The sequence below is a fragment of the Paraeggerthella sp. Marseille-Q4926 genome (genome assembly GCF_916618935.1).
Lineage (GTDB): Bacteria > Actinomycetota > Coriobacteriia > Coriobacteriales > Eggerthellaceae > Paraeggerthella > Paraeggerthella hominis.
This window is the reverse complement of record NZ_CAKAKF010000003.1, coordinates 1-57671: the sequence shown is the minus strand read 5'-3', so window position 1 is coordinate 57671 and position 57671 is coordinate 1. Positions and strand designations below refer to the sequence as shown.

Sequence of the window (57671 nt, the reverse complement as noted above, 5' to 3'; positions counted from 1 at the left end):
GCGGAGGCTTTTTTCATGCCCTCGCGCAGACGCCGCCAACTCGGGGGCGACGCGGGTCGGCGCGAGCCGAAAAAGCGAAACCCGGCGGTGACCTGGTCCGTCTGTACGCACTCGACGAAAGAAAGGGTGTGTATGAACGACGTAAGCACGGTCAAGACCGTCTGCATGGATGCAGACGAAATCGAGCGGTCGCTGACGCGCATCGCGCATCAGATCCTCGAGACCAACAAGGGCGCGGACAACATCGCGCTCGTCGGCATCGTGACGCGGGGCGATCTGCTCGCGAAGCGCCTGGCCGAGAAGATCGAGCAGATCGAGGGTGCCAAGGTGCCGCTCGGAAAGCTCGACATCAGCTTCTATCGCGACGACTTCGCGACGCATCTCTCTCCCGAGGTGCATTCCACCGACATCTTCTTCGACCTCGACGGCAAGACCGTCGTGCTGGTGGACGACGTCCTGTACACGGGCCGCACCATCCGCGCCGCGCTCGACGCGCTCATGGACATCGGCCGCCCGGCTGCCGTGCAGCTGGCGGTGCTGGTCGATCGCGGGCACCGCGAGCTTCCCATCCGCGCTGACTTCGTGGGCAAGAACGTGCCTTCTTCCTCCGAGGAGAACGTGCGCTTGTTTCTGGAAGAGGCCGACGGCAAGTCCGAAGTAGAGATTCTTGAAATGGCTCCGGGCTCCCGCGCGGGTTCGGCACCGCTGGGGGGTGAATAGAGATGGGCTTCAACCACAAGCACCTGATCGACATCACGGAGTATTCCGCTGACGATATCATGACCGTCCTGGAGACGGCTGTCCGCTTCAAAGAGGTCAACGAGCGCCGTATCAAGCAGGTGCCCACGCTCAAGGGCGTGACCGTGGTCAACATGTTCAACGAACCGTCCACGCGCACGCGCTCCTCGTTCGAGATCGCCGAGAAGCGCCTTTCCGCCAACAGCTTAAACTTTGGCGGCAGCTCGACCTCGCTCGTGAAGGGCGAGAGCCTGGTGGACACGGTGGAAACGCTGTGCGCCTACAAGATCGACATGATCATCGTGCGCGACAAGCACGCCGGCGTGCCCCGCAAGATCGCCGACGTGTCCGGCGCCCACGTCATCGACGCCGGCGACGGCAAGCACCAGCATCCTACCCAGGCGCTTTTGGACCTGTACTCCATCTGGGAGAAGAAGGGCGACCTGAACGGCCTCAAGGTGGGCATCGTGGGCGACATCGGCCACTCCCGCGTGTGCGGCAGCCTGATCCCCGCGCTCAAGATCATGGGCTGCGAAGTGACCGTGGTGGCGCCGCGCACGCTCATGCCTGCCCGCCCCGACGTTCTGGGTGCCGACCATGTGACCACGAACCTCGACGAGGCGCTGCCCACCCTGGACGTGGTGTACATGCTGCGCATCCAGCGCGAACGCCTGGAGGGCGCGCCGTATCCCAGCCTGCGCGAGTACAACCAGCTGTTCGGCCTGACCCGCGAGCGCGAGCATCTGATGAGGCCCGATGCGCTCATCTGCCACCCCGGCCCCATCAACCGCGGCGTCGAGCTTGACAGCTACATGGCCGACCATCCGAACCGCTCGGTCATCCTCGACCAGGTCTACGCCGGAATACTCACCCGTATGGCTGAAATGTATCTTCTTCTCGGAGGGAGCGAAGATGGCTTTGCTGCTTAAGAACGCCCGTGTGATCGACCCGCAGGTGGGTCTGGACGAAACGGCCGACATCCTGGTCCGCGACGGCAAGATCGTCGAGGTGGGCCAAGGCCTGACCATGGAGAAGGGCGTCGAGCGCGACCTTTCCGGCAAGATCGTGGTTCCGGGCCTGGTGGACATGCACGTGCATCTGCGCGAGCCCGGCTTCGAGCAGAAGGAAGACATCGCTTCCGGAACGCGCGCGGCGGCTCACGGCGGCTTCACGGCGGTGTGCTGCATGCCCAACACCAAGCCCATCATCGACAACGCGCTGGGCGTGGAGTACGTCAAGTCGCGCGCAGCCGCAGTAGGCAAGTGCCGCGTGCACGTGTCGGGCTCTTGCAGCCAGGGGCTCAAGGGCGAGACGCTCTCCGAAATGGGCGACATGGTGGCTCATGGCGCGGTGGCCTTCACCGACGACGGCCGCGGCGTGCAGGATGCGGGCATGATGCGCCGCGTCATGGATTACGGCGCGATGTTCGACAAGGTCATCATGAGCCATTGCCAGGACGAAGACCTGGTGGGCGACGGTCAGGTGAACGAGGGCGTTGCCTCTACGCGCTTGGGCATGCTGGGTTGGCCGGCGGAAGGCGAGGAGCTGCAGATCTCCCGCGACATCGCGCTGTGCCGCCTGACGGGATGCCCGCTGCACATCCAGCACATCACCACGGCTCGCGGTCTTGACATGGTGCGCGCGGCGAAGGCCGAAGGCCTGCCCGTCACCTGCGAGGTCACGCCTCATCACCTGTTCTTGACCGAGGACGCCATCGGCGACGACTACAACACCTTCCTTAAGGTGAACCCGCCGCTGCGCACGGCCGATGACGCGGCCGCGCTCATCGAAGGCGTGAAGGACGGCTCCATCGACGCCATCGTAACCGACCATGCGCCGCATGCCGCATGGGAGAAGGACTGCGAGTTCGAGATTGCCATGTTCGGCATGACCGGCCTGGAAACCTCGCTTTCGCTGATGATCACGAACCTGGTGGCAACCGGCGCGATCGACTACGCGAAGCTCGTCGAAGTGATGGCCGTTAACCCGCGCGCCATCCTGCGCGTGGAGCCGGTCAAGATCGAGGCGGGCAGCACGGCCGACCTCACGGTGATCGATCCCGAGGCCGCCTGGACGGTCGAGGTCGACGGCTTCGTCTCGAAGGCGAAGAACTCCGGCTTCATCGGCGCCGAGCTGAAGGGTCGCGCCACCGATGTCTACGTGGGCGGCTACGCAACGCTCGAGGACGGCGCGATCGTCGAATAGGACGCTTCAGAATCGAACCGGGGCCATACCCTGATGACGCGGGCTCGCATCGAACGGTGCGAGCCCGCGGTACGTTGCGGCCTGGATGCGAGCCTTGTTCGCGAGTGCGCCCGACGCTGTCCGGCTGCCGTTGATGCATGCCCCGTTCGCCCGGCAGTGCTTTCGATTGCCGCCAATGCGCGCCCGGCTGCCGTCCAGTCGCGCCCGACGCCTCTTCCCGACCGTTTTCTTATCCGCACTCGAAGCTGCGCGCGAAAAACCGCCTTCGCTGGCAGGTTTTGACGGTTAGGGGTCGTCGAGTTGGCCTCCGCGTTCGCCGTCGCTTGGCTTGCTTTTCGTTTGACCTGATCACAGCATCGCCCTACGACGCATCGCAGGCGCGTGCGTTCGTGTTGCCGAATCAAACGACCCCTAAACGCAAAAACCTGTCAGCGAAGGCGGTTTCTCGTGCGCAAGTCAGCGGAGCGCTCGCGGCTTCGCGCGCAAACCTTTGGATTCCCGCAGCTTCGCATCGTCGTCTCGTTGCATTCCAAGCAAAATTAAATTGAATAAAATCGTTACAAAATGCAAAAATACTGCATTTATAATTAACAAAATTCAGTAAAAGAGTATACTGACCCTCAACCTTTAAGGCGGTACGGAGAGACCGACAAGGTGCGCAGCATAACTTTCCCAGAACCACCTGCGCCTTCGTTTACGACGGAGGCGTTTTCTGTATATGCTGCCCGAGCGGAAGGAAGATTTTGAGCGAGATTGCGAACAAGCTGCTAGAGGGTACGTCGAAGCCCGTGTCGCGTCCGGCGGCGTTGGTGCTGGAGGACGGCGCGGTGTTCCGCGGCACGGCGTGCGCCGCCGAAGGCGAGGTGTTCGGCGAGATCTGCTTCAACACGTCGCTCGAGGGCTACCTCGAGGTGATAACCGACCCGTCCTACGCAGGCCAGATAATCACCATGACGTATCCGCAGATCGGAAACTACGGGGTGAATCCCGATGACGCCCAGGCGGGCAGGCCTGCGTTGCGCGGCCTTGTCGTGCGCGATATATGCGCGACGCCGTCGAACTGGCGCAGTACGGTCACGCTCGCAGACTACCTGCGCGAACACGGGGTGGTGGCCGTGGAAGGAGTGGACACGCGCGCGCTCGTGCGTCACGTGCGCGATTGCGGCGCGCAGCGCGCGGTGCTCTCGACCGTCGACGCCGACGAGGCGAGCCTTCTGCGCAAGGTACGTGCGAGCGCGTCGCTCGTGGGGCAGAACCTGGCGGCTACCGTGTCGTGCGGGAAGCCGTACGCCATGGACGCGGACGACCTTCCCGCGAGCCACGCGTTCGCCGTCGCTCCGGCTGCGTCCGCGCGACATCGCGTGGTCGCCTACGACTGCGGCGTTAAGAGCTCGATCCTTCAGAATCTCGTACGCTCGGGCTGTGAGCTTACGGTTGTACCGTGGGATATGCCGGCGGAAAAGGTGCTGGCCATGGAGCCTGACGGCGTGTTCCTGTCGAACGGTCCCGGCGATCCCGAGGCTGTGGAGGGCACTTACTCGCAGGTGGGGAAGCTGCTGGGCAAGGTGCCGGTATTCGGCATCTGCCTGGGGCACCAAATGATCTGCAAAGCTGCGGGCGCGCAGATCGAGAAGCTCAAGTTCGGCCACCGCGGCGGCAATCATCCGGTGATGAACCTGCTCACGGGCCGCGTAGAGATCACGGCGCAGAACCACGGGTTCGGCCTGGTGTTTTCCAGCTTGGGGCCGCTTGTTCCCGCGCTGTCGGGCGGCTGCGCGAACCATTGCGACGACCTGCGCTTCTGGGCGCGCGATAAGGTTGCCCCTGTTGTGATGAACGATCGCTTCGGCCGCATTCGCCTCACGCACGTGAACCTCAACGACGGCACGGCGGAGGGCGTCGCGTTTCTGGATTTGCCTGCGTTCAGCGTGCAGTACCATCCCGAGGCGTCGCCCGGGCCGACCGACGCGCACTACCTGTTCACCGCGTTTTCGCGCTTGATGGATTCCGCAGTGACGAGCGAGGGCGGTGCGCTCGACTCCCGTGAACGTGCGAGCTACCTCGACATCGACATCGCCGCCGACCGCCTTGTCGGCTGGTCGTTCGCTGAGATGGAAGGAGACCGTCATGCCTAAGCGCACGGACATCAAGACCATCCTGGTCATCGGGTCCGGCCCGATCGTCATCGGCCAGGCGTGCGAGTTCGACTATTCGGGCGCGCAGGCGTGCAAGGTGCTCAAGGCGGACGGCTACCACGTGGTTCTGGTGAACAGCAATCCGGCCACCATCATGACCGATCCGGGCTTGGCCGACCGCACCTACGTCGAGCCCATCACTGCCGAGTTCGTCCAGAAGATCATAGAGAAGGAGCGCCCCGATGCCCTGCTGCCCACCTTGGGCGGCCAAACCGGCTTGAACACGGCCGTCGAGCTGGCGAAGTCGGGCGTGCTGGATGCCTACGGGGTTGAGATGATCGGCTGCGACCTGGCGGCCATCGAGCGCGGCGAGGATAGAAAGCTCTTCAACGAGTGCATGGCCGAGCTGGGAATCGAGACCGCTCGGTCGGGATACGCGTACTCGCTGGACGATGCGTTCGGCATCGTGGCCGATCTGGGTTATCCGGTGGTGCTGCGCCCGTCGTTTACCATGGGCGGCGCTGGCGGCGGCATAGCCCATGATGCGGTCGAGCTGGAATCCATCGTCAGTCAAGGGCTGGAGCTATCCCCGGCGGGCGAAGTGCTCGTGGAGGAGAGCATCGAGGGCTGGAAAGAGTTCGAGATGGAGGTCATGCGCGATCGCGTTGGCAACGGCATCATCGTGTGCTCCATCGAGAACTTCGACCCGATGGGCGTGCATACGGGCGATTCCATTACGGTGGCTCCTGCCCAGACGCTTTCCGACGTGGAATACCAGCGTATGCGTGCCGCGTCGCTTGCCATCCTCGAAAAGATCGGCGTGGAGACGGGCGGCTCTAACGTGCAGTTCGCCGTGAACCCCGACAACGGCCGCATGATCGTCATCGAGATGAATCCGCGCGTTTCGCGCTCGTCGGCGCTTGCGTCGAAGGCCACCGGATTTCCCATCGCGAAGGCGGCGGCGAAGCTGGCCGTGGGCTACACGCTCGATGAGATCGTCAACGACGTGACGCTTGCCACGCCTGCGTGCTTCGAGCCTTCCGTCGACTACTGCGTGGTGAAGGCGCCGCGCTTCGCGTTCGAGAAGTTCAAGGGGGCCGACGACACGCTGTCCACCCGCATGAAGGCTGTCGGCGAGATCATGGCCATCGGCCGCACGTTCGAGGAGGCGCTCGGCAAGGCCCTGCGCTCGCTCGAGAACGGGCGCGCAGGCCTCGGCGGCGACGGCGAGGGTGACGAGGCCGTCGTGTCCGACGCAGCGCTCGAAGACCTCGTGGCGCGCCCCACGGCCGAGCGCGTCTTCTACCTTGCCGAGGCACTGCGCCGCGGCTGGACGGTGGCGCGTGCGAGCGCGGTGAGCCGCGTGGACCCCTTCTTCGTCGCGCGCATGGCCGACATCGTGCGCGTGCAGGAGAACCTGCGCGGCATGGCTTTGGACGAGCTGGACGCCGACGCGTTCTGCCTGCTCAAGCGCATGGGGCTGTCGGATGCCCAGATCGCGCACCTTACGGGATCCGACGAGCTCACCGTGCGCACGTGCCGCAAGCTTCTGGGTGTGAGACCCGCGTTCAAGACCGTCGACACCTGCGCGGCCGAGTTTCCCAGCTCCACGGCCTACCACTACAAAACCTACGATGCGGACGAGACCGAGGTCGCGCCCAAGACGCGCAAGCGCGCGATGATCCTGGGTGCGGGCCCGAACCGCATCGGCCAGGGCATCGAGTTCGACTACTGCTGCGTGCATGCGAGCTACGCGCTCGCCGAGGCCGGCTTCGAAACCATCATGGTGAACTGCAACCCCGAGACCGTGTCCACCGACTACGACACGTCCGACAAGCTGTACTTCGAACCGCTCACGTTCGAGGACGTCATGGACATCGTGGACGTCGAGCGCCCGGACGGCGTGGTGGTGACGCTGGGCGGCCAGACGCCGCTCAAGCTGGCGAACGCGCTGGCCGCGGCGGGCGTGCCCATCATGGGAACGCCGCCGGAGGCGATCGACCTGGCCGAAGACCGCGATCGCTTCAGCGCAATCCTCGACGAGATGGCCATCGCCTATCCGGCGGCCGGCATGGCCTCGACCTACCGGGAGGCATGCGTCGTGGCTGACCGGATAGGGTTCCCCTTGCTCGTGCGCCCCAGCTACGTGCTGGGCGGGCGCGGCATGGGCATCGTATACGACGGCGCCCAGCTGGAGAAGTACATGGCCGAGGCCGCGAAGATCTCGCCCGACCACCCGGTGTACCTTGACCGCTTCCTCGAGGGCGCGGTGGAGGTGGACCTCGACGCGCTGTGCGACGGCGAGCAGGTGTACGTGGGCGGCGTGCTCGAGCACATCGAGATGGCCGGCATCCACTCCGGCGACTCGGCCTGCTGCACCCCGCCGTTCGCGCTGTCCGAGGCGCTGGTGTCGCAGCTGCGCTCTATCGCGCGCGACCTGGCGCTGCGGTTGGGCGTAGTGGGCCTCATCAATATCCAGTTCGCCATCAAGGACCAGGTCATCTACGTCATCGAGGCCAACCCGCGCGCCAGCCGCACCGTGCCGTTCGCGTCCAAGGCCACGGGCGTGCCGCTTGCGAAGATGGCCGCGCGCATCATGGCGGGGGAGAGGATCGCCGACCTGGGCCTGCCGCCCGACAACCGCCGTCTCGAGCATTACAGCGTGAAGGAGGCCGTCATGCCCTTCGGCCGCTTCCCCGGTGCGGACACGGTGCTCGGCCCCGAGATGAAGTCCACCGGCGAGGTCATGGGCATCGCCGGCAACTTCCCGGCCGCGTTCGCCAAGACGCAGCTGGCTATCAGCTACGCGCTGCCCGAGGGCGGCACGGTGTTCGTCAGCGTGTGCGACCGCGACAAGCGCGCCATCGTGTCCATTGCGCGCGACATCGTGCGCCTGGGCTTCAAGGTGGTGGCCACGGGCGGCACGGCCCGCGCCCTGCGCGCGGCGGGCGTGGACTGCGAGGAGGTGAAGAAGGTGCACGAGGGCACCCCCAACGTGCTCGACCGCATCGCTGCCGGCGAGATAGCGCTCATGATCAACACGCCGTTCGGCCATGCCACGCGCGCCGACGGCTACGAGCTGCGCTTGGAGGCCGTGAAGCACGGCGTGACCCACGTCACGAACCTGGCCGGCGCCCAGGCCATGGTGGCCGGCATGGAGATGGCGCGCGCAAACGGCCTGTCCGTCGTAGCCTTGCAGGATCTTCCCCAATGGGAGCAGCCAGTGAGCGCGTAAAGCTGCGAGCCGAGCTGCCGCCGCGCCTGTTCGTCGTGCGCGGCGGTTCGGCTTTTCGGCGGGAAGGGCGCGCCGTGCTCGGATGGGGTTGGGAAGGTTGCTCGATTTCCGCCGAAGGCCGCCGATGCTGCCGATGGGCCGCGTTCGCCAGGGGCAATGGGGGCGTTGCGCGCGAAAAACCCTCTTCGCTGGCAGGTTCTGACGGTTTGAGGTCGTCGAACGGCCCCCTTGCTTGGCCGTCGTTCGGCTTGCTTTTCGTTTTGCCTGGTCACAGCGTCGGTTGGTCGCCACCCGCTTTTGCGGGCGCTTGGCCCGTCGGATCAAACGACCTCAAACCGTCAGAACCTGCCAGCGAGCGCCGTTTTTCGCGCGCAAGCCCGTGGCGCGCGGTAGCGGCGGGGCGCTTTGCGGGGCATGGACGGCCGGGAGACGGACCGCCCACCATAAACAACCTAACGCGGCGACGGGCCGGGCCGATACGCGGGGCATGGGCGGCCGGGGCTCGCGAATCGACGTTCGAGAGGCGAACGGAAGGGCGGCGGCTTTGCGGTGCGAGCGCGCGTCGCCGCGTGCGGTGCGGACGATCGGCGCGAAGCCGCCGCAACACTCTATATAATGGTAGGCGGCGGCCTTGCCCACGAGAGGGACAATCCCGCAGCTTCCATGCGCTTCCCGTGCATTTCGGCACTTCAACGGCTCGGCGGGCACGTCAATGGTACAATCATCGGCCAGAAGATGAGACGTGGGGCCGCGCGCGCGGCCCGGGGGCATGAAAGGACCAACGTGGCGCTTGTCAACGAGCGGGCGCGCATTCTGGGGAACGAATGCGTCGGCCCGAACCTCTATCTTATGCAGCTTTCGTCGCCTGCAATCGCAGCGGCCATCGAGCCGGGGCAGTTCGTTCACATGAAGGTTCCGGGCATGGAGGCGCACATCCTGCGCCGACCGTTCTCGGTGTACGCGCGCGACGCAGCCGAAGGCACGCTCGACGTGCTGTACCAGGTGGTCGGCTTCGGCAGCGACCACATGACGCGCCTCGTGCCGGGCGAATGCGCGGACGCCGAGCTCATCGGGCCCGTCGGCCGCTCCTGGCAGCCGGCCGCCGGCGCGAAGCGCGCGCTTTTGGTGGGCGGCGGCGTGGGCGCGGCGCCTTTGTTCATGCTGTGCGAGAGCCTGGTCGAGGCCGGCGTGCGCACGGACGTGGTGCTGGGTGCGCAGACCGAGGCGGCGCTCACGTGCCGCGGGCGCTACGAGGCGCTGCTGGCCGAGCCGCCGCGCTGCGCGACCGACGACGGCAGCTTCGGTCGCGAGGGTTTCTGCACCTCGCTCGTGTCCGAAGCGCTGGCCGAGGCTTCGGCTTCGGGTGAGCCGTACGACTACCTGGCCGTATGCGGCCCCGAGCCCCTGATGAAGATCGTGGCCGGCATGGCCGCCGACGCGGGCGTGCCCTGCGAGCTCTCGATGGAGAAGCGCATGGCCTGCGGCGTGGGCGCCTGCCTGTCGTGCGTGGTGGACACGGTGGACGGCAAGCTGCGCGCCTGCGTGGACGGTCCCGTATTCGACGCTGCGAAGGTGGTGTGGTAATGGCTATCGAGAACGCGCTGCCCCTCGTGCCCGCTCCTACGAACGTGAGCATGGCCGTGAACCTGGGCGGCCTGGACATGAAGAACCCCGTGACGGTGGCGTCGGGCACGTTCGCCGCAGGGATGGAGTACAACGACTTCGTGGACGTGGCAAGCTTGGGCGCGGTCACCACGAAGGGCGTGTCGCTGCATGGCTGGGAAGGAAACGCCAGCCCGCGTATCGCGGAAACTCCTTCCGGCATGCTCAACTCCATCGGTTTACAGAATCCCGGCGTGGCGCACCTCAAGGCCGAGGAGCTGCCGTGGCTGCACGAGCGCGGCGCCACGACCATCGTGAACGTGTCGGGCCATAGCTTCGACGAGTACGTGCAGGTGATCGAGGCGCTCGAGGACGCGCCCGTGGACGCTTACGAAGTGAACATCTCGTGCCCGAACGTGGATGCCGGCGGCATGACCATCGGCACGTGCGCTGCGAGCGTCGAGGACGTGGTCGGTCGCTGCCGCGCCGCCACGAAGCGCCCGCTCATCGTGAAGCTGACCCCGAACGTCACCGACGTCACGGAGATCGCGCGCGCAGCCGAGGCTGCGGGAGCCGATGCCATCTCGCTCATCAATACGCTTCTGGGCATGGCCATCGACGTCGAGCGCCGACGTCCCGTGCTCGCGCGCGGCGTGGGCGGGTTCTCCGGCCCCGCCGTGAAGCCCGTGGCGCTGCGCATGGTGTGGGAGTGCTCGAAAGCCGTGAAGGTTCCGCTTCTCGGCATGGGCGGCATCTCGAACGCCACCGACGCGGTGGAGTTCATGCTGGCGGGAGCCACCTCCGTAGCCGTGGGCACCGCTAACTTCGTGAATCCTTTCGCGACGGTTGAAATCATCGATGGAATAGCGCAGTATTGCGAGCAGCACGGCGTGGACGACGTGCAGGATTTGATAGGAGCGTTGGAATGGTAAATACGTTCGAGAGCGTGCCGGCGCGCGATCGCGTGATCGTGGCCCTCGACTGCGGCATCGACGAGGCGTTCGACCTTGCCGATCAGCTGCAAGGCAAAGCGACATGGGTGAAGGTAGGCATGACGCTGTTCTACGCGAACGGCCCCGCCATCGTTTACGCGCTGAAAGAGCGCGGCTTCAAGGTGTTTCTCGACCTCAAGTTCCACGACATTCCCCATCAGGTTGAAGGCGCGGCGTACGCGGCTGCTGGCAGCGGCGCGGACATGCTGACCATGCACACCGTCGGCGGCGTGGACATGATGGCCGCCGCCCAGCGCGGCGCCGAGCGCGCGGCAGCGGAGTACGGCCACGAGGTTCCCGCGACCTTGGGCATCACGGTGCTTACCAGCATGAACGACGCTGCTCTTGCGGAAACCGGCGTTTCGCGCGCCATGTCCGACCAGGTGGTGGTGCTGGCCGAGCAAGCCAAGCGCTCCGGCATCTCCGGCGTGGTCGCCTCCCCGCAGGAAGCTGCGCGCCTGCGCGACATCTTGGGACCCGACGCCTACATCGTCACGCCGGGCGTGCGTCCGGCGGGCGCCGACAAAGGCGATCAGAGCCGCGTGGCAACGCCTGCACAGGCCTTCGAGAACGGCGCTTCCCATATCGTCGTCGGCAGGCCCATCACGCAGGCGGCGGACCCTGCTGCCGCGTTCGACGCCATCGTGGCGGAGCTGTAAAAGCCGAAACGGATGCTGTTCCAACGTTTTCCCAGATGGTCAGCGAAAGTGACGATTGAGCGACGAAAGAACTACGGTTGCGCGATTTGAGTCTAGAATGTGTGACTGCGACCTGAAATTTTTTGAATTTATAGCAATCTACAAGGTCAAACGAGCGATTGCATGCTAGTATCACGGCATCGCTTTTGGAACAGAAGGAGAGAAACTGATGGCTATTCCTCAACTCAGCCCTGAAGAGCGCCAGGCGGCTTTGGAGAAGGCGAAGGCGGCCCGCATCAAGCGCGCCGAGGTTCGCGATGATCTGAAGTCCGGCAAACTCAGCCTTAAGCAGGTTATCGAGATGAAGGATGATCCCATCGTGGGTCGTATGAAGGTCTCCACGCTCATCGAGACGCTTCCCGGCTACGGCAAGGCCAAGGCCGAGAAGATCATGAAGGAGCTGCAGATCGCCGAGAGCCGCCGTCTGCGCGGTTTGGGCGAGCGTCAGCAGACCGCCTTGCTGGAGCGCTTGGGCTAAATTCGCATGCGCGCTGGCAATCTGTTCGTTATATCGGGGCCATCGGGTGCTGGAAAAGGCACGCTGGTGGCCCGTCTGTTGCATGAGGTTCCGGATGCTTGGGTGTCCGTCTCGGTCACGACGCGCTTGCCGCGCGAGGGCGAGGTGGACGGCGTTCATTACCAGTTCGCATCCGGTGAGGAATTCCAACGGCTCGTGAACGAAGACGGCCTGCTGGAATGGGCTACGTACGGGGGGAACCGCTACGGCACCCCGCGTGCGAGCGTTGAGGAGCATATCGCTCGAGGAGACCAGGTTATCCTGGAAATCGACGTGCAAGGCGGTTTCCAGGTGCGCGAGAAGTTCCCTGCGGCGCATCTGGTGTTCATCGAGCCGCCTTCGCTCGAAGAGCTTGAGAAGCGCCTTCGAGGGCGCGGTACAGAGACCGAAGAGGCCGTTGCTGCCCGTATGGAAACCGCACGGGTGGAGCTTTCTCGTAAAATGGAGTATGATATACGGCTTGTGAACGATGATTTGGACGTAGCCACCGCCGCCTTGGTTGGCTACGTGAACGAACAAGCCGAGAAAACACGAGGTTAAATACGATATGAGCATTATCGAACCGAAGATCGACGTTCTGTTGGACGAAACCGACAACGACCGCTTCCTGCTGTGCGCCCTTGCCTCCAAGCGCGCGCACGACATCAACGACATGATGCGCGGCCAGCGCGATCGCGCTATTCAGCTGCAGACCGCCGTGGAAATCGCGCGCGCTGCCGACAAGAAGCCGCTGTCTCTTGCCTTCAACGAGATTGCGCGCGGCGAAGTTTCGTACGATCCTTCGTCCATCGACATCAAGAACCACTAGTACGAAACACGTACTGGTTGACCGAATAGGCGGGCATGGGCCCGCCTATTCGTGCGTTACGACCATTCGCCCTTGGCACGACGGAGCATTCCATGATTGATTACCAGCGCATTTGCCTTGCCCACTACCATGAGATCGGCCTGAAGGGCCATAATCGCTCGACGTTCGAAATGCGGTTGCTCAAGAACCTCGAAGCCCTGCTGAGCGATTTTCCCGTGGTGACCGTCCATCGCATAGCGGGACGCCTGTGCGTGTTCTTGCGCGAAGGCACGGATTGGGAAACGGCGAAGGCCGTTGCGGACGTCATGGGCAAGGTGCCGGGCGTGGCGCGCGTCTCCTGCGGATTCAAGTGCCCGCGCGATTTGGACGTCATGGCCGAGGTCGCGCGTGCGGCTATGCTCGAAGCCGGCGACTTCGAGTCGTTCAAGGTGGCCGCTCGACGCAACCACACCGACTTTCCGACCAACTCGATGGAGATGAACCAGATCGTGGGCGCGGCGTTGTGCCAGGCGTTTCCCGAGAAGAGCGTTCGTATGAAGAACCCCGATCTCACGGTAGGCGTCGAGGTCGTGCAGAACGCCGCGTACGTGTACGCGCGCTCGCTTCCGGGCATCGGCGGGCTGCCGGTGGGAAGCTCGGGCGTCGTGGCGTGCCTGCTGTCGTCGGGCATCGACTCGCCGGTGGCTACGTGGAAGCTCGCGCGACGGGGCGCGGTGTGCATCGGCGTCCACTTCTCCGGTCGTCCGCAGACCTCGGATGCGAGCGAGTACCTGGTGGACGACATCGCGCGCGTGCTCGAGCGCACGGGCTGCATCGCGCGCGTGTACACGGTGCCGTTCGGCGACTACCAGCGCGAGATCGCGCTCACCGTCCCGCCCGAGCTGCGCGTCATCATGTACCGACGGCTCATGTTCAAGGTGGCCGAGGAGCTGGCGCATCGCGAAGGGGCGGGCGCGCTCGTCACGGGCGAGAGCCTGGGTCAGGTTGCTTCGCAGACCCTCGACAACATCCGCTGCACCGACGCTGCCGTGAGCCTTCCGGTGTTCCGCCCCTTGATCGGCACCGACAAACTCGAGATCATCGCCGAGGCCGAGCGCCTGGGCACGTTCGAGATCTCGGCGCAGGACGCGCCCGATTGCTGCACGCTGTTCATGCCGCGCAGTCCCGAGACGCATGCGAAGCTTGCGGTGGTGGAAGAGGCGGAAAGCGCGCTTCCCGTGGACGAATGGGTGGCCGAGATCGCCGACGCCGCCGAAGTGCGCGACTACGCCTGCCCGGCGTTCAAGCGCAAGAAGAAGCGCCCTCAGAAGTAACCGCACGCTTTTGACCAGCGCGTTTAGATGCGCGCTGGAAAGCTGCTAGATTGTGGCTGGATGCATGCTGAACCTGCGTCGCATCCGGTGGGGATCCGCATTGGATCGAAGCGGAAAAGCCGCTGGAACCGTTTGGTTTTCAGCGGCTTTTCTGCTGGATTCCTCTCATGTTTTCGCTAGGTTGCGTTGCTATGCTTGGTCTTCGAGAGGATCGGAGGTCGGGATGTCGTTTACCGAACAGGCGGAGTCGTTGCGGGCCAAGGCGCACCTGAGCGGCGTGCGTCTTCCCGTGCTCGTCGGCGTAACTGCTTTAGCGGTGGTTGTGCTCGTGGCGGCCGGGGCAAGCTTCCTGTCCGTTTTTTCTTCGGACTCCCTTGTAGTCGAGAAGGCGGGGGAGGCTGACGTCGAGGGGGCTTCGCCTGACCGGCCTCAGGAGCAAGCGCGGACCATCGTGGTCCATGTAGGCGGTTCGGTCCTTGCGCCCGGCGTGTACGAGCTTGCGGAATCCGCTCGCGTGCAGGATGCGATAGAGGCTGCGGGAGGGTTCGGGGAGCAGGCCGCGACGGATGCGTTGAACCTGGCGCGCGTTCTGACGGACGGCGAGCACGTGGTGGTTCCGACGTTGTCCGAGGTGGAGGAGGCTGCCGCTGCCGCCCCGCCCGGCGGGGCGGCAGCGCCCGGCGGGGGAAAGGTGAACATCAACGCGGCATCCGCTGCGGAACTGGATGCTCTCCCCGGCATAGGAATGTCGACTGCCGAGAAGATCGTTGCGGACAGGCAGGCTAACGGGCCGTTCGCCGCGATAGAGGATTTGAAGCGCGTATCGGGCATCGGCGACAAGAAGTACGCCGCCCTCGCCGATTCGATATGCGTGGGCTAGGCGCGTTCGCGCGCGCAATGCGCAGGGCTGCGACCAGGGCTTCCGTGCAGCTTGTGCCGAAACCGCCCAGGCGGGCGCGGGCGGCTTTCGTGCCCGAAGCCGAATACGCCGACGGGTTGCGCGCGGATGCCGGCCGCATTCCCGTTCGCCCCTCGCTGCCGCCCGTGTTCGGGTGCGCGTTGGGGCTTTGGGCGACGTGCGCGGCCGTGGTCGAAGCCGCTCGCCTCTTGTCGGCTTCGGCGTGCGCGGCTATCGGAGCCGTCGGGCTGGTCGTCTCGCTTGCGTGCTTGGCGCTCGTGTGGCGGCGTCGAGGCGCGCTGGCGGGGGTCGTCGTCTTAGGGTGCGCCCTGGGGGTGTGCTGCGGCGGTTGGCACGCTGCGGTGCAGCACGGCTTCGAAGAGCGCGTCCAGGGCCTTTCGACCCGCGCGTCTTTTCAAGCCGTGGCTGACGGGTCCGCGGGCATGTTCGGTTCGACGTGCCTTGCGCGTGCGACCGTTGAAGGCGGCGAGTCGTTTCTCGTGCGCGTGCAGCTTCCCCAAGGCGAAGGGGTTCTGCAGTACGGCCAGGCGTTCGAGGCGCAGGCTTCGTTCTCAGCTCCTTCCGATTCTTCGGCGGCGTACTGCTGGCGCAACGGCGCGGTGGCGTCGGCGCGCGTCTTCTGCTTGGAGCGGGTGGATCGCGGCGGGCCGATGGGGGTGTTGGTCGATCTGCGGTCGCGCGCTATCGGGCTTCTGGCTGACCGCGGCGGCAGCGAGAGCGGGGTTCTTGCCGCGCTTGTCTGCGGATGGAGGGGGCACCTGCCCGAATCGACGTACCAGGCGTTCAAGGTTGCGGGCTTGGCCCACGTGGTGGCGGTGTCGGGTGCGCATCTTTCCATCGTTTCCGCGTTCTGCTGCGCGACGCTGCGCGCGCTGAGGGTTCCCCGCGCGGTGACGGGAGTCGTCCAGGCGGCGCTCCTCTTGAGTTACCTCGTTTTGACGGCCGCGCCGTCATCGGCCGTTCGAGCCGCTGTCATGGCGTTCGCGGGCATGGCTTCGTTCGCGGTCGGGCGCCGTCCTGCGGCGCTGAGCGCTCTGGCGGTCTGCATCGTGGGATTCGCGAGCCTTGATCCGCGTGTCGCCCTGTCCGTCTCGTTCGCGCTCTCGGCGCTCTCGACGTTGGGCATCGTGCTGTTCGCCAGCCTGTTCTCGGCTTGGATCGCCCATGCGGCGCCCCGGGTCCCCCGTTTTGCCTGCGAAGCGCTCTCGCTCACCTTCGCGTCCGCTGTGCTGGCAACGCCGCTTTCGACCGCGCTGTTCTCGCAGTTCTCGCTGGTGGCTCCTTTGGCCAACGTGGTCACCGCTCCTTTGTTCGCGCCCGCGTGCGCGCTCGGGCTGCTGTGCGTGGGAACTGCGACGATGGCTCCCGGGGTTGCCTCCGCTCTGCTCGACGTCGCCTGCGCCGGGTCGTACGTCCTCACCGCGGCCGTCGAAGCGCTGGCGCGCATTCCGTACGCAAGCGTTCCCGCCTCCGTTTCGGTTCTTGCCGCGCTGGCGGTATCGATCGCGCTGGCGGCGGCGCTTTGGATCGCGTGGCCGCGGCCGACTCGGCGCATCGTGCTGGGCGGTGCGGCGTGCGTCGCGTTCGCGGCGGCGTGCTTTCTGGTTGCGCCGCCCGCAGGCGGCGATAGCATCGTCATGCTCGACGTCGGGCAGGGCGATGCGATCGTCGTGCGGAGCCGCGGATCCGCCGTGCTCGTCGATACCGGCAATCAGGATGCAAGGCTGTTCGAGGCGCTTGCGCGGCAGGGGCTCTCGCGCCTCGACGCCGTCGTGGTGACCCATGGGGACGACGATCACAAGGGGTCGCTTTCCTCCCTGGCGGGCATGATCCGTACGGAACGCGTCTTCGTTGCGCAAGACGCGCTCGCCTGCCCGTGCGATGCGTGTCGAAGCCTGCGGGAAGACGCCGTCGCCGTGGCGGGGGAGGACGGCGTCTGCGGCCTCGCGCTGGGCGATAGCGTTCGCGTAGGGTCGATCGATTTGCAGGTCGTCTGGCCGCGGCGCTTCGAGGACGAAGGCGGGAACGCGGACAGCCTGTGCCTCAAAGCGCTTGCGGACGTGGACGGCGACGGTTCGACGGACTGGACCGCCTTGCTGGTAGGCGATGCCGAGCGCGATCAGGTGAAAGAGCTGCTGGACACAGGAGCGGCGGAGGGGGTCGACATCTACAAAGTGGGCCACCACGGATCGAAGAACGCTTTGGACGAGCAGGTTGCCTTTGCGTTGTCCCCGAAGATATCCCTGGTGAGCGTAGGGGCGGGAAATCGGTATGGGCATCCGGCCGCCAAGACCCTCGAGATCTTGGAAAGCGCGGGGTCGCGCGTACTGCGAACCGATGAGTCGGGGGATGTTTCATGCAAATTGGAACCCGATAGAATCGTCGTGGAGACGCTGCGGTAGAATGAAGCCATGACTGCTCAGAAGAAACAAAACGCACCCTTGCTCCCTGTCTACCTGATATGCGGCGAGGACGCCCTGAAGCGAGACACGGTGATGAAGCGCCTTCGCGCTCGCCTTTCCGCTTTGGGGGACCTGTCGTTCAATTCCGACGAATTCAGCGGCGAAACGGCAACCGGCGCCGACATCGTCTCGGCATGCAACACCGTGCCGTTCGCAAGCCCCGTGCGCCTTGTCGAGGTGCGCGCCGCCGACAAGCTGAAGAAAGCCGATTCCGAGGGGCTGGTAGCCTACCTCGATTCACCGGCGGAAACCACCGTGCTCGCCCTGATCGCCGAAAAGCTGGCGAAGAACACGCGTCTGTACAAGGCCGTCGCCAAACACGGAAAGACGGCCGTGATCGACTGCGCTCCGCTCAAGCGCTTCGAGCTTCCCAAGGCCGTTCGCGCCATGGCGGTGGGCCACGGCGTCACGCTTACCGAAGGCGCCGCTGTGAAGCTGGTGGATCTGGTGGGCGAGGACACGGTGCGCCTCGACAGCGAGCTCAAGAAGATCGCGCTTGCGCATCGCGGAACCGATGCCGTGAACGAGCATGAGATCGTCGCCATGGTCAGTCGCACCGCCGAGGTCAAGCCGTGGGAATTCGTCGACGCCTTCGCGGCGCGCGATGCGCGCAAATGCCTGCTGTACCTGGGGCGCATGGACTCGGTGTCTCCGCATGCGCTGCTGGCCATGTGCACGACGCGCCTGCGCGAGCTCGTCTGCGCTCGCGCGCTGGCCGATCGCGGCAATCCGCGTGGTGTGGCTGCGGCGCTCAAGATGCCCGATTGGCGCGTGAAGAACCATGCGACCTGGGCGCGCGGGTTCACCTCCGCGCAGCTGCGCGCGGCCCTCGTCGCCGCGCGCGACGCCGAGCGCGCCATGAAAAGCGGCGCCGATCCGGATGTCGCCTTCCTCGAATGGGTGCTCGGCGTGGTTGCGCGCTAGCGCAGCGAACATCCCTGCACCGCGTTTCTCGCGCGCGTCAAGCGCCGCCGCAGCTCATGTCTCTGCACGGAGGCGCGAGTTGCGGCGGCGCTTTCGCATGCAGGGGCAGCGGGAGCTTCGAGCCGTGGTCGAAAACCGGCGCGAGAATGCGAACAGGCCCCGAAACCGGGGCCTGTTCTCTCTTGATATGCGGAAGGATCGCGGGGCGATCTCCGATAGGGTGGTCGCTATTCAGCGGCTTCCTCGGCGCTCTCGGCCTCAGCCTCGGCCTTGGCGGCTTCGGCAGCTTCCTTCGCCTTGCGCTCTTCGGCCTTCTTCACTTCAGCCATGTGCTTCTCGCGGCGCTTCGCCTTTTCCTCGGACGCGGCCTTCATCTCTGCGAGACGGGCAGCCTTGCGCTCGGCCTTCTTGGAGCCGGTCTTCTGCGCCTTCTTGGCGGGCTTCACGTACGCGGCGCGATCGGCGTCGGTCACGAGGTCCTTGATGAGCAGCATGACGCCGCTCTTGCGGTTGGCAGCCTGGTTCTTGTGGATAACGCCCTTCGAGGCAGCCTTGTCGAGCAGACGGCAGGCGGCCATAGCGGCGGCGAAAGCCTCGGCGCCGTTCTCGGCGGCAACGGCTTCCTTGACGCGACGGATAGCGGTCTTCAGCTCGCTTTTGACGGCGCGATTGCGCATGCGGGCCTTCTCGTTGGTGATGATGCGCTTCTTCTGGCTCTTGATGTTCGCCATGTGTGTGTTTCCTCCAATGGATCACGAACGTAAACTTCTGCGAAGCCTTCGGGCTTCCCGTGCTTCCGGCGTCACGCGCTCGTTGCCCAGGCGTCCGATAGCCACGCATGCGATCCATGAGGACCCAGCTTTCAAAGAAAGCGCTCGATGCATGGGGAACAGGCGGGATTTCTCTGCTCCATCGACCTATCGGTCACCCAGCATCTACGAATCGTAAAGCGCAGCCACGTCTGCTGATTCGGCGATGGAAACGCCCATCGCGCGTACGTATCGCTGGATACACAATTCGATAGAATAGCAAAGGTTGGCCGAGATTGCACGAGAATTTGTCGAAACCGCACACGAAACCATCCATTCGCCGAGAAAGAGTGAAAGAGCCGAGGGGAGGCCCGCCCGTATCCTTCGCGAAATCCCGCTTCGACGCGCTCGCGGTTGCCGTCTTTGCGGCAACGCTTGCGGGCTGCGCGCCCGGGCGCATCGGGCGATCGACGCGAACGAGGCGGCTCCGTTCGCGCGCAGCTGGCGCACGTCGGCTCGTCGAGCCCGCACGCCGCTGTCGTGGAACTGTAGTGGGCGCGCCCTTTCCACCCGGGGCGAATAAGGTAGAATAGGCTTTCGTTTCTCAAGCGCCCGCGCGCGGGCTTTACGTTTTGAAAGACAGGACATGACCACCGACCCTCACTTCATACGAAACTTCTCCATCATCGCGCACATCGACCACGGCAAATCGACGCTGTCCGATCGCGTGCTGGAACTGACCGGCACCGTGTCGAAGCGCGATATGCAAGAGCAGCTGCTCGACAGCATGGACATCGAGCGCGAGCGCGGCATCACCATCAAAAGCCAGGCTGTGCGCGTGGACTACACGGCCGACGACGGCCAGACCTACCAGTTCAACCTGATCGACACGCCGGGCCATGTCGACTTCACCTACGAGGTGAGCCGTTCTCTGGCTGCGTGCGAAGGAGCCGTCCTGGTGGTCGACGCCACGCAGGGCGTCGAGGCGCAGACGGTGGCCAACGCGATGATGGCCATGAACGCCGACCTGGAGATCATCCCGCTGATCAACAAGATCGACCTTCCGGCTGCCGAGCCGGATCGCGTGCGCGAGGAGATCGAGGACGGCCTGGCCATCCCCGCCGACGACGCGGTGCTGGCCTCGGGCAAGACCGGCGTGGGCGTGCACGATCTTCTGGAGGCCGTGGTGTACAACGTGCCTGCGCCCGTCGGCGTGGCCGACGCGCCGCTGCGCGCGCTCATCTTCGACTCGTACTTCGATGCGTATCGCGGCGTGGTGGCGCTCGTGCGCGTGGTGGACGGGCAGATGAAGAAGGGCGACCGCATTCGCATGCTGGCCACCGGCGCCGAAGCGCTGGTGGAAGAGGTCGGCGCGCGCCGACCCGCCGAGACGGCGCTTCCGGCGCTCGGCGTGGGCGAGGTCGGGTACCTGGTGACGGGGCTCAAGGACGTCTCGCAGGTGAAGGTGGGCGATACCATCACGCAGGCCCATGGCGGCGTGAGCGACCCGCTTCCCGGATACCGTGAGGTCAAGCCCATGGTGTTCACCGGCCTGTACCCCATCGACGGCGATCAGTACGAACCGCTCAAAGAGGCGCTCGAAAAGCTCTCGCTCAACGATCCGGCCCTTATCTGGGAGCCCGAGAAGTCGCATGCGCTGGGCTTCGGCTTCCGCGTGGGCTTTTTGGGCCTGCTGCACATGGAGGTCATCAAGGAGCGCCTCGAGCGCGAGTTCGGGCTGGACCTGCTGGCCACGGCGCCTTCCGTGGAATACCACGTGTACAAGCAAGGCGGCGAGATGGTAAGCCTGCATTCGCCGCAGGAGATGCCCGACGCCGGCGAGATCGAGCGCGTGGAGGAGCCCTACCTCAAGGCGAAGATCCTCATCCCGCCCGATTACGTGGGCGCGGTCATGGACTTGACCGTGGCGCGGCGCGGCACCTTCATCACGATGAACTATTTGTCCACCACCACGGTGGAGATGCTGTGGGAGATCCCGCTGTCCGAGCTCATCATGGACTACTTCGACAAGCTCAAGTCCAACACGAAGGGCTACGCGTCGCTCGATTACGAGATGGACGGATACAAGCCCTCCAAGCTGGTGAAGCTCGACATCCTGCTGTCGGGCAAGCCCGTGGACGCGCTGTCGTTCATCGTGCACAAGGACAAGGCGTACGATCGCGGGCGCATCCTGACCGAAAAGCTCAAGAGCATCATTCCTCGCCAGATGTTCGAGGTGCCCATCCAAGCCGCTATCGGCGGGCGGGTTCTGGCGCGCGAGACCGTAAAGGCGAAGCGCAAGGACGTGCTGGCGAAGTGCTACGGCGGCGACATCAGCCGCAAGCGCAAGCTGCTCGAGAAGCAGAAAGCCGGCAAGAAGCGCATGAAGAACATCGGAAACGTGGAGGTGCCGCAAGAAGCGTTCATGGCGATCCTCAAAGTGGACGAGTGATCGAAAGCCCGAGGAGGTTGCATGACACGTAAGGATACAGAAGAGTTCGACTGGCTGGACGATCCCTTCAACGACAAGAAGGCCGCGCAGCAGCCGGCCGGCATGGGCAGCGGCGCGAAGGCTGCAGTCGGCTGCGGGTGCCTGTTCGCGGTGGTGGCTCTGGTCGTCCTGTTCATATTCGCGGGCATAAGCGCGCTCGACATTCTGTCCAGCATGTAGCGCGCGGCCGTCTCCAACGAGCGAAAAGGCATCATGCACGATTTTTTCCAAAAGCACCGCCTGCTGCTCGCGCCCATGGCGGGCGTGAGCGACGAGGCGTTCAGGACGCTCTGCCGCGAGCAGGGCGCCGATCTCACGTACACTGAAATGGTGTCGGCAAAAGGACTCTCGTACGCGAACGAGAAGACGCGCCACCTGCTTCACCTGGCCGCGGGCGAGGACCAGGTGGCCGTCCAGCTGTTCGGGCACGAACCCGATACGATGGCGGCACAGGCCGGGTGGATCGAGCAGGAAATGGGGGAGAGCCTTGCCTACCTCGACATCAACATGGGCTGTCCGGCGCGCAAGATCGTCACGAAGGGCGACGGCTCGGCCCTCATGAAGGACCCTGCGCTGGCGGCGCGCATCGTGCGGTCCGTGGCGGATGCCGTGGAGCACCCGGTGACGGTGAAGTTCCGCCGCGGTTGGGCGATGGGCGATGAAAGCGCCCCCGAGTTCGCGCGTCGCATGGAAGACGCGGGCGCGGCGGCCGTGGCCGTGCACGGGCGGTTCGCCGAGCAGCTGTACCACGGCAGCGCCGATTGGGGCGTGATCTCCCGCGTGAAGGAGGCCGTAAGCGTTGCGGTGATCGGCAACGGCGACGTGAAGCGCGGCTGCGACGCGGCGGCCATGGTCGAGCGCACGGGCTGCGATGCCGTGATGATCGCCCGCGCGGCAGAGGGGAACCCCTGGTTGTTCGCGCAGGCGAAGGCGGCGCTTGCCGGGCGCGCCGAGCCTGCGATGCCGAACGTAGGCGAGCGCATAGCCATGGCGCGACGTCATGCGCGGCTGCTTTCCGAGCGCGAGGGCAAGAACATCGTGCGCATGCGCAAGCACGCCATGTGGTATCTGGCCGGCTTGCCGGGCGCGGCGTCGGCGCGCGGGAAGATTAACGCCTGCGTGACCGTGGAGGACTTCGACCGGGTGTTCGACGAGTTGCTGGAAAGGGCCCATCATGCCTCATGATCCGTATCGCGCGCTGTACCTGCACCTGCCGTTCTGCGTGAAGCGGTGCGGATACTGCGACTTCGCCACGGCGGCGGTGCCGACGGATGCGCCGGAGATCGACGCGTACGTGGACGACTTGGTGCTTCAAGTTCGTCGCAAGGCGAAAGAAGGCGAGCTGGGCTCCGTCGAAACGGTGTACCTCGGCGGAGGGACCCCGAGCCATCTGGGCCTTTCGCGCTTGTCGATGCTGCTGTACACGCTGTCCTTGTCCATGCGGCTCGAGCCCGACGTGGAATGCACCATGGAAGCGAACCCCGAAAGCCTGACCGAGCGCATGGTGCGCGACATCTGGGCGCTGGGCGTGAACCGGCTGTCCATCGGCGTGCAGAGCTTCGACGACGAGGTGCTGCGCACGCTCGGTCGCGCGCATTCTGCCGACGATGCGCGCCGGGCCATCGAAGCGGCGCTGACCCGGTTCGAAAACGTCAGCGTGGACTTGATGTGCGGCATTCCGGGCCAGAGCGACGTTAGCTTCGAGGTGAGCGTGCGCGAGGCCGTTGCGCTCGGGGCGACCCATGTGAGCGTGTACCCCCTCATCGTCGAGCCGCACACGCCGTTCGACGCGGCTGTTCTGGCGGGCGAGTTGGACGAGGTCGACGACGACGTGGGGGCCTCGCACATGGAGATCGCCGCGCGGGTTCTGACCGAAGCCGGCTTCGAGCGGTACGAGGTGGCCAGCTACGCGCGGCCGGGCTTCGCGTGCCGCCACAACATCGCGTACTGGACGGGCGTGCCCTACCTGGGCCTGGGCCGCAGCGCCGCCACCATGACGCAGAACGCCGAGCGGCGCATGCGGGTGAAGGACGGCGCGGTCACCGACGATCTGGACGCGCGCCAGATGGCGGCGGAAGACCTCATGCTGGGCATGCGCATGACGCGCGGCGTGTCCGACGAGCGGGTCGAGCGCGCGGCGGAGCTGCTGCCGCAAGTAGACGAAGCGCTTGCCAGCCTGAAAGACCGGGGGCTGGTCGTTCACGAGGGCGGTCGCTGGCGACCCACGGAACGCGGGTGGCTTTGCGGCAACGAGCTGTACGGGGATCTGTTCGATCTGGCTCCGTAAGCGCCTCGAGGGGAGCGATCCGCACTTCGGCGTCTTCGTGCTCGACGGTGTCGCAGGTCCCGATTCGCGCCTACGTTCGCGGTCGTCTGCCTTCCGGCGGCTCCGATTTGGCGGCGAGCCGCCGCGTTCTGTGACGCTTCCGTTGAGATTCTCCATAATTGTCACCTTTTTTAGCACTCTCTTGCATCGGCTGCTAAAATGACACGTTGGTATTGCATCGCCTGGTGCCGATGAAGCGGCGGCTTGAGCGGTGGAAGAGAGAGGAAAGGTGGAGAAGCGTGCTTTCGGATCGAAGGCAAAGGGTGCTTGCAGCCCTCATCGAAGAATACGTCGCGCGCGCTCTGCCGGTGGGCTCGCGCACGTTGACGGAGCGCTACCAGCTGGGCGTGAGCCCCGCGACGGTGCGCAACGAGCTGTCGGTTCTCGAGGACGGCGGCTACATCGCGCAGCCGCACACGTCGGCGGGGCGCATCCCGACCGATCACGGGTACCGCGCGTTCGTCGACAACCTGCTGCAGACCGACCTTGCGGGCGACGATGATCGTTACAGCCCCGTGGTGGACCAGCTGCGCCGCAGCGCGAGCGAGCTGGACGCCCTGCTCGAGCAGACGTCGTCGGCTCTGACGCGCTTGACCGACTGCCTTTCCATCGTGATCGCCCCCTCGGTCCTCAACCTGCATATCAAGCAGCTTTCCCTGATATCGCTGTCGTCCATGAGGGCGCTCGTGGTGCTGGTGACCGAAGACGGCCAGGTGTTCAATCGCCAGATGGAGTTCGCCGAAGAGGTTTCGGGCGACGATCTGGCGCACGTGCAGCATTTCCTGAGCGACGTCTTCACGGGCAAGTCGCTCCAGGAAATCGAAGACGGGCTGGGGCAGGGCATGGTCGAGGCGTTTCGCGACCCGCTCGTGCGCATGGCGCTCGACGAGGTGCTGTCGTGTTTGCAGGAAAGCGAGCAGTCGCGCGCGCATCGCCTAGGCGTAAGCTCGCTGCTCAGCCAGCCTGAATTCAGCCAGTCGCAGGCGTTGCTGCCCGTCATGCAAGTGCTCGAGGACGACACGGTGCTCCTGCAGATCATGGACGAGGCGTCCCGTCAGGCTGCCGGCGTTCCAAGCGTGCGCATCGGCAGCGAAAACGATGCCGCGGCGCTTTCGGGCGTGTCGGTGGTGGCAAGCCGGTACGGACGGGGCGAGTCTGCCGGCGTGGTGGCCGTGGTAGGCCCTACGCGCATGGACTACTCGAAGGTTATCCGCGCGGTGCGCATAGCAAGCTCCGCGCTCGAAGACGTATAGCAGTTAGGTAGAAGCAAAAACGAGTGCAGCGGAAGGGGCGGTCCTTCCGCTGGTGAAGAAAGGTTTCAACGACAGATGGCCAAGGATCTGTACGAAGTTCTGGGAGTGTCGCGGGACGCGAACGAAGACGAGATCAAGAAGGCGTTTCGCCGCCGCGCGCGCGAGCTGCACCCCGATGTAAACAAAGCCCCCGATGCCGAGGACCAGTTCAAAGAGCTCAACGAAGCGTACGACGTGCTGTCCGATCCGGCGAAGCGCGCGCAGTACGACCGGTTCGGGACCATGCCGGGCGCGGCGGGCGGCGGCAACCCCTACGGCGGCGGTTACGTGGACTTCGAGGATTTGTTCGGCGGCGGCTTCGGCATGGGCGACATCTTCAGTTCGTTCTTCGGCGGGCAGGCCGCTGGCCATGCGCCCCAGCGCCGCGAAGGCCGCGACATGGGCGTCGGCTTGCGCCTGACGCTTGAGGAAGTGGCCGCTGGAGCCAAGAAGGAGATCGTGTACGATCGCCTGGCTCCGTGCCCCGACTGCGACGGCTCGGGCTTGGGCCCCGACGGTCGCGAGGTCGTGTGCCCCGATTGCAACGGGCAAGGCCGCGTGGTCACCGTGCAGCGTACGTTCTTGGGCGACATGCAGACGGCCACCACGTGCAAGACCTGCGGCGGCACCGGCCATACTATCGAGAACCCGTGCCCGGAATGCGAGGGCCAGGGCCGCGTGCCCGACCGCCAGCGCGTGACCGTGGAGGTTCCCGTGGGCATCCGCGATTCCCAGCAGCTTCGCCTGTCCGGCTTCGGCGAAGCAGGCATGCACGGCGCGCGTCCGGGCGACCTGATCGTAACCTGCCGCATCCAGCCGCATGAGTTCTTCGAACGCGATGGCGACAACCTGCACGCGCGTGCGAACGTGTCCATCGTGCAGGCAACGCTCGGTTCGGAAATCGAGATCGACGGCATCTTCGAGGACGAGAAGGTGCAGGTTCGCATTCCCGAAGGCTGCCAGAACGAGCAGGTGGTGCGCGTGAAGGGCTGCGGCATGCCGCGCTTCCGCAGCGACGCGCGCGGCGACATGTTCGTGCATGTGAACGTGCAGGTGCCCAAGAAGGTCACCAAGAAGCAGCGCGAGCTTTTGGAGCAGCTGGCCGAGGAGATGGGCGAGGACGTGGCCGACGAGCGCACGCCGTTGCAGAAACTGCGCGACGCGTTCCAGTAGGATCGTCGGCCTGCCGGCCGATGCGCCCACTTGTATCACCCTGCGACCGTTCGACCTGCGAGGTTCCCCGTATGTCCCTGCCACATTTCTACCTGCACGACCAGGTGATCGCCGACGAGCCCGCCGAGTCCTTCCCGTTGCGCTTGGCACGCGACGATGCCAAGCATGCGCGCGTGCTGCGCCTTGCTCCGGGCGAGCACATTGCCGTGGTGGATGCCGCGCAGGACTATTTCGAATGCGAGATCGTGTCGTTTTCCGACCAGATTCCCCTGGTGCGCGTAGCCCAGCGGTTCGAGCGCGGCTCCAACGGGCCCTCGGTGGTGCTCGTGCAGGGCCTTGCCAAGGGGGACAAGATGGAAACGGTCGTGCGCCACGCGACCGAGCTGGGAGTGAGCGGGTTCGTCCCGCTTTCATGCGAGCGCTCCATCGTCAAACTGGATGCGAAAAAGACTGCGTCCAAGGCGGAGCGTTGGCGTGCCATCGCCAAAAGCGCCGCCATGCAGTCGGGCCAGCGAGCGGTTCCCGAGGTGAGCGCGCCTTTGTCGCTTGCCGAGGCGTGCGCGTTCGCGAAGAACGCGACTGCGGTGCTGATCTGCTGGGAAGAGGCTCCGCAGACGGCGCGCTTGGAGGACGCGATCGCGCGTGGCCTCATGCGCAACAGCATGCCGGCCGACGAGGCGCGCATTGTCGTGGTGGTCGGCCCGGAAGGCGGTTTGACGCAGCGTGAGGTGGATGCGCTTCTGGAATGCAACCCTTCTTCGGCGCTGGTCACGCTGGGACCTTCCATTCTGCGTACGGAAACGGCGGGCATCGTGGCACCGGCGCTCGTGCTCTACGAGCTGGGTCGCATGGCGGCGGTGAGCGACCGGGGCGATGCGGGCGACGGGGCGGATCCGTTGCCGAGCGGCGCCTCCGAGGGCGAATCCGTCCGTACGCCCGAGCAGGCGGGCGAAGCCGGGGAAGCGGGCCGCCGGACGCTCGATCCCGGCCGCGCTCCTCGAAAGGGGCTGCTATGAGCTTCGCCGTGGTGAACCTGGGGTGCAAGGTGAACCGTGTCGAGTCGGATTCCTTCGCCGCCGCCTTGCTTGCCCGAGGGCAGGCCTGCGTTGCTGAAAGCGAAGCCGATTTGATCGTGGTGAACACGTGCACCGTTACCGGCGAGGCCGAGAAGAAGACGCGCAAGGCCGTGCGGCGCGCGCTGCGTTGTAACGATCGAGCCGCGGTGGCGGTTACCGGGTGCGCGGTGGCCATCGACGCCGCAACGTACGAGGCCATGGATTCGCGCGTGCGCGTCGTGGGCAAGGGCCAGCTTCTGGAGCAGATCGAGCAAGGGCAATGGGATCATACGGGCGCCGTTCCTTGCGTCGCCAAGGCGGGCGAAGGGCACGTCGAGCTTGCGCCTGCTTCGGTGCTGCCGCTGGGTCGAGGCTTTCGGACGCGCGTGGGCGTGAAGGTGCAAGACGGATGCGACAACGCGTGCACGTACTGCATCGTGCACGTGGCGCGCGGTCGCGCCGCCAGTCGTCCAGCCGACGACGTGGCAGCCGAATGCACATCGCTCGCACGCGCCGGAGCGCGCGAGATCGTGCTGACCGGCATCAACCTGGGGTCGTATCGCGACGGCGCGCGGCGCGATCCAAGCGCGTTGCGCCTGGCCGATCTGCTGCGCCGCCTGCTCGACGAGACGGCGGGCCTGCACGAATCCGACGCGCCTCCCGTGCGCTTCCGCGTGTCGAGCATCGAGCCGCGCGACGTCGACGAGGCGTTCATCGATCTGCTGGCTTCTGCGCAGGGTCGCGTGTGCCGCCATCTGCACCTGCCCTTGCAGGCGGGTAGCAACAAGGTGCTGCGCGAGATGGCGCGTCCTTACGATGCGAGGCGTTTCGAGGCGCTCGTGGACCGATTGCGCGCCAGTGTGCCCGGCATCAGCCTGTCGACCGACGTCATCGTGGGCTTTCCGGGCGAGACCGATGCCGAGTTCCAGGAGACGCTTGCCGTGGCGCGGCGTTGCCGCTTCTCGAAGATTCACGTGTTTCCCTATTCGCGCCGCGAGGGAACGCCGGCGGCCGCGCGCGACGACCAGGTGGCTTCCGAGGTCAAGGCGTCGCGCGCCGCGGCCCTGCGCGCCCTCGGCGACGAGCTGCGCGCCGCCGACCGCGCCCGTCGCGTGGGAACCGTCGAGCTTGCCCTGGTGGAAGAGGGCGGCGTGGCCATGACGGAAAGCTATCACGAGGTGGACGCTCCTGCGGGCGCGCAAGTCGGGTCGCTCGTCGAGGTCGCCCTGTAGCCAACTGCTGGCGGAAGTCCTGTACGACCGACTTCCGTCTGGCGTTCGCGCAGGTGCAACGGTATACTCTGTTTCGATAACGATCGCGAAACGGGGAAGCCATGACCGACGAAGAGGCGCGCGAGCGAGCGCGCAAACGGCTTGAAGAGCGAACCGCACGGCGCAACGGGCAAGCGGCCGGCCCGCATCCGCCACGTGAAGCGTCGTCGCGCCCCGATGGTCGGCAAGCCCGCCGCGCAGGTGCGGGCGAGCAGCATCATGGCGGCTCGAAACCGGCCGACCTCTTGCTTGCGGGCGTCGATGCCGTGTCGAATGCCGTCCGCGCACTCGGTCCGAAGCGCCTGCTTGCAGGGCTTGCGGCCGTGCTCCTGATCGTGCTGGCCGTGGTGGGCGTTCGCAGCTGCGCAAGCTGCACGGCCGAGCAGCCCGAGCCGGCTCCCGATCCTGCCCCTGAAGCGCAGCAACCGCAGAAAGATCCCATCGACCAGGCGGCTCTTTCCGCGATACTCGGAGACGACCTGACCGCGCAGCTTGTGAAAGCGGCCGAGACCAGCGACGATGCGGCTTGGATTGCCGCGCATCCCCAAGCGTACGCGGTTGACGGCGAAGCGGTGCAGTACAAGCTGCTCAAACTGGCGGCGACCGAGCCCGAGGCCGTTTCCTCCGTCAAGCAGTTCCCCGACGCGTATCCTGCCAGCGAAGCCGGGGCGTGCGACGAGGCGCGCAAAGGCGAGGTGCCCCGGCTGTACCAGTGGGACAGCCGCTGGGGCTTCACCGTGTACAGCTCGACCACGTTCGCGCTTACGGGGTGCTGTCCCACGACGCTTTCCATGGTGTACCAGGGTTTGACGGGCAAAAGCGACCTGTCGCCCTACGACATGGGCGTTCGGGCGAAACAGGGCGGCTACATGGCCACCTTCGACGGCACGGATTCGTCCTTCTTGACCAACGAAGCGGCGTCGCTCGGCCTGTCCTGCCAGCCGATCGGGGTCGATGCGGGCAGCCTGCGCAGCGCGCTCGAAAGCGGCGCGGTGGTCATCTGCAACGTCGGCCCCGGCGATTTCACGGACAACGGCCACTTCTTCGTCATAACGGGGTTCGCCGACGACGGCACGCTCAAGGTGAACGATCCGTACTCGGCGCAGCGCTCGGATCGCACGTGGAGCATCGACCAGGTGATCGGCCAGACCAAGGCGCTCTGGGCGTACCGCCTGGCCTAGGGACGGTCCCGCGGACCGCATTGTCGCCCGAAACGTACGGTTTCTGCAGCAAAACCGTACGTTTCGGGCGACAATGCGAATCGACTGCGAACTTGTTCCGGGCACCGTTTTGGGCACCTGCACCATATTCCCTTGTCGGTTCGGTGACATCGTCTCCGAGCGGGCGGCCGCATGGTACAATAGCCGGCATGACTGATCAGACGCACATTACTCTCACGGCTCCTCAGAGCGTGAACATGGCGCTCATCGTGGGCCCGGCCGACGAGCTGTTGCACATCGTGGAAAGCGCGTTCGAGGCGCGCATCACGGTACGGGGCGATTCCATCATGCTCGAAGGCGATCCCATCGAGGTGCAGTCGCTTACCGTTTTGTTCTCGGATCTCATCAAGCTGGTGGAAGGCGGCGACGAGCCCACTTCGGACTACGTCCGTCGCGCTATCGACCTGCTGCGCACGGCTGAATTCTCGCCGCGCGCTTTGCGCGAGGACATCCTGCTCACGTACCGAGGACGGGCCATACGCCCGAAGACCGCCGGTCAGAAGCAGTACGTGGACGCCATTCGCGAAAACACCGTCACCTTCGGCATCGGGCCGGCCGGAACGGGCAAGACCTACCTGGCCATGGCCATGGCGGTGGCTGCGCTCAAGCGCAAGGAAGTGGGACGCATCATCTTGACGAGGCCCGTCGTGGAGGCGGGGGAGAGCCTGGGCTTTCTGCCGGGCACCTTGACCGAAAAGGTGGATCCCTACATCCGTCCGCTTTACGACGCTCTGTTCGACATGACCGACATGGAGCGCGCAACCCAGCTCATAGACAACGGCGTCATCGAAATCGCCCCGCTTGCGTTCATGCGCGGGCGCACGCTCAACGACAGCTTCATTATCCTCGACGAGGCGCAGAACACCACGCCCGAGCAGATGAAGATGTTCTTGACGCGTTTGGGATTCGGTTCCAAGATGGTGATCACGGGCGACGTGACCCAGCTCGATCTGCCGCGCGGCATTTCCGGGCTCAAGGGCGTCCGCCGCATTCTCGAAGATGTGGACGATATCGCGTTTTGCGACTTCTCCGGCAAAGACGTGGTGCGCCATTCCCTGGTGGCCGCCATCGTATCCGCCTACGACCAGGCAAGCAAGAAGGGATAAGCCATGGATATCCAGATCAACTACGATTTTAGAAAAGACGAGCTGGAAAAGCTGCCGCTGCACGAGTTGACTCAGTTCGTGCTGACGCGCGAGGACAAGCCCTTCAACACCGAGGTGTCCATCAGCTTCGTCACCGACGAGGCCATCGCCGAGCTGAACGAGAAGTACCGCCAGAAATCCGGTCCCACCGACGTGCTGTCGTTCGAGTGCGACGGCGTGGACGACGACCTGTCGGCCATGACGCTGGCGCAGGACCCCGTCTTCGAGCTGGGCGACGTGATCATCGCCCCGGACGTGGCAAGCAGGCAGACGCGCGAGTTCGGCACCACCTTCGAAGAGGAGATCAGCTTGCTTCTCGTGCATGGCCTGCTGCACCTGTGCGGCTACGATCACATCGAGGACAACGAGGCCGAGGTCATGGAAAAGCGCGAGGCCGAGATCCTCGAAGCCTGGTCGAAGCGCTAAGCGCTCGACGTGATCACGAAAGCGTCGAACATCATGGACGAGGACGGGGAAAAGCGCGCTTCTGCGCAGGGGGACGTGCGGGACGAAGAAGGGTTCGTCCGCAATCGGGCGTCGAAGGAATCGCATGCGAGGTTTTCGCTCGGCCGCGCGTTCTCATGCGCGGGAGACGGGCTTGTCTTCGCGGTGCGCACGCAGCGCAATATGAAGATACACCTGGCCGTTGCCGCAGCGGCCGTGATCCTGGGCGTTCTGCTGCGCATCGACGCCGTATCGTGGATCGCGATCGTTTTGTGCATCGCTGCGGTGTTCGCGGCGGAGTGCTTCAACACGGCGCTTGAATCGGTGGTCGACCTGGTGTCGCCCGGGTACCACGAGCTGGCGCGGCGCGCGAAGGACTGCGCGGCGGCGGCCGTGCTCGTGTTCGCCCTCGCCGCTGTGGCGGTGGCCGCGCTCGTGTTCGTCCCTCGCTTGGCGGCGCTGCTCGGGGCGTAGAACTTCGGCGTCGCGCAAAGATACAGAATCGGTTGGAAGGAACGCAACCTTGGAAATGCCCGAACACTTCAAATCCGGCTTCGTCACGTTGGTGGGCAGGCCGAACGCCGGCAAGTCGACGTTGCTCAACGCGATCATGGGCAAGAAGATCGCCATCACGTCGAATACCGTGCAAACCACGCGCCACCGCTTCCGCGCGGTCTACACCAAAGACGACTACCAGATGATCATCGTGGACACGCCCGGCCTGCACAAGCCGCATGACGCGCTGGGCGAGGAGCTGAACGTCTCCGCGCTCAAGGCGCTCGAGGACGTGGACGTGGTGGCCATGCTCATCGACGCGTCGAAGCCCGTGGGCCGCGGCGACGAGTGGGTAGCCGAGCAGCTGCGCCGATCGCGCGCGAAGAAGATCTGCGTGCTGTCCAAGACCGACCTCGTGAATCCCGAGCAGCTTTCCCGCCAACGCGAAGCGGCCGAGAAGCTTGGCGAATGGGATGCGATGGTGGGCTTGTCCTCCGAGACCGGGAAGAACGTGGACGCGTTCATCGAGGAAGTGGTGTTCCTGTTGCCCGAGGGCCCGGCGTGGTTCCCGCTCGACATGGAGACCGACCAGCCGATCGAGGTCGTGGTGGCGGAGTTCATCCGCGAGAAGATCCTGCGCTCGTTCCATGACGAAGTTCCCCACGCCATCGGCGTGCAGGTGGAAGAGATGGAGTACGATCGCAAGAAGGACCTCCATCGCATCTTCGCGCGCATCTACGTGGAGCGCGACAGCCAAAAGGGCATCATCATCGGCAAGCGAGGCGCCGCCATCAAGCAGATCGGCACCGAAGCGCGCGCCGACCTTGAGCAGCTGCTGGGCACGCGGGTGTTCTTGGACCTGTCGGTCAAGGTGAAGAAGAACTGGCGGCGCGACGAGAACCAGATTCGCCGATTCGGCTACGGCGAGGGCTTGTAGGGCTTGGATGCGCGCGCTTCGGCGCGCCGAAGCCAGCTTGGCTCGCGTTTTTTTGCAAGTATTGTCGTGAACCGGAGGTTCGCCGGGTTGTTCGGGTGCTCTCGTGGTTTTTCGGCTACAATCTTTTCGTACCGTCACCTGCGAGGGAGTAAGTCAGCATGATCTGTCCTCATTGCCATTCCGAAAACCGCGACGGCGCGAAGTTCTGCAACGAATGCGGACTGCCGCTGTCGGGGAAAATAGCCGAGGTTGCCGCCGCGGTCGATGCCGATCGAGAGTCGCTTGCGCCTGTACCCGAAGCCGCGAACGACGACGAGCTCGATCCCGATTTCGCAGGCTCGGTCTCTTCCGACGAGGAAGAGCCGACTGCCGGCGTGCAGGCGGGATCATCCGGCCCGCTCGACCCCGCCAAGCTTCCCGCCATAGACGTTGCGGGCGTGAACGTCGACGAAGACGGCAACGCGTTCGATTTCAGCCCGTCCGACGAAGAAGCCGTCTCCGATGAGGCTTCCGAGGAGCCGCCGACGCGTGACGACGATCTGACCCCGTTCATTCCGAAGCGTTCTCAGGAAGACTTCGAGGCGGGGCGCACAGCCGACCTTTCCGGCCTTGACGAGTGCTTGGTCGATTCCAACTACGTACCGCCGCAATCGTCGTGGCGTTCCGGCGGCACGATGGAAATGCCGCGTATCGAAGGCGGCGCAGCGCCGAAGCAGAAGGAGTTCCGCGCGCCCGATCCGAACGCGAAGAAGGGCGGCAAGGGCAAGGTGGTTGCCATCGTGCTCGCATGCTTGGTGGCCGCCGCGGGAATCGCAGCGGTTGCGACGTACCAGATGGAGCTTTGGGGCGGAAAGATCCTTCCCAATGTTGTGGGCATGACGCAGACCGACGCCACCTACGTGCTTGAGGGCAAGGGCTTCGCGGTGCGCACCATGCAGGTGAAGTCCGACGAGACCGAAGGCGTCGTGCTGCTTATGGACCCGGGCGCCGGCGCGCGACAAGACGAGGGAACCGAGGTTGTCATACATGTGTCGGAAGCGCGCGTCGTGCCCGAAACGGTAGGCATCCAGCGCGATGAAGCCGCTGCGAAGCTGAAGGAATTCGGTTTCGAGAACGTGAAGTTCGTGACGCAGAAATCAGACGAGCGCGAAGGCATCGTCTTGGCCGTTTCCCCCGAAGCCGGTACGAAGGCCAAGGCGAACGAGCCCGTCACCGTTACGGTGGCCGCTGCATACACGGTTCCCGATATCACGGGGATGACCTGGGATCAGGCGGTTGCCGCGATCGAGGCCGAGGGCCTGACGGCCACGAGCGCCTACGTTTACGATGACGCTGCGGCTGACGGAACCATCCTGGGCACGTCGCCTGCGGCAGGCGAGAAGGTTGCGTCGGGTTCGAGCGTTACCGTCAACATCGCGCGTTCGCGCGGGGCCGAGCTGACGGCGGCGGCGCAGGCGTATCTGGCAAGTGCGGGCACGGTGAACATCGGGGGGACCACCTACGCGATCCAGTCGGTCGACGGCATAACGTACCAAGGAAACGACACGACCGCTTTCACCATCACGGCTGCGGCGATAACCACGCTCGACGGCGAGACGGTGCGCGGCTCGTACAAGCAGAAGAGCGGCGTTATCGTTTGGGACAGCGCGAACAGCATCGTGAGCATTTCGTAGGCGCGGCGTGGCTCAGCCAACCTACGATGCGCGCGGCATCGTGCTGCGCAAGACGAAGCTGGGCGAGAGCGATCTGATCCTGACGATGCTCGTCGAGGACGGTTCGCAGGTGCGCGCGGTGGCGAAGGGCGCGCGCAAGCCTGCGAGCTCTTTCGCTTCGCGTTTGGAGCTCTATTCGGTGGCAGACGTGCTTTTAGCACGGGGGCGCAGCCTTGACGTGGTGAAGGAAGCGCGCTTGGTGGAGAGCAACGAGCGCTTGCGCCGCGACATGGAGCACGCGGCCTGCGCGGCTCCCATGGCCGAGCTGCTCGACCGCGTTACGCAGATGGATCTGGAGAGCCCTCGGTTGTTCGCATTGACCTGCACCGCGCTCTCGTCTCTGGGACGGGTGGACGCATCGCGCGCTCCGTTGATCTGCGCAGCTCACCTGCTCAAGACCGTGTCGTTTGCGGGCTTGCGCCCCAGTTTGAGCGTCTGCGCGGGATGCGCCTGCGACGTTGCTTCTGCCGAACGCAGCGAGGTGTTCGTGTCGTATCGCGAGGGCGGGGTGCTCTGCTCAAGCTGCGCGTCCCAGGTTGAGTCGCAGCTGGTGCCCGGCGAGGTGGTAGCCTGGAGCAAAGCCCTGCTCTGCTCCACGTTCTCCGCCATCGAAGACATGGAGGCGGGTCCCTCCGAAGCCTTCGCGGTTCTGCGTTTTTGCCAGGAATGGATCTACGAACATGTTGGGACGCGCTTGAAATCGTTGAACTTTCTGTTCACGAGCGGGTTATTCTAGCAAGAGGAAAGGTTTGACATGTACACGTACAAGACGAGGGGAACGTGCTCCCGCGAGATCAACATCGAGCTTGAGGGCGATTCGGTGTCGCATATCGACTTCGTGGGGGGCTGCGACGGCAATCTGAAAGCTATCTCGAAGCTGGTTCAGGGCATGTCGGTGGACGAGGTTGCTGCGCTGCTCGAAGGCAATACGTGCGGCCGCCGTTCCACATCGTGCGCCGATCAGTTGGTGAAAGGGCTTCGCGAGGCGCAGACCGCCCGCTAGGGCCGCGCCTTCTGAACCGGGCGCGGCCCTAGCGGATCATGCCGCTTGGTACGCCCAGATGGCGCGGCATTGGCCGAGAACGGTTTGGAAATCCCAGCTTTGCGCGGTGCGCTCGGGGCTGTTGGGGTCGCGCACGATGAGCCGGCCTTGCTGGTCGATGCCTGCAAGCACGATGAAATGCCCCGTGGTGGTGAAGTCCCCGGGTCCTACGCTGCATATCACGGGCGACCCCGAAACGATCGCCCGCCTGATGCTGGCCTCGTCGGCGGGCAGCTCGGTTGCGGCAAGTCCCAGCCGGGCTGCGCCGTCGGTCATGAAGGTCCAGGCGGTGCCTTCGGTGGATGCCGCCCCCAGGCTTTCCGAGAACGCCCCCATATCGGCCGGGGTCATATCGTCTTTCCCGGTCAGAGCTATGTACGCCATGGTCATGCACGTGGGGCCGCAGCCGGTTTCCCCGAAGGAGTCTCCTGCGTACGTCGTGTTCGACCATGCGGGATCTTCCTGGTACAGGATCGGCATCTCGCCGATGTGCCAGGCGCTGCGCGGCGTGCTTTGCGCTGCGGGACCGGCGTTCGCGGTTGCCTGCGCGCCCTCGATGAGCGTCGTGAGCGAGGTGGCTGCGTAGAAGCACGCCCCGACGAGCGCGGCGACAAGTCCCGTCAACCCGGCCAGCTTGACGGCGCCGGCCCGTCCTTTCGCCGTGCCACGTCGAGCTGGCGCGCTGCGGCGGACGGGCCGATAGCCGTGACGATCGTGCTCGAACGAATTGGTGTAGCCCATAGCGGGTCCTTTCTACTGGCCGATGCGGCGGAGCGCCGCGGGGCGGGGCGTCGGTCCGCGCGAGCCTTCGCTTCCAGTATCCCCGCAGGCAGCTTTCGCGTCTCATAAGAAACGCCAACCGATGTATTAAGCTTTCCTTAACAAATATAGTCATTTCAAATAACCGCAGCAGTCTGACCAGCGGTTTTTATAATCCCATCAACCTTAGCAACCGTAAAAACGCCAACTTAGGATATGCGAAGGATATGGGAAAGCGTCGAAAACGACATCGAAAAAGCCCGCGCCCCCGAAGGAGCGCGGGCGGTCCCCGAAGGGACGATGCAGCGGCCTGGGCAGGCTGCTGCACGGCGGGCCGTCCGAGCGCAGCCGCCGGCTACCCCAGCTGCATGTCCCCGCCGACGCCGGTCGGCACCTCGCCGGATACCATCGCGCCCGATGCCCCGAAGGCGTACCACTTGCCGCCGATGCTTCGGCACGACGAGCGCGCCATCGCCCCGGACTCGTCGAGCCAGTACCACTTGCCGCCGTCGAGCAGCCATCCGGTCTGCATCGCGCCCGACGCGTCCAGGTAGTACCATGCTCCGTCGACCTCCGCCCATCCCGTGGCCATGGCGCCGGAGCCGGTCAGGTAGTACCACTTTTCGCCGACGCTCTGCCAGCCGGTTAGCATGCGGCAGTCGTCGCCGAACAGGTACCACTTGCCGTCGACCAGCTGCCATCCTGTGAGGGCGTATCCGTCCGTCCCGAAGCGGTACCACGCGTCGAGCGCGAGCCATTCGCCGGCAGGCCAGGAGCCGTCCGCCCGCCTGTACCACCAGCCCTTCCCGTCGCGCACCCATTCGCCCGACGCGCCGGACAATAGCGCGTTCACCCGGTCGGCGATCTCGCCCAGGCGGCCGTACAGCGCGCCGGGGCAGAACGTCGCGTAGAAGTCGCGGTGGCCGTACAGCGTCTCGCCGACGTCCAGTCGCGCGTACCCCAGCTCGCGGCATTTGTCGGCCAGGAACTCCACGAGCGTGTCGACCGTGCCCTCGGCCACCGGCCAGTCCCCGCCCGCGGAGGAGTTGACGCACTCGATGTGGACGAGGTGCGCGTTCGCCCACGAGTCTCCGGCCGCCCACGCGTTGTCCTCGTCGGGCAGGAAGCGGCGCACGTGGCCAGGCTCCACGCCGTAGTGCGCCGACGTCCCGTTGGCAAGGAACGTCGGGGCCATGTCGATGGACGTCCCGGCGGCGTGGTGGATGCAGAACCCGCGCCCCTCGGCAGAGATATGGTTGGTGTTGCCGGCGGCGCGGTAGTCCTCGTCCATGACGTAGGCCATGTCAGCCCTCCTTCTTCGCGGCGATCTTCGCCACGCTCGCGCCGCCCTCGACCTCCGGCATGCCCGCCACGCTCGTGAGCAGGCTCACGACGGCAGCCAGGGCGGCCGCGCTGCCGACCATGGCCCACTGCACATCTCCCATGACGGCCGCTGCGCCGATAACGCCGACGGCGGTCTGCGCGGCGGTCTTCACCGCTCGGACCGCGGCGGCCCGTGCCCACTCTTTCACGGTCTTCTTCATTTGCTCGTCCTTTCCAGTAGTATCTCCAACTTGGTTTCGATGCGGTCGATCTTCGCAGCGTTGCGTCCGCTTTGGCGCGCGTCCTCGTCGAGCTTGCGCGACACGCGGTCGATCATGCGCGTAGACGATTCCAGCGCGGCGGCCACGCTCTCGCTCACGTCGTTGCTGCGGTCTATGGCCTGGATCCACTGCCCCTCGGTGCGGGCGCGCTCCTCGCTCTCGCGGGCCTTGCGGCGCTCCCGCTCCTCCTCGACCGCCGCCCGCCTGTCCATGTACGACGACCAGGCGGGGAAGCCTTTCAGCAGCAGCGCCGCGCAGACGATCACGACCAGGGCGCACATGACCCAGGCCGCCCCCTCTTGCGCGATCGCCTGCGCAAGCGTGCTAACGCTCGTTTCGTACGGCACCGGTCGCCTCCTCGTCTAGCACGGAGGCTCTTATCAGCCCCCGCTCTCGGTCGTCTATCGCCGGCCATATTCCGAGGACGTCCTCCAGCCTTTCGCCGCGCGAAACGCGGATCCTGGCGGCTGCCGTCAACAATCGAATCTGCGCGTCCGTCATATAGCGCCCCCTATCATGTCGGCCACCGCCAGCAGCATCTCCTCGTTCGCGCGCTCCCGCGCGGCGGCCTCCTCGGCGGCCCGCCCGCGCTCGACGGCCATGGCGGCCTCCTCCGGCGTCGGCACGGCGTAGAGCATGGCCTCCTCGTAGTCGTCGTCCGCCCACGCGAACTTCTCCACGTCGTCGGGCGGGACGGCTCCCTTCTTGACGACTATGGTCGGGGACAGCGTCCCGGCCGACAGGTCGGGGTTGGCTATCTCGTTCCCGTTCTCGTCGACGATCCTCATGCCGGCCATGCCCATCACCTCCATGTTCCGGTAACGTAGTAGTGCAGGTACACCGTTCTCGAGTAGTTGCCGACGCTCAGGACGAAGAACTTCGGGGCCTTGTCGCCGAACACCGTGTGCACGCCGGGCCAGAACGCTCCGCCGCCCGGGTCCTCGATGACGACGTCTGCATGCACGAGATTCGTAAGGGCGAACGGGAGGGCGTGGCCTCCGCGCATCGTCCCGTCGTACGTCATGCCGCCCCACTGCATGTTCGTGGACGTCGGCGTGGACGTTGCGCCCCAGCACTCGGCGAACCCCGACGCCCACTTGCGCCACCGCCAGATGCCGCTCGTGCCCTGGGCCACCACGAAGTCGGCCATGTTGCCGCCGTTGAGCCTGAAGGTGCCCGACGCCTCCACGGCCCCCTTCAGGAGCACGCCGCTTCTGTTGCACGCGACGCCGGAGTCGTAGGGCTGCACGGTCCCGTCGGAGAGCGTCTGGCAGGCGGCGAGCGCGATCGAGCCTGGGGCCATGACCGCCAGCTGGTCGGTGCCCGCGTAGTAGGCTATCGCCCCCTTGCCGCCGCAGAGCTTGATGACCGCGTTCGCAGAGTTGGCCGCAAGCTCCAGGAGCCCCGCTTTGAGGCGCGCGAGCACGGTGGTGCCCTGCCTCACCGAGACGCTGTCTCCGTCCACGTACACGTTGCCGCCCGACGGGCTGCCGATCGTCGCGGTCGATCCGTAGATCGGCGCGTTGCACGCCTGCCAGGCGGTTCCGTCGTACACGAACGGCACGGTTGAGCCGGGAACCCAGAAAGCAGCGTTCGCTCCGTTTATCATGATCCGCTTCGCGCCCGATCCGTTCACGTCGAGCGTCGGCAGGCTCGCCGTGTTGGAATGCGAGAACGTGACGGCGACGGCCGCCCCTGGGTACAGCGAGAAACCCGCCACGTCGGAAACCGCCTTCGCAGCCGTCGCAGCAGCAGTTGAACACGTACCGTACAGCGTCTTTCCGTCTGCTCCGTCTTGCCCGTTTGCTCCCGGCTTTCCCTGCGGGCCTTGCTCTCCCTTTATCTTAGTCCATGCGTACATAGACGGAGTTGAGCTGTCCGCTTGCGCATGGTCCGTGTACTGGCCTATATACAGCTTTCCCGTGCTGTCCGTCGTCGAGAAGCCGGACGTGCCGTCTGCGCTGTTAGCGTATGCTATATGGAGGTACGGCGTCTTTCCGTCCTCTCCCGGCTTTCCGGGCGTTCCGTTCGCGCCGTCAGCGCCCTTTATCTTGCTCCATGCGTACTTGGATGGGGTGCTGCTGTCTTCCTGCACGCTATCGACGTACATTCCTATATAGGCGCGGTCGCTTTCGTTCAAGCTGAAATCAACGGTTCCGTCCGCGCTGTTCGAATAGGCTATATGGGTATAGCTCGACACGCCAGGCTTGCCGTCCGCACCGGGCTTGCCAGGCATGCCCTGCGCGCCGTCTTCGCCCTGCAAGCCTTGAAGCCCCCGCTCTCCACGGTCGCCCTTGTCGCCCTTGATCCTGGTCCAGGTGTAGAGCGCCGGGTCGATCGGATCGGCCTCGGTCGAATCCACGCACGTGCCCATGTAGGGGCCGGGCGTCTCGGACATGGGGTCGCCCGTGGGCGATTCCGACCACTTGACGTGCAGGTAGCTCGGAGCGCCGTCCGCTCCAGGAGCGCCGGGCACGCCGTCCTCGCCGCTGGATCCAAGCGTGCGCGCCCACGAGTAGGCGTCCGGGTCCGCGGGGCCGTCTGGAGATCCGTTCGAGCATATGCCCATGTAGGCGGTGTCGGCCTGCGGGGCCTCGGTCATAGGGACGCCGTCTGGGCTTGCGGAGAACCTGATGTGCACGTAGGCGCCGTGCAGGTCCGCCAGAGCGTCGAGGGCGCTTTGAGCCAAGCCGGCCGCGTCCTTGGCGATCTTGTCGACGGCCTCCGCCTTCTCGGCCGCGTCCTTGGCGATCTTGTCGACGGCCTCCGCCGCCTCGTAGGCGCCGTTGATCCCGGCGTTGAGCGTGGCGGCGTGCTTGCGCACGATGTCGCCGATGTCGTCGCCCTCGACGCCGAACACGTACTCGTCGCCCTGCCAGTCGGTCGGGCGGTGGACGATCCTCGACACTATCATGTATGAGTCGTACCCGTGCGGGGCGCTCGTCACGCGCACGTAGTCGCCGAGATCGATCGGCTGGACGCGCGGATCGATGCGGGACAGGTCGTAGGCTTTGACGTGGACCGTCTCGATCTCGTTGGCCTGGCCCGGCAGCCAGGACAGGGCGCGGTCTACCAGGTGCGCCGGGTCGGTCACGTCGTCCCACACGACGGCGCGCTCTCGGTACCCCACTTTCGACACGAGGTCGACCGAGACGACCGCGTCCCCGCGCTTCTCGTACCGCCCGTACACGTCGGCGTCGCCGTTTCCCAGGGGCGCGATGGTGATGCGGTCTTCCGATCCTTCAGGCTTCGAGCCGAGCGGGATCACCGCGGAGCAAATGGGCGATCCGTCGCGCGTGCGGGCGAACTTCAGCAGGTTCGCGCCGAACTCGATGCGCTGGGACGCGGTGCCGTCGGTGTCGGCCAGGTAGTCCACGTAGCGCGCGCCGCCCACGTAGCGGGCGCGGACGAAGCCGCCGAGGGACTCCAGCAGTTTCTCACGCACCACGAGGCCGGTGCTGGGGTAGTCGGAGTCGGAGCGCAGGATGTGCTCGTTGTCGTCGAGGAGGTGCCCCTGGTTCACGCCGACGCGGAACCGCTTGGCGGGCTCCACCTTTGCGTTATGGTTGTCGACGAGCCACGCGAAGTACCCGTAGGGATCGGCGGGCGCGAGCAGCGGCGCAGCGCCCGCCACCGTGGAGTAGGGGCGCACCGAGGTGTCGTTGAGGTAGGCGAGCTCGCCCTCGCATCGGTATTCGACGGTGCCCACGTCGTCCACGTCCTCGCAGGAGTAGGCGCGGCCCCGCATGAGGCAGCGCGCGCCCTCCCACGCCTCGATCTCCGGCTCGACCGATTCGAGCTCGATGATGCCGGCGCACTCGTGGGTCGCCGGCATCTTGAACGAAAGCTCCGATGCGCTGCGAAGCGAGCGCACGAGCTCAACGTCTAAAAGCTCGACGCCGGCGTCCGGATCGTAGAGGACGCGCCCGCCGTACAGAATACGCATGCGCGCCTCCTTAGAAGTTGAGGTTTTTATATAAGTCCACGGTCATGTAGGTCGACTCGGGAACGATCTTCCCGCGCACGTACTGCCAGTTGCGCACCGCCATGGTGATGACGTCGTTGGCGGCAACCGGGATAAGGCGAGACACCAGGTCGAACACCACGTAGGTCGAATCGCTGTCCTCGGCGGAGTACTGCCAGAACGTCGTCCCGTTTTTCCTGATGTCGACTTCGAGCGCGTCGCCCGCCGGCAGGCTGTTCGCGTAGATGTGCACCGACACCTTGGCGAAGCCCGCTTCGGCGATCCTGATGCCGCCGCCCGACAGGCTGAACGCGTATCCCGTCTTGACGATCGAGCCGAACGGGACCGTCTTGTACTGGTTGGTGAGGTTCAGCGCGGAGGGCGCGTAAGCGGACGCCGCCTGGGTGAGCGTCGTTATGTATCTCTCGATCATCTGGTCGTTGCCGCAGAAGTCGGCTGGATCGACCAGGTCGTTGTCGCCGGGCAGCTTCAGCCCGAGCCTCGTCGTCGTTTCCATGCTACAGCTCCAATACCTCGTATGCGATCTTGACCCGGTACGCCTCGTTGGGGGCGGGCGCGCCGGCCATGTACATGACCTCGTGCCACCTCTTGCCCTTGAGGTCGCCCCACGTGAGGCCCCTCGCCTTGAGGTCGCCCCACGTCGTGGTGCCTCCTCTGATCGAGCCGCCGGTGTTGACGTACACGTCCGACGCCCCGTCGCGGATCGTGAGGCCCACGGCCGTGTGCGATCCGGGCGGCAGCACGACGTCCACGCCGTTCGCCACGACGTGGCAGGGCATCTGCGACTCGAACACGGGGCGCACCCGCCCCCGCCCCGGCAGCAGGCGCACGTTCGCGCCCGCCTGGGCGTCGACCGTATGGACCTTCGTGCCGGCTGACTTGTAGGGGTTCGCGTAAACGTTCACGATCATCTTTTGAAAGCATGCCTGCTGGTACCATTCGTCGACGACGAAGCGGCCGCGGTACGTGTATCCCGGGTCGCTCGCCAGCTGGTAGTCGTAGGATCGGCCGTGCAGGAACCGGGCCAACTCAGTTTTCACGCGCTCGAACTCGCTCGGAGGGGAGTCGACGAGGAACACGAGCCTGTCCTCACGGTCCCCGTACAGGACGTCTCCGAACGCCTCGGTCACGTCGAGGGATCCGTCTCCGCCGGGACGTTCGAGCATGCACCTCTTCACTGGAGGCGGGTTGAAGGTGGACTCGTCGGTCAGCATGACCCCGAACCGGCTCTCGATGTCCACGCCTCCGACCGTTATGCTCACAGCCCGTACCCCTTTCTCCGCTCGATGGCCCCGAGCCTCGCCCCGATCGGGGCGGCGGCTGCGTTGTACAGCTCCCTGCCGTCCAGGTACAGCGCGACGGACAGCTTCCCTGACGACATCGCGGCCGACACCGCATCGTAGATGTCCGAGGTCGTGATCGGGTTCTCTATCTTGCACTCGACGGCTATCGGACGGTCGACTCCGACGGCGCGTCCGTTCTCCCCGTACGGTACGAGCGGAGTCACCTGCGACCGCGTCTGGACGTTCGGGAGGACGGCGGGAACCGCGCCCCGGAGGGCGTCCTCCGTGCCGGAGAGCGACGCCGACGCGAGGGAGCGCCCCGCTGCGTACGCCGCGTCCTCGTGCCTCGCCTCCTCCTCGATGTACCCGAGCGCGTACCACTTCATCATCTCGCGCGTCTTCTTCGCGGGGGACCCGGTCTGCTGCGCCGCGTTGCCTCCGCCGAGGGCGGCGTTGACGAGGGCGGCGCCGACGTCCCACGCGCTCTGGATCCAGTTGCCGATCGCTCCGACGAAGCCCTGCGCGAACCAGTCGCCGGCGCTCGACCCGTCCACGGACTCCGCTCCTCTCCTCGCCTCGTCGGCGAGCGACTGGCCGGGGGAGTAGGCGTTCGTCTGCCCGATGCCGAACGTGTAGCGCCCTCCGAACGCGGTGCCGCTCGGGGCGGCGTCGACAGAGCTGAAGCCCGTCACGCCGCTCTGGGCGACGAGCGCGGCCTGCTGCTGGGACAGCCATGCCGTTCCTCCGATGGCCATCGCGTAGTCCGCCGCTCCAGCCGCGCCGGGGGAGGTCCCGTCCGTTGACAGCCCGGCCGTCGCAGCGGACGAGTTCGCGATGGCCGCCGCCTCGGCGATGGTCTCGCCGTTGGCGATCGCGGCGGCGAAGGCCCCTACGGCCTCGTCTCCTTTGATGCCCGCCGCAGCCGCGAACTGCGCTAGCTGGTCGGCGGAAGCGCCGGTAACCGCTGCGGCCGCGTCGAGCGCCGCCTGAGCGTTGGACGCGAACCCGCTCGCGTAAGCCGCCGACGTGTCGCGCCCGGCCCCTTCTGCGACGCCTGTTTTCGAGCGGTACGCGGCGATGATCTCGTCCGCCGTGGAATTGGCCACGTCGATCCCGAGATCCGCGTCGAGGCCCCTCGCGAGCGCGCGCATCGCCTTGTCCCCGGCGTCGCCCATCTCAGGAGGCAGGTTCGCGAACTGGGACAGCAGCGTGTCGATCATGGCGGCGTTCTCCGCCGTTACCTCGCCTCCGGCGGACGAAGCGGCCAGCTGCAGCGCGAGGAACGACGAGTTGCCCTCGGTCGCCAGGGAGGCCAGCGCTTCCGACGCCTGCTTCACGGCGGCCTCGACGCTCCCGACGTCGGAGTTCCAGTACGCCAGGCCGAACGGGTCTCGCCATAGCCCGTCGAGCTTGCCGCGCGCCTCCTCGAGGGTCGCGAGCGTGTCCTGGGACATCTGGGCCACCGCTCCCGCATGCTCGACCACGGCCGTCTTCGCGTCGGATGCGGACTTGTCCAGGTTCGCCTTCGACTCGTTGTAGTACGCGTTCTCCGCCTGGATCGCCGCCTGGTACTCGGCTTCGGTCAGCGATCCTTCGACGGCGTACTGCTGGTTGAGGGATTGGAGCCGAGAAGCGTGGTACTTGTCGAGGTCGGCGAGCGAAGACGAGTGGTAGTCCTCGGCGGTTGCCAGCAGCTGGGCGGCGCGGTCGGCGGATATCTCGCCCTCGGCCGCCGCGGCGTCGGCCAGCCCCTGCATGCCGGAGAGGTACGCCTGGACCTTCTCGCCCTCTAGGCGCTCGATCTCCGCGTTGTGCTCCGCTATCGATGCCAGCTCGTCGTCGCGCAGCGCTCGCTGCTCGGCGAGGGCCCCTGCGATGATCGATGTGATCGCGGCCTCGTGCTCCTGGATGGCCGCCGACACGCCGCCGACGGTCGATCCCGATGCGGTGAGCACCGCGCCCATGTCGGCAACCATGGAGGACGCCTCCGCCATGCGGTCGCCGAACGACGTCATGGAGTCTCCGACGGACCCGAGCGCGTCGACCGAGGCGAGCGTTTCCTTGCGCGCGTCCGTGAGAGAGTAAGACAGCTTCGACAGCTCGCTGACGACCGTCACGACGGCGAACGCGGCGACGCCGCGCCCCAGTCCCGTCATGGCCGCGTTGAGAGTCTTCGCGGCTACGGCGGCCCCTTTCGACTTGGACGAGAACTTCGCGAGCCCGGCGCTCAGCTTTCCGTACGCGCTCCAGCACGTTGACACCGTGCCCGCGACCTTCCCGCCGACCGAGACCAAGGGTCCCATGGCGGCTGCTGCGGCGAGCGCTCCGATGATCGCGCGCTGCTGTCCCTCGTCCATCTCGGCGAACGCCTTCGCTCCGTTGGACAGCGCCTCGAACAGAGGCTCCGCCGCTTCGACCGAGTCGAGCATGGCGTCGGCGAGCGGGCCGCCGAACTTCTCCGCCATCGCGACGGCGCGGTTCTCGACGATCTTCATGCGGGAGGCGAGCGACTGGTTGCGGTTGTCGACCTCGCTCTGCAGCGCGGAGTTCTTCGTCCATTCCTCGTTGGATTTCGCGACGGCTCTGCCGACGAGCTCCGAGTTTCCGGCAAGGCGCTTCATGATGTCGGTCTGGCGCACGCTGTCGATGCCGAGCTCTTCGAGCATGACCGACATGTTGCCGCCCTCGGCGGTCGTCGATTCCATGTTCGAGAGGAGCGCGGAGAGCGCGTCGACCGGGTCGTTTCGCCAAGCGTCGGCGAACTCCTGCGCCGACATGCCCGCGGTGCTCGCCCACGTCTCGACCGATGCGGAGTTGGTCGCTACGTCCTTGTCGATCTGGGCCATCACGGTGCTGATGGCCGTGCCGCCGGCTTCCGCCTCCACGCCCATGGAGCTGAGCGCGGTCGCCAATCCGAGTATGTCTTCCTGCGACATGCCCACTTGGGTTCCGGCGGCGGCGATGCGCATGGCCATGGACGATATGTCCGATTCCGTGGTGGCGAAGCTGTTGCCCAGCCCGACGATGGCGCTTCCGTAGTTGCTGATCTCTCCGTGGCCCATCTTCGTGATGTTCGCGAACTGGGCCATCTCGGTTGCGGCGGTCTCGGCGTCCATGTTGGTGGCGATGTCGAGGCCCGAAACCACGCGCCCGAACTCGTCGAGCTCGTCTATGGCGAAGCCGAGCTGCGCGCCGAGCGCCTGGATGTCGAGGATCTGCGACGCGCTGACGGCGTTCGTTTCAGAAAACTCGATTGCAGCGTCTTTGAGCTGCCGGTACTGCTCCTCGGTTCCGTCAACGGTCTTCTTGACGCTGGTCAGCGAGCTGTCGATGTCGACGGCCGCCGCGACTGTCGCCGCCCCGGCGGCCACGATGGGAACCGTCACGCCGGCGGTCATCTTCGAGCCGACCGATCCCAGCGTGGACGAGTACCCGGCCCACTTCGCGGACGCCATGTCCGCCTGTATCGACTGCTCGGCCAGCGCCCTGGTGACCGGGTCGAGCTCCAACGCCTTCGTGGCGTCGTTCATCGTGCCGTACTCCTTGGCGAACCGCTTCATGGCGCTCTGCGCCTTCTTGGTCCCCTTGTCGTCGAAGGTGGAGTATATGGACAGCTTCACGGATCCTCTGCCGGCCATCATGCGCCGCCCATCTTGCCCTCGATGGACGCGGCTGCGGCGTCGACGGCGCGTCGGACGCTCGAATAGACGTCGTCGGACATCCCGTCCGCCGCGCGCCATAGGATGCGCCCGTTCCCGGCGCCGCCCGGCCTGCCGTGCGCAGACGTGAGGGCCGAGACGAGCGCGCCTCCCTGGGGGGTGACGGCGAGGCGGGAGAATTCGGCGATCGCCTCGGCCTTTCCGACATTCCCCCCAGGAGTCTCCACGCGGAACCAGTACGGCCCTCTCCGGTCGGCCGCGTACCGCGGTCGAAGGGATGCGCCGCGGGATCCGCGCCATAGGTTATGGGGGCTCGACGGGTTCGCGATCGACGTCGCCCTCGAAGCTATGGACCGGGCCGCCATCTCCATCACGGGGACGGTGGCCCGCCTCACCTCCGGCTGCGCACCGCGCAGCGCGGCGCTGACCGCGTCGATCCCCCCGATTTTCACGTCTACGTCGAGCACTCGCGATCCTCCTAGCTTGCCTCGCCTCGGAGGATCGCATCTATGTCACACGAGCCCTGCTCCGGCGGAGGGAACGCCGAGTACCAAATGGAGTCGAACGAGCGCGGATCCTCGCGGAGAAGCCTTACCAGCGCGGCTGGATCGGACCCGGTCTTCGCCGCCAGCGCCGCCGCGAGGTCCCCTATTCCGCTTCCAGGCCGCCTTCCCGGGCGGCCGCGGTAGGGTCCTCCGGCTCGTCGCCCCCGGTGTGGATCCGCTCGGACGGCACGGGCTCGACCTTGCACGAGTTGAGGAACTCGCAGATGCCGTCGAGCGTGACGGGGCCTTCCGGGTGCAGCCCCTCCGCCTGCGCCGCCTGCATCTGGATGGCGAACGTCATCTTCCTCAGGATCCACAGCTCCGTGTGCGTCCCCGACGCGCGCAGCCCGTCGGCGAACTCGTCGGCGACGGCCCACATGGAGGGCGTGGTCACGGTGACGGCCTCGCGGCCGTCGGGGCCGACGATGCGGTAGGCGTTCTCCAGGTTGCCGAGCTTGATCTTCTCCATGTCGCCTTCCTTCCTAGTAGCTCGCCGTGTCGTTTACGAGGATCGCCTCGATGGACGTGCCTCCGACGCTTATCGCGCCGTCCGTGGACAGCGTGAGGTCGAACGGGCCTCCGTCGGTGGACACGCCCATGGCGTTCACCTTCCAGGGGATCGCGCCCATCTTGACTGTCAGCGACCAATCCTCGTGGACCGTGTGCTTGAACTTGGCCTGCAGGGAGCCGACGACGATGGAGTCCGCGACGGACGTGCCAGAGCTGCTCCCGGTCTTGACGAGCCGGTACATCTCGGTCGAATCCGTCGTTCCGGAGAGCTCGACCGTGACGGTGGCCGACTTCTCCGTCTGGCGCTTCGGCGCGATCTGGCCGAGGGGAACGGACGCTTTGACCGCGTTCTCGACCTTGAAGGACAGGCTCGACAGGTCGATCGACGGAGGCACCGCGGCGGGCTCGTTGGTCGTGGGGGAGAAGAGGACCTCCGCGCCCGCCGTCTTGAACCAGCCTTTGGACGCGTCGAAGGCCGGGCCGTTCCATGCCTTAGCCGCGAGCCAGCTTGCCGCGCATCCCTTGAGCGCGATCTCCACGCTGGGCGGCTTCGTCCCCTCTGCGGAGATCGAAAGCGAGTCCACCTTGCATCCTTCGAGCTGCTGGAGGGCCGCGTCGGACGCCCCGACCTGCTGGACGAACGTCAGATAGGGAAGCGATTCGCCCATCTTGATGTCGTGCGTGTAAGGGGCGCTTTCCCCCGATACGGAGTCGCTGCCGAGCGCCCCGAAGAGCGCCATGCCGATGAAGTCGGCGAACGCGAGCGTCGTCAGCTTCGCGGTCGCCTCGGAGCCTGATATGTAGCGCCCCGCGGTCGTGTCGCGCTTCCCGTTCGTCAGGCTGACGGAGTCCGTGGACGTCGATGCGTCGATGCCCTCGGAGTCCGCGCTCGCGAGGACGGTCACGGTCGGCGCCGCAGGGGACCCGGCGGCGGTCTGCTTGCCGAGTCCGAACGTTCCATGGTTCTTGTTCATATGCTCATCTCCTCGATGATTCTTGCAGCCTCAGGAGAGGCGGCCACGTTTACCGAAACCTCGTAGTCGAGCAGGTACCCCGCGTGCCTGCGCCCGTCCGAGTCGCCCCAGGATTCCGCCTCCTTCACCTGGGGGACGCCGATCTCGTTGGCGGCTCCTCCGAGGTCGATGTCCACGAGAGGGAGTTGCATCGCGACCGCTTGGTAGGCGTTGGCTATCCTGGCGGCCTCGTCGGACGTCGGGGCCGTCGCCGCGACCGTGACCCACACGTGGAACGTGACCCCGAGCACGCCGCCGGTCAAAAAGCCCGATACGCCGAACTCCCTGGCGGTGCCCCATGTGGCCACGTGCAGCGGCTCGGGCTCCGATCCCGGCAGGTCGAGCGTCACGCGCGGCCGCGGCACGTTCGGGGCCAGCTCGGAGATGCGCGAGAACAGGGCTTCGAGGTCCGCGTGGACGCGCATGATGGCGGGCCCCGCCACGTCGGCGATCATGCGATCACCGCGCGGCGCGACCTGCGGCCCTCTATGACGGCGTCAACGTACGGTATGCCAGTCCACGCCCCCTCCGCGCCCGTCGCGAGCGTGTAGCTCGTGTAGACGCCGTCGACGCTCTGGCCCCGCGCGTTCTCCGCACCCAGGCGCGGACGGAGCGCGGAAGCCGCGAGCCTCACTGCGGCCTCGCGTATCCTCGCGTCGGGAGTCGCGCCGTACTTCACGTTGGCCGGTCCTCGCGATTCGGACACGGCCTGCCGGTCGCTCACAAGCTCGCCGAAGTCGATTTCGCGGGCGTCCTGCACGGGCAGCTCGTTGAGGCCGGGGGACAGGCGAACCCTGATCCCGCGCTCGCAGAAGCTCCTCCCGGTGCAGTCCTCGATTGTCTCCTCGGCGGCCTGGATGGCGGCGGCGATGTCCGCCGCTGGGTAGCGGGCCTCGTCCTCGAACCCGTCGTTGTTCTTCCGGCCGTACGAGACCACGTCGGAGGGGGAGCAGTACCGAGCGCCGACGCGCTCCACATGGGTCGAGAACGATTCGACCCCGCATTCCCACGCGATCTCGTAGCGCCCGGGCGAGGGCATGAGCTTGACGGCGTCCTTCTCCGCGAGCACGGCCATGCCGCCTTCCACGCGCGCCTCTGCGCTCACGCTGCCGCACACGGCCGTGGCGCTCGCCCCCGACGTTTCGACCGAGACGGGGCCGTCCGATGCGGCCCACCTCGTCTCGACGTCCTTTCGGAGCAGCAGGGTCATTTCGCATCCCCGCCGCCGGCGCGTTCGGCGATGAGCGCCTCGATCTCGGCGACGGTCGCCTTCTTCGGCACTTCGATGCCGAGCGCTCCGGCGCGCTCGGCCAGCTCCTCCTTCGGCGTCTTCGCCTTGCGTCCCGGCTCTTCTTCGACGGCGGCGATCAGACCTCGCGCCTCCGCCTCCTCGTTCGTCATGACCTCGCCTTCGAAGGCGATAAGCACGCCGTCGCGGACGACGCGCTCCTCGGCCGTGTAGACCCCGGCCATGGCCTACGCCTCCGCCGCGATGCCGAGGTCCGCGCAATGGCAGAAGCACGCCGGCATGTCCACGCGCAGGCATGCGGTCGTTTCGGCGAGGATGGTGTACTCGTTCTGGATCAGCTGGCTGTCCTTGAGGCCGACGATGACCTCTTCGGGGTCGGCCACGTCGAAGCTCGCGCCGGCGGGGTAGTAGACCAGCGCCGACTCCTTGGCCTGCACGCTGTCGTGAGCAGCGACGGTCATGTTCACGTCCTCGACGACGGTCAGGCCGGCGATGGTGCCGCCGTTTGCGATCTCAGGGAACAGGTACCGCCCGGTGGAGTCCTTCTCCTCGGACAGCTCCTCGATCGCGTACGGGGAGAGGCATACGTGCGTCGGGGCGATGCCGGTGGCGACGCGGACCTTGCGCTTCATGGCGGCGAGGGTGTCCTTGATGTTCTTCCCTGACGCCTTATTGTGCTCGAGGATGCCGGTCGTGTTGAGCACGCCCACGATGCCGCTGCTGTTGGAGCCGCGCAGGGCGTACTCGTTGCAGCGCAGGTCGAGTCCGAGCAGGAGCGAGTTCGTCACGATGCTCTCGAGCAGCTTGTATCGGTTGGCCGTCTGGCGCTTGATGGGCATCCAGTGCGCGATCGTCTCCAGGTTGGCGACCGCCGGGGTCCACTGGAGAGCGGACTCGGGCTTGTTGCCGCTGGTCCACCCTGCGGCTTTGTTCGTCAGGACCGGGGCGCGGTAGAAGTGCTCGTCGCCCTCGGTCGCGCCCTTCGGGATCGTTGCGAGGAACCCGGCAGGCGGGGCGACCGGGCCGCCGATGTCGTAGCGGTAGATCTGCGGGGTGGTAAGCCCGGACACGGCGTTCGCCGGGCGCGCGAGGCTCGGCATGGAGTTGCCGATCGGCGCGCGGCCCTGCCAGCCGTTGGAGATCCCGGCGAACGTGGTGATGTTGCCGAGCAGCTGCGCGCCGATAGTGGCGGACTCGGCGCGAGCCGCCGATCCTGCTTCGCGCAGCGCGCGGTTCTCGGCCTCGACCTCGGCGGCCGCGTCCATGATCAGTTCTCGGGTCAGAGCGATGCGCCCGCTCATCTCGCGAGCGGCGTCGTTGTCGCCGGACGCCACGAGCGCGGCGACCTGACCCTCGTATTCGCGCAGGCTGTCCTGCAGCGTTGCGATTCCAGGCATCTAGTTCTCCAATCTGTACAATTTCGAGTCGATGACGACGACGCGCTCCTGCGCTTCCGGCTGGCCGGCCTCCTGGCCGTCCGCCCCGTCTGCTGCGATGGTCGCGGACGTGTCACCCGCGACGGCTGGCGCGGGATCACGCGAGCCGGACGGCGGGAACGCTGCGCGCGCCTTTACGGTCTCGCATGGCGAGAACTCGCCTAGCAGGGCCTTCGCTCCTTGGGGAGCGGATTCGATGGTGGCCGCGTCGTCCGTGGCGCAGGCTGCTGCGGCGACGGCCTGCTCGACCCTGTCGACAAGGCCGGCTTCGAGGGCATCGTCGGCCGTGTACCACGTGGTCGCGTCCATGGCCGCCGCGAACTCCTCCTTGGACAGCGCCCCCCGCGCCGCGTAGATGCCGGCAATCTGGTCGTCGACGCGCTCCATCCAGTCGGCCGTCTCCCGCAGGTCGCACGCGGTTCCGCTGCACCAGATGGACGCGTCGTGGATCATGATCCAACCGACGCTCGACATGACGACCTCGTCTGCGGCCGCGATGAGGAACGACGCGGCGGACGCCGCGACCCCGTCGACGTGCGCCGTGACCCTTCCGTTGTGGGACCTGAGGGCGCTCATCATGGCGTACGCGTCGAACACGCTTCCGCCGCCGCTGTTGATCCTCAGGTTGACGGGCTTGCCGTCGGCCTCCTTCAGCGCGTCGAGCAGCTCCTTCGCGCTCACGCTCTCGCCCCACCAGGTGTCCCCGATGTCCCCGTATATGGAGATCTCCACCTCGTCGGCGGAGTCGTTGATCCGGTACCACTCCCTAGTTTCGCTGTTCGGCATCGTCGGTTCCTTTCGCTATCGCGTCGTCTACGAGCTCGCCCGTCATGAGGTACGCGCCGCAGTGGGCGGCCGCCAGCTCGACGGGGGCCATCACCTGGGCGGCGAAGTCGCGCGTCCTGTCGCAGTCCCCGTCGGCGCGCGCCCTCTTCTCGATCCTGCGCCGCGCGTCCGCTATCACCGGCTGCAGCCTTCGCAGCGAATCGGCGGCGGCCCTCTCCTCGATCCCCGACACGCCGTCAGACTGGCCGGACGTGCCGGCGGTCGCCGCGTCGGGGAGCTGGGGCATGCCGTCCTCGTCGAGCACGTAGTAGGCGGTCGGCTGCAGGAGCCTGTCCTGGCCCGGCAGCCAGGGGATGTCCTCCTGCGTCGCGCACCAGGCGCGCGTGAATATCCCGGCGTACACGCCGATGCGGAACCCTTCCATTCGCGTTCGGAAGTCGCCCCTCAGCAGGCCGTTGACGTTGAACTTCAAGCGGTACCCGCTGTCTGACCCTCCGAGGGACGCGGCGCGGTCCAGCACCGGCTGGAACGCCTGCTCGATCGCCGTGACGTCCGGCACCACGGTGTTCTTGACGAAGTCGATGTCCGCGCCGGACGCGCTCGTGGCCGACGCCTTGTCGTCTGCGAACACGTGGTGCATGTCCACGTGGCAGGCTCGGCAGACCTTCTCCAGGACGAACCTCTCCTGCGCGACGATGTCCATGCCGTCGAGCGCGATCGAGACGTCGTGGTACTTGAGCCCGCGGTCGAACACGCGGATGCTCCCGGCGTTCTCCGGGCCGCGGGTCGCGTCCAGCGACTCGCGCACCGCCTTCACGTCGTCGGGGGAAAGCTGGTTGTCGGTCTCGAGCCATCCCTGGAAGAAGTTGCCGTTCTCTACCAGCGTTCGGTAGAAGTTCACCAGGTCGACCGACAGCCCGATGTCGTTCGCCGCCATCTCCACGATGGACCGCCCCGTGACGCCTCCGTCCTCGCTGACGTCGGTCTTCAGGACCACGAGATCGTCCTCGCGGCACGTCCACGGATCGTTGAAGTAATCTCGCCCCGCCGAGTACGTCGCCGTGCCGGTCGCGCGGTCGAACGAGTAGCCGACTGCGGCGAGCACGGGCCGCAGCTCCCTCGCCGCGCCCCTGATCGGGTCCCTGACCACCCGGATGTACGCCGTTCCGAAGACGTCTCGCCGGATCATGGCCCAGGCGATCAGATCTCCCCACGCCATCATCGAGTTGGGGCGATGCAGCACGGGCGCGAGCCAGTGGCCGTCGTCCGGCACGCGCCCGTTCTCCACGCGCATGAGCACCGAGACCGGCAGGGAGCGCACCGCGCGCGCCTTGACGGTCTCGCATGCGAGGAAGTCGTTCGACAGCAGGGCCCCGTACCTCTCGATCCTAGACTTCGGCGGGATCTTGTCGAGCAGGTCGAGCTGCGTGCGCGGGCCTCCCGCCACGGGCGCCGAGCCTGCGGCGAGCGCCTTCGGGGACGCCCATCCCGATACGATCTCCTTAAGCGATCTCATGTTCCTCCTAGCGGCCGTTTCCGAGGATGATCCCTCTCGTGTCACACGCTCCACACGCCGCCGGTCTCGGCGAACGAGAGGGTCTCGGGCATGGTCGCGGTCATCCACTTGGCCATCGCCGCGGCGACGGCGGCGTCGATGCGCTCGGTTCCGCACCCGTGCCTCTCGCACGCGAAGCGCTTGCCGAACGGCTCGCGCTCCAGGTCGCGGCAGTTCGACAGGTGGTCGGCCAGCTTCGGGCACCCTTCGAGCGCGCAGGAATGCGAGCGCACCGCCTGCACGACGAGCGAGCACGCCGGGCACATCACCTTGTTGGATTGGGGGACCTCGTAGATCTCCACGCCGTAGTCGTCCTGCAGGTGCTGGGCCATCAGGAGCAGCCGAGCCTGGTCGATGCCGACGGGGCAGCGGTAGCGCTGGTGCAGCTCCGCCACCAGCTGCTCGATCTGGCCGAGCGGGTAGTAGCCGGCCTCTCCCGGGTCGTCGTAGACCCACTCGTGCCAGCAGTCCACGCCGTCGGCGATCTGATGCGCGACGATCGCGAATGCGTCGCCCGACGTCGCGCCGTCGATCGCAAGGCAGAAGCGCTTGGAGAAGTCGAAGCCGTTCTCCACGCGCTGGCAAGCCCTGATGTCCGACATCCGCATTGATCGGTCGGCCGACTTCTCGAGCGGGAAGCGGTTGACCTCGTATCGCTCGAAGCTGGCGCGCGAGAGCTTGCGCCTCTGGTCGCGCATGTAGTCGAGGCCGCACCACGACATGGGATGCGTGCGCCTCCACATGCGCTCGTCGTCCACGTCCTCGTCGTCGCGCGCTCCGAGCCATGCGACGTGCACGGCAGGGTCCTCGCGCCATTCGGGCAGCTTGTCCCATAGGAAGCCGCTGCGAGACTTCGCGGCGGTGGTGATGATGATGGTGAGCGCGCCGAATATCTTTCCGTTGCCGGAAACGACCGCGTCGTACAGCGCGCTGTCCCTGTAGATGTGGGCCTCGTCCAGGATGCAGACGTTGAGGTGCCACGATTGCAGGGCCTCCTCCGAGTACGGCATGACCATGATGCGCGCGTCGGTCTCGCGGTTGACGATCTCGTCCTTGCGTATCTCCCATAGCGCCCGCAGGTCGGGATCCTGCCGGATCATCGACTTGAGCTTGCCCATGTCCTTTGACGCCTGCACCTTCGTCCCGGCGATGATCGCGTACTCGCCTGCGTGGGTAGGCTCCATGGTGGCGATGGTGAGCAGCGTTCCGCATGCGAGGTCGGACTTGCCGGAGTTTCGCGGCAAGCCGAACACTACCGTGTTGATCTTGCGGCGGAACCGCCGCGCCGCGCCCTTGCCGACGTATCGTCCCTGGCCGAACACGGGCCGCCAGAACATATCGCGCTGGAACGGATCGAGCCTAAACGGCACGCCGAAGAACTCGTTGTCCGTGTGGCGCACATGGGACGTCAGGAATGCTTCGTACGCATCGGCGATAAACACGCCGGCTTTGCTGCAGCGCGCCTTGTCCACGCCTGGCTGAAACGCCTCAGCCATTGCTGCCTTGCATCGTGCGCATCGCTTCCATGACCTTCTTCGGGATGTCTGCGGCGAGCGACGTGGTCGCCGCTTGCGTCAGCTTCAGCCGTTCGGCGGTGAGGGTGTCCAGGCCCAGCACGCCCGACAGCTGACGCATCTGGTTCACCGCGTCTTTCCACGTGCGGAAGTCGGGGTTCTGCACGACGTTTCCGGCGGCCGTTAGGCACGTGGTCTTTATCGTCCCGTATTCGCCCGACATGTTGTCGAGCGCCTGGCGGCTGATGGCGTACGCCATGCAGTACTGCTCGATCAGCGGCAGCTCCTGCCGGCGGAACCTCGTCTGGTTGTCCATGACGATGTGCCATGCTTGCTCGGCGTACGGGTTCATGGCCACGACCTCGGGGGCGCGCGGGCAGATAGTCGGCTCCGCGTCGATATCCCGATTGTCGCGAGCCGCCAGCTTGGGCGCCGGCTTCCTTCCTCGGCTCATAGCCCGGCCTCGCTCAACGCCTCGTCGATTCCGAGCGCGGCTTTGAGGCAGACCGCCCGCAGGGCCGGAGCGCACGACAAGGCGTAGCGGTTGAGGGACGTCGACGCGGCGCGCGCCATCATCACCGCGTCGGCGATGTTGTCCACGGTGGCCGGCTTCGGCTTGACGGGGCGGGGAGGCGCCATCTTGATCACCTGGATCAGGTGGCCGGAGTCCTCTTCGAGCTGACGCTTTCGCTGGGATGCCTTACGGCACGCGGGGCTGCAGTACACTGCGGTAGAGCGCTTCGCCGCGAAGTCGCTCCCGCACACTGGGCATGTCTTGATGGTTTCCATGCCTCGATGTTCGCCGAGGTGTCACTTACCGTGACGTTAGCGTGACGGCCGATACTCCAATTTCATCGAAATGCGCTCTTGAGACTGGCGCGCGGTGGGGAAGCGGGGCGGGAGGCTATTCCGACCCCTCACCCCTCCTGCGCTCTGCGTCGATGCGGGCGTGCGCCGAGGCGGACAGCAGCACGAGGTTCGCCTGGTCGTCGGCGCCGCCGTCGCAGAGCGCGACGCGATGGTGCACCCCGGCCCCTGGCTGGGAGATGCGCCACGTCCCGTCCACCTTCACGGCCACCTGCTCGCCGGTCACGGCGCAGCGCCCGCGCTGTCGCTCGATGACGGCCTGGCGGGATCTGCGGTACGCCGATCCGTAGCCGTCGGCTCGCCACGGCTCCGAAGCCAGGCGCTCGGAGTCGGGCCTGCGCCCGGTCCTGGGACGGGCGGGGGAGTGCGTCTCGACGCGGCAGGCCGTCCCGTCGGGCACCAGTCGGGGGATCCTCAGCTTCCTGGCCATTCCGTGCGTCCTTTCGCGCGCGACGCCCCGCGCCGGCGATGGGGCGCGGGGCTGTCGGGAGGGTGCCGGCCCGATCGCCGGCACCGTGCATGATGGGGGAGGCGTCACCCGATCCAGCGGTGGAGCTCGCGCACGTCCATCCCCAGCCGCATCGCGAGCAGGTACTCGGTCTGCGCGCCCCTGCTCGCCCTCCATCCCGGCAGCAGGCAGACCCCGTCGCACTTGACGAGCGTCTCGATGCAGGACCGCATCGCCGCGCGCCACTCGGCGTCGGGCGGGACGAACCAGTGGGGGACGACGGGCCGGAGGCCGAGCTCGGCGAGCTGGTCGGCGGCGTCCTCGAACGCGAACCGGTTGAGGCCGCGCACGCCGGTCACGGGGCCCGCCACGTAGACCCTCACCGATCGCCGCCTTCGCCGAAGCTCACGGACAGGCCGGCGGGCATCCTGAAGAAGAAGGCCGCCCCGGCCACGAGGATCGCGAAGGCGGGCACGTTCTGGCCGGCATGGAACAGCCACCCGGCTATGGAGAGCGCGGCCACCGCGATCACGGTCATTCCGGCGAACACCAGCATGA

The 57671-nt window shown here is 66.1% G+C and carries 55 protein-coding genes; 31 read left to right on the top strand and 24 right to left on the bottom strand.

Features of this window, described 5'->3' with window-relative positions; translation table 11 throughout:
- Positions 1-132 precede the first annotated feature (132 nt).
- The 15 genes from pyrR (at position 133) to holA (ending at position 18548) form a co-directional block, all read left to right on the top strand.
- Positions 133-720 (top strand): bifunctional pyr operon transcriptional regulator/uracil phosphoribosyltransferase PyrR, encoded by a 588-nt coding sequence (gene pyrR / locus LG373_RS05355; protein ID WP_114565730.1) that lies wholly within the window; start codon positions 133-135, stop codon positions 718-720.
- Positions 721-722: 2 nt separating this feature from the next.
- A complete protein-coding gene (locus LG373_RS05350; RefSeq protein ID WP_114565729.1) occupies positions 723-1667 on the top strand; it encodes an aspartate carbamoyltransferase catalytic subunit in 945 nt (314 codons plus the stop codon).
- Positions 1651-2943: a dihydroorotase gene (locus LG373_RS05345; RefSeq protein WP_114565728.1), complete on the top strand. Its 1293-nt coding sequence runs from the start codon at positions 1651-1653 to the stop codon at positions 2941-2943. Before LG373_RS05350 ends, LG373_RS05345 begins: the two co-directional genes overlap by 17 nt.
- 743 nt (positions 2944-3686) lie before the next feature.
- Entirely contained in the window at positions 3687-5078 is a 1392-nt protein-coding gene (gene carA, locus LG373_RS05340; protein WP_216528542.1) for a glutamine-hydrolyzing carbamoyl-phosphate synthase small subunit, read from the top strand.
- A complete protein-coding gene (gene carB, locus LG373_RS05335; protein WP_216528541.1) occupies positions 5071-8313 on the top strand; it encodes a carbamoyl-phosphate synthase large subunit in 3243 nt (1080 codons plus the stop codon). Before carA ends, carB begins: the two co-directional genes overlap by 8 nt.
- Before the next feature lie 783 nt (positions 8314-9096).
- The gene (locus tag LG373_RS05330; protein WP_216528540.1) at positions 9097-9897 is read left to right on the top strand and encodes a dihydroorotate dehydrogenase electron transfer subunit; all 801 of its coding nucleotides are present in this window, start codon (positions 9097-9099) and stop codon (positions 9895-9897) included.
- On the top strand, positions 9897-10847 hold the full coding sequence (locus LG373_RS05325) for a dihydroorotate dehydrogenase (protein WP_114565717.1): 951 nt from the start codon (positions 9897-9899) through the stop codon (positions 10845-10847). The genes LG373_RS05330 and LG373_RS05325 overlap by 1 nt, the downstream gene beginning before the upstream one ends.
- On the top strand, positions 10841-11566 hold the full coding sequence (gene pyrF / locus LG373_RS05320; protein WP_225749229.1) for an orotidine-5'-phosphate decarboxylase: 726 nt from the start codon (positions 10841-10843) through the stop codon (positions 11564-11566). The genes LG373_RS05325 and pyrF overlap by 7 nt, the downstream gene beginning before the upstream one ends.
- 208 nt (positions 11567-11774) lie before the next feature.
- Positions 11775-12083: an integration host factor, actinobacterial type gene (gene mihF / locus LG373_RS05315; RefSeq protein ID WP_114565715.1), complete on the top strand. Its 309-nt coding sequence runs from the start codon at positions 11775-11777 to the stop codon at positions 12081-12083.
- A gap of 6 nt (positions 12084-12089) precedes the next feature.
- Positions 12090-12662: a guanylate kinase gene (gene gmk / locus LG373_RS05310; RefSeq protein ID WP_114565714.1), complete on the top strand. Its 573-nt coding sequence runs from the start codon at positions 12090-12092 to the stop codon at positions 12660-12662.
- Between the two features lie 7 nt (positions 12663-12669).
- The gene (locus LG373_RS05305; RefSeq protein ID WP_114565713.1) at positions 12670-12930 is read left to right on the top strand and encodes a DNA-directed RNA polymerase subunit omega; all 261 of its coding nucleotides are present in this window, start codon (positions 12670-12672) and stop codon (positions 12928-12930) included.
- Positions 12931-13022: 92 nt separating this feature from the next.
- Complete coding sequence (gene thiI / locus LG373_RS05300) at positions 13023-14243, top strand: tRNA uracil 4-sulfurtransferase ThiI (protein WP_114565712.1); 1221 nt, start codon at positions 13023-13025, stop codon at positions 14241-14243.
- Positions 14244-14466: 223 nt separating this feature from the next.
- Entirely contained in the window at positions 14467-15123 is a 657-nt protein-coding gene (locus LG373_RS05295) for a ComEA family DNA-binding protein (RefSeq protein ID WP_225749228.1), read from the top strand.
- Positions 15124-15212: 89 nt separating this feature from the next.
- Positions 15213-17564, top strand: a complete 2352-nt coding sequence (locus LG373_RS05290; protein ID WP_225749227.1) for a ComEC/Rec2 family competence protein — start codon at positions 15213-15215, stop codon at positions 17562-17564.
- A gap of 9 nt (positions 17565-17573) precedes the next feature.
- Positions 17574-18548 carry a DNA polymerase III subunit delta gene (gene holA, locus LG373_RS05285; protein WP_225749226.1) on the top strand — a complete coding sequence of 325 codons (975 nt, stop codon included), beginning with the start codon at positions 17574-17576 and terminating at the stop codon, positions 18546-18548.
- 227 nt (positions 18549-18775) lie between these two features.
- Here holA and rpsT read toward each other — a convergent pair whose 3' ends face one another.
- A complete protein-coding gene (gene rpsT / locus LG373_RS12245) occupies positions 18776-19279 on the bottom strand; it encodes a 30S ribosomal protein S20 (RefSeq protein ID WP_114565709.1) in 504 nt (167 codons plus the stop codon).
- Positions 19280-19943: 664 nt separating this feature from the next.
- On the opposite strand from rpsT, the gene lepA reads away from it, so the two are divergent.
- From lepA to LG373_RS05200, 16 genes are all read left to right on the top strand, one after another.
- On the top strand, positions 19944-21749 hold the full coding sequence (lepA, locus tag LG373_RS05275) for a translation elongation factor 4 (protein WP_216528535.1): 1806 nt from the start codon (positions 19944-19946) through the stop codon (positions 21747-21749).
- 21 nt (positions 21750-21770) lie between these two features.
- Positions 21771-21968, top strand: coding sequence for a hypothetical protein (locus tag LG373_RS05270; RefSeq protein ID WP_225749225.1), 198 nt, complete (start codon positions 21771-21773; stop codon positions 21966-21968).
- A gap of 33 nt (positions 21969-22001) precedes the next feature.
- Positions 22002-22973 (top strand): tRNA dihydrouridine synthase DusB, encoded by a 972-nt coding sequence (dusB, locus tag LG373_RS05265; RefSeq protein WP_225749224.1) that lies wholly within the window; start codon positions 22002-22004, stop codon positions 22971-22973.
- Positions 22963-24075: a radical SAM family heme chaperone HemW gene (gene hemW, locus LG373_RS05260; RefSeq protein WP_225749223.1), complete on the top strand. Its 1113-nt coding sequence runs from the start codon at positions 22963-22965 to the stop codon at positions 24073-24075. Before dusB ends, hemW begins: the two co-directional genes overlap by 11 nt.
- Before the next feature lie 278 nt (positions 24076-24353).
- Positions 24354-25367: a heat-inducible transcriptional repressor HrcA gene (gene hrcA / locus LG373_RS05255; protein ID WP_123191294.1), complete on the top strand. Its 1014-nt coding sequence runs from the start codon at positions 24354-24356 to the stop codon at positions 25365-25367.
- Positions 25368-25442: 75 nt separating this feature from the next.
- On the top strand, positions 25443-26579 hold the full coding sequence (gene dnaJ / locus LG373_RS05250) for a molecular chaperone DnaJ (RefSeq protein ID WP_114565704.1): 1137 nt from the start codon (positions 25443-25445) through the stop codon (positions 26577-26579).
- 71 nt (positions 26580-26650) lie between these two features.
- A complete protein-coding gene (locus tag LG373_RS05245) occupies positions 26651-27595 on the top strand; it encodes a 16S rRNA (uracil(1498)-N(3))-methyltransferase (protein WP_216528533.1) in 945 nt (314 codons plus the stop codon).
- Positions 27592-28866, top strand: coding sequence for a MiaB/RimO family radical SAM methylthiotransferase (locus LG373_RS05240; RefSeq protein ID WP_225749222.1), 1275 nt, complete (start codon positions 27592-27594; stop codon positions 28864-28866). Before LG373_RS05245 ends, LG373_RS05240 begins: the two co-directional genes overlap by 4 nt.
- A 101-nt stretch (positions 28867-28967) precedes the next feature.
- Positions 28968-30086 carry a C39 family peptidase gene (locus LG373_RS05235; RefSeq protein ID WP_225749221.1) on the top strand — a complete coding sequence of 373 codons (1119 nt, stop codon included), beginning with the start codon at positions 28968-28970 and terminating at the stop codon, positions 30084-30086.
- 188 nt (positions 30087-30274) lie between these two features.
- On the top strand, positions 30275-31231 hold the full coding sequence (locus tag LG373_RS05230; protein ID WP_114565700.1) for a PhoH family protein: 957 nt from the start codon (positions 30275-30277) through the stop codon (positions 31229-31231).
- A 3-nt stretch (positions 31232-31234) separates the two neighbouring features.
- The gene (ybeY, locus tag LG373_RS05225) at positions 31235-31696 is read left to right on the top strand and encodes an rRNA maturation RNase YbeY (protein ID WP_225749220.1); all 462 of its coding nucleotides are present in this window, start codon (positions 31235-31237) and stop codon (positions 31694-31696) included.
- A 9-nt stretch (positions 31697-31705) separates the two neighbouring features.
- Positions 31706-32188: a diacylglycerol kinase family protein gene (locus LG373_RS05220; RefSeq protein ID WP_225749219.1), complete on the top strand. Its 483-nt coding sequence runs from the start codon at positions 31706-31708 to the stop codon at positions 32186-32188.
- Between the two features lie 55 nt (positions 32189-32243).
- Positions 32244-33146, top strand: a complete 903-nt coding sequence (gene era, locus LG373_RS05215; protein ID WP_114565698.1) for a GTPase Era — start codon at positions 32244-32246, stop codon at positions 33144-33146.
- A gap of 158 nt (positions 33147-33304) precedes the next feature.
- Positions 33305-34819: a PASTA domain-containing protein gene (locus LG373_RS05210; protein WP_216528529.1), complete on the top strand. Its 1515-nt coding sequence runs from the start codon at positions 33305-33307 to the stop codon at positions 34817-34819.
- A 7-nt stretch (positions 34820-34826) separates the two neighbouring features.
- Positions 34827-35594, top strand: a complete 768-nt coding sequence (gene recO / locus LG373_RS05205) for a DNA repair protein RecO (RefSeq protein ID WP_114565696.1) — start codon at positions 34827-34829, stop codon at positions 35592-35594.
- An 18-nt stretch (positions 35595-35612) separates the two neighbouring features.
- Positions 35613-35861 carry a TIGR03905 family TSCPD domain-containing protein gene (locus LG373_RS05200; protein ID WP_114565695.1) on the top strand — a complete coding sequence of 83 codons (249 nt, stop codon included), beginning with the start codon at positions 35613-35615 and terminating at the stop codon, positions 35859-35861.
- 36 nt (positions 35862-35897) lie between these two features.
- Here the strand turns inward: LG373_RS05200 and LG373_RS05195 are convergent, their stop codons facing one another.
- From LG373_RS05195 to LG373_RS05085, 23 genes are all read right to left on the bottom strand, one after another.
- Positions 35898-36641, bottom strand: a complete 744-nt coding sequence (locus tag LG373_RS05195; RefSeq protein ID WP_216528528.1) for a C39 family peptidase — start codon at positions 36639-36641, stop codon at positions 35898-35900.
- Positions 36642-37014: 373 nt separating this feature from the next.
- On the bottom strand, positions 37015-37962 hold the full coding sequence (locus LG373_RS05190; protein WP_225749218.1) for an N-acetylmuramoyl-L-alanine amidase: 948 nt from the start codon (positions 37960-37962) through the stop codon (positions 37015-37017).
- A gap of 1 nt (position 37963) precedes the next feature.
- Positions 37964-38191: a holin gene (locus tag LG373_RS05185; RefSeq protein ID WP_225748971.1), complete on the bottom strand. Its 228-nt coding sequence runs from the start codon at positions 38189-38191 to the stop codon at positions 37964-37966.
- Between the two features lie 8 nt (positions 38192-38199).
- Positions 38200-38610 (bottom strand): hypothetical protein, encoded by a 411-nt coding sequence (locus tag LG373_RS05180; RefSeq protein WP_225748972.1) that lies wholly within the window; start codon positions 38608-38610, stop codon positions 38200-38202.
- 150 nt (positions 38611-38760) lie between these two features.
- A complete protein-coding gene (locus LG373_RS05175; protein WP_225748973.1) occupies positions 38761-39060 on the bottom strand; it encodes a hypothetical protein in 300 nt (99 codons plus the stop codon).
- Positions 39061-39065: 5 nt separating this feature from the next.
- The gene (locus tag LG373_RS05170) at positions 39066-42209 is read right to left on the bottom strand and encodes a phage tail protein (protein WP_225749217.1); all 3144 of its coding nucleotides are present in this window, start codon (positions 42207-42209) and stop codon (positions 39066-39068) included.
- A gap of 10 nt (positions 42210-42219) precedes the next feature.
- Positions 42220-42744 carry a hypothetical protein gene (locus tag LG373_RS05165; RefSeq protein WP_225748975.1) on the bottom strand — a complete coding sequence of 175 codons (525 nt, stop codon included), beginning with the start codon at positions 42742-42744 and terminating at the stop codon, positions 42220-42222.
- A 1-nt stretch (position 42745) separates the two neighbouring features.
- Entirely contained in the window at positions 42746-43510 is a 765-nt protein-coding gene (locus tag LG373_RS05160; protein WP_225749216.1) for a hypothetical protein, read from the bottom strand.
- Positions 43507-47172, bottom strand: coding sequence for a phage tail tape measure protein (locus LG373_RS05155; RefSeq protein WP_225749215.1), 3666 nt, complete (start codon positions 47170-47172; stop codon positions 43507-43509). Before LG373_RS05155 ends, LG373_RS05160 begins: the two co-directional genes overlap by 4 nt.
- Entirely contained in the window at positions 47169-47657 is a 489-nt protein-coding gene (locus LG373_RS05150) for a hypothetical protein (RefSeq protein ID WP_225749214.1), read from the bottom strand. Before LG373_RS05150 ends, LG373_RS05155 begins: the two co-directional genes overlap by 4 nt.
- Positions 47658-47838: 181 nt before the next feature.
- Positions 47839-48204, bottom strand: coding sequence for a hypothetical protein (locus LG373_RS05145; RefSeq protein WP_225749213.1), 366 nt, complete (start codon positions 48202-48204; stop codon positions 47839-47841).
- A 13-nt stretch (positions 48205-48217) separates the two neighbouring features.
- Positions 48218-49219 carry a hypothetical protein gene (locus tag LG373_RS05140; RefSeq protein ID WP_225749212.1) on the bottom strand — a complete coding sequence of 334 codons (1002 nt, stop codon included), beginning with the start codon at positions 49217-49219 and terminating at the stop codon, positions 48218-48220.
- On the bottom strand, positions 49216-49713 hold the full coding sequence (locus LG373_RS05135; RefSeq protein ID WP_225748995.1) for a hypothetical protein: 498 nt from the start codon (positions 49711-49713) through the stop codon (positions 49216-49218). Before LG373_RS05135 ends, LG373_RS05140 begins: the two co-directional genes overlap by 4 nt.
- Entirely contained in the window at positions 49710-50468 is a 759-nt protein-coding gene (locus LG373_RS05130; RefSeq protein WP_225748996.1) for a hypothetical protein, read from the bottom strand. The genes LG373_RS05135 and LG373_RS05130 overlap by 4 nt, the downstream gene beginning before the upstream one ends.
- Entirely contained in the window at positions 50465-50731 is a 267-nt protein-coding gene (locus LG373_RS05125) for a hypothetical protein (RefSeq protein ID WP_225748997.1), read from the bottom strand. The genes LG373_RS05130 and LG373_RS05125 overlap by 4 nt, the downstream gene beginning before the upstream one ends.
- 3 nt (positions 50732-50734) lie before the next feature.
- Entirely contained in the window at positions 50735-51904 is a 1170-nt protein-coding gene (locus LG373_RS05120) for a phage major capsid protein (protein ID WP_225748998.1), read from the bottom strand.
- Complete coding sequence (locus LG373_RS05115) at positions 51905-52729, bottom strand: head maturation protease, ClpP-related (protein ID WP_225748999.1); 825 nt, start codon at positions 52727-52729, stop codon at positions 51905-51907.
- Positions 52710-54245 (bottom strand): phage portal protein, encoded by a 1536-nt coding sequence (locus LG373_RS05110; protein ID WP_225749000.1) that lies wholly within the window; start codon positions 54243-54245, stop codon positions 52710-52712. Before LG373_RS05110 ends, LG373_RS05115 begins: the two co-directional genes overlap by 20 nt.
- 41 nt (positions 54246-54286) lie before the next feature.
- Complete coding sequence (locus LG373_RS05105) at positions 54287-55780, bottom strand: terminase large subunit domain-containing protein (protein ID WP_225749001.1); 1494 nt, start codon at positions 55778-55780, stop codon at positions 54287-54289.
- Positions 55773-56252, bottom strand: coding sequence for a P27 family phage terminase small subunit (locus LG373_RS05100; RefSeq protein WP_225749002.1), 480 nt, complete (start codon positions 56250-56252; stop codon positions 55773-55775). Before LG373_RS05100 ends, LG373_RS05105 begins: the two co-directional genes overlap by 8 nt.
- Entirely contained in the window at positions 56249-56587 is a 339-nt protein-coding gene (locus LG373_RS05095) for a hypothetical protein (RefSeq protein WP_225749003.1), read from the bottom strand. The genes LG373_RS05100 and LG373_RS05095 overlap by 4 nt, the downstream gene beginning before the upstream one ends.
- A gap of 115 nt (positions 56588-56702) precedes the next feature.
- Positions 56703-57095: an HNH endonuclease gene (locus LG373_RS05090; protein ID WP_225749004.1), complete on the bottom strand. Its 393-nt coding sequence runs from the start codon at positions 57093-57095 to the stop codon at positions 56703-56705.
- Positions 57096-57199: 104 nt separating this feature from the next.
- Positions 57200-57496, bottom strand: coding sequence for a DUF4406 domain-containing protein (locus tag LG373_RS05085; protein ID WP_225749005.1), 297 nt, complete (start codon positions 57494-57496; stop codon positions 57200-57202).
- Between the last annotated feature and the right edge of the window lie 175 nt (positions 57497-57671).

Excerpts from the sequence above, each read along its gene's own strand:
- LG373_RS05135 (WP_225748995.1), bottom strand. The coding sequence starts at position 49,713 with ATGATCGCCGACGTGGCGGGGCCCGCCATCATGCGCGTCCACGCGGAC.
- gmk (WP_114565714.1), top strand. The coding sequence starts at position 12,090 with ATGCGCGCTGGCAATCTGTTCGTTATATCGGGGCCATCGGGTGCTGGA.
- LG373_RS05230 (WP_114565700.1), top strand. The coding sequence starts at position 30,275 with ATGACTGATCAGACGCACATTACTCTCACGGCTCCTCAGAGCGTGAAC.
- dnaJ (WP_114565704.1), top strand. The coding sequence starts at position 25,443 with ATGGCCAAGGATCTGTACGAAGTTCTGGGAGTGTCGCGGGACGCGAAC.
- LG373_RS05305 (WP_114565713.1), top strand. The coding sequence starts at position 12,670 with ATGAGCATTATCGAACCGAAGATCGACGTTCTGTTGGACGAAACCGAC.
- LG373_RS05200 (WP_114565695.1), top strand. The coding sequence starts at position 35,613 with ATGTACACGTACAAGACGAGGGGAACGTGCTCCCGCGAGATCAACATC.
- LG373_RS05090 (WP_225749004.1), bottom strand. The coding sequence starts at position 57,095 with ATGGCCAGGAAGCTGAGGATCCCCCGACTGGTGCCCGACGGGACGGCC.
- holA (WP_225749226.1), top strand. The coding sequence starts at position 17,574 with ATGACTGCTCAGAAGAAACAAAACGCACCCTTGCTCCCTGTCTACCTG.
- LG373_RS05130 (WP_225748996.1), bottom strand. The coding sequence starts at position 50,468 with ATGACCCTGCTGCTCCGAAAGGACGTCGAGACGAGGTGGGCCGCATCG.
- LG373_RS05110 (WP_225749000.1), bottom strand. The coding sequence starts at position 54,245 with ATGAGATCGCTTAAGGAGATCGTATCGGGATGGGCGTCCCCGAAGGCG.
- LG373_RS05175 (WP_225748973.1), bottom strand. The coding sequence starts at position 39,060 with ATGGCCGGCATGAGGATCGTCGACGAGAACGGGAACGAGATAGCCAAC.
- mihF (WP_114565715.1), top strand. The coding sequence starts at position 11,775 with ATGGCTATTCCTCAACTCAGCCCTGAAGAGCGCCAGGCGGCTTTGGAG.
- ybeY (WP_225749220.1), top strand. The coding sequence starts at position 31,235 with ATGGATATCCAGATCAACTACGATTTTAGAAAAGACGAGCTGGAAAAG.
- LG373_RS05295 (WP_225749228.1), top strand. The coding sequence starts at position 14,467 with ATGTCGTTTACCGAACAGGCGGAGTCGTTGCGGGCCAAGGCGCACCTG.
- carB (WP_216528541.1), top strand. The coding sequence starts at position 5,071 with ATGCCTAAGCGCACGGACATCAAGACCATCCTGGTCATCGGGTCCGGC.
- LG373_RS05105 (WP_225749001.1), bottom strand. The coding sequence starts at position 55,780 with ATGGCTGAGGCGTTTCAGCCAGGCGTGGACAAGGCGCGCTGCAGCAAA.
- LG373_RS05120 (WP_225748998.1), bottom strand. The coding sequence starts at position 51,904 with ATGCCTGGAATCGCAACGCTGCAGGACAGCCTGCGCGAATACGAGGGT.
- pyrF (WP_225749229.1), top strand. The coding sequence starts at position 10,841 with ATGGTAAATACGTTCGAGAGCGTGCCGGCGCGCGATCGCGTGATCGTG.
- hemW (WP_225749223.1), top strand. The coding sequence starts at position 22,963 with ATGCCTCATGATCCGTATCGCGCGCTGTACCTGCACCTGCCGTTCTGC.
- LG373_RS05145 (WP_225749213.1), bottom strand. The coding sequence starts at position 48,204 with ATGGAGAAGATCAAGCTCGGCAACCTGGAGAACGCCTACCGCATCGTC.
- LG373_RS05195 (WP_216528528.1), bottom strand. The coding sequence starts at position 36,641 with ATGGGCTACACCAATTCGTTCGAGCACGATCGTCACGGCTATCGGCCC.
- dusB (WP_225749224.1), top strand. The coding sequence starts at position 22,002 with ATGCACGATTTTTTCCAAAAGCACCGCCTGCTGCTCGCGCCCATGGCG.
- LG373_RS05165 (WP_225748975.1), bottom strand. The coding sequence starts at position 42,744 with ATGGAAACGACGACGAGGCTCGGGCTGAAGCTGCCCGGCGACAACGAC.
- LG373_RS05190 (WP_225749218.1), bottom strand. The coding sequence starts at position 37,962 with ATGGCCTACGTCATGGACGAGGACTACCGCGCCGCCGGCAACACCAAC.
- LG373_RS05350 (WP_114565729.1), top strand. The coding sequence starts at position 723 with ATGGGCTTCAACCACAAGCACCTGATCGACATCACGGAGTATTCCGCT.
- LG373_RS05235 (WP_225749221.1), top strand. The coding sequence starts at position 28,968 with ATGACCGACGAAGAGGCGCGCGAGCGAGCGCGCAAACGGCTTGAAGAG.
- era (WP_114565698.1), top strand. The coding sequence starts at position 32,244 with ATGCCCGAACACTTCAAATCCGGCTTCGTCACGTTGGTGGGCAGGCCG.
- LG373_RS05345 (WP_114565728.1), top strand. The coding sequence starts at position 1,651 with ATGGCTTTGCTGCTTAAGAACGCCCGTGTGATCGACCCGCAGGTGGGT.
- LG373_RS05245 (WP_216528533.1), top strand. The coding sequence starts at position 26,651 with ATGTCCCTGCCACATTTCTACCTGCACGACCAGGTGATCGCCGACGAG.
- LG373_RS05155 (WP_225749215.1), bottom strand. The coding sequence starts at position 47,172 with ATGATGGCCGGCAGAGGATCCGTGAAGCTGTCCATATACTCCACCTTC.
- LG373_RS05240 (WP_225749222.1), top strand. The coding sequence starts at position 27,592 with ATGAGCTTCGCCGTGGTGAACCTGGGGTGCAAGGTGAACCGTGTCGAG.
- LG373_RS05095 (WP_225749003.1), bottom strand. The coding sequence starts at position 56,587 with ATGGAAACCATCAAGACATGCCCAGTGTGCGGGAGCGACTTCGCGGCG.
- LG373_RS05210 (WP_216528529.1), top strand. The coding sequence starts at position 33,305 with ATGATCTGTCCTCATTGCCATTCCGAAAACCGCGACGGCGCGAAGTTC.
- rpsT (WP_114565709.1), bottom strand. The coding sequence starts at position 19,279 with ATGGCGAACATCAAGAGCCAGAAGAAGCGCATCATCACCAACGAGAAG.
- thiI (WP_114565712.1), top strand. The coding sequence starts at position 13,023 with ATGATTGATTACCAGCGCATTTGCCTTGCCCACTACCATGAGATCGGC.
- LG373_RS05170 (WP_225749217.1), bottom strand. The coding sequence starts at position 42,209 with ATGCGTATTCTGTACGGCGGGCGCGTCCTCTACGATCCGGACGCCGGC.
- LG373_RS05125 (WP_225748997.1), bottom strand. The coding sequence starts at position 50,731 with ATGGCCGGGGTCTACACGGCCGAGGAGCGCGTCGTCCGCGACGGCGTG.
- LG373_RS05115 (WP_225748999.1), bottom strand. The coding sequence starts at position 52,729 with ATGCCGAACAGCGAAACTAGGGAGTGGTACCGGATCAACGACTCCGCC.
- LG373_RS05270 (WP_225749225.1), top strand. The coding sequence starts at position 21,771 with ATGACACGTAAGGATACAGAAGAGTTCGACTGGCTGGACGATCCCTTC.
- LG373_RS05325 (WP_114565717.1), top strand. The coding sequence starts at position 9,897 with ATGGCTATCGAGAACGCGCTGCCCCTCGTGCCCGCTCCTACGAACGTG.
- LG373_RS05100 (WP_225749002.1), bottom strand. The coding sequence starts at position 56,252 with ATGAGCCGAGGAAGGAAGCCGGCGCCCAAGCTGGCGGCTCGCGACAAT.
- LG373_RS05140 (WP_225749212.1), bottom strand. The coding sequence starts at position 49,219 with ATGAACAAGAACCATGGAACGTTCGGACTCGGCAAGCAGACCGCCGCC.
- pyrR (WP_114565730.1), top strand. The coding sequence starts at position 133 with ATGAACGACGTAAGCACGGTCAAGACCGTCTGCATGGATGCAGACGAA.
- lepA (WP_216528535.1), top strand. The coding sequence starts at position 19,944 with ATGACCACCGACCCTCACTTCATACGAAACTTCTCCATCATCGCGCAC.